The sequence below is a fragment of the Roseomonas chloroacetimidivorans genome (assembly GCF_049629625.1).
Lineage (GTDB): Bacteria > Pseudomonadota > Alphaproteobacteria > Acetobacterales > Acetobacteraceae > Roseomonas > Roseomonas chloroacetimidivorans.
Genome location: NZ_JBNBZS010000049.1, coordinates 1 through 43,227, shown reverse-complemented (window position 1 = coordinate 43,227; position 43,227 = coordinate 1). Strand labels below are relative to the sequence as shown.

Genomic DNA, 43,227 nt, shown 5'->3' with positions numbered 1-43,227 from the left:
AGCGCCTCTGCTTCGAAAACAACGCCTGCACGGCGAACGGTGATGCGCGCCTACCCCTTGAAGGGACGGACATCAGAGGTGTGTAGTCCCGGGGAGTAGTGGTGCATCTTTGATCCGCGAGGGGAAGGATGCCCTATGACAGGCGGTCTTCACGGTTCAGCCCGAACGACGCCGCGTGTTCGAGCCGAGCTCCAAGCGTCGAAAGAGAGCGGCCGCACCCTGGCCATCCGCTACGGGCTGAACCCCAAGACGGTGGCCAAGTGGCGCGCCCGCAGTGGCACGGCCGACGCCCCGATGGGGAGTGCATGCTGGTGCTGATCGGGGCGACACCCGAAGGCAAGAAAGAACTCCTGGGCTTCCAGGTCGGCCTGCGCGAGATCTGGCAGGCGCCGGACCGCGCGACAGCGGAGGCCGCGATCACCACCTTCGCCGGGAAGTACGGAGCCAGGTACGAGAGAGCCGTCACCTGCCTGGTGAAGGACCAGGACGCGCTACTCAGTTTCTACAACTTCCCCGCCGAGCACTGGGACCACCTCCGCACCTCGAACCCGATCGAGAGCGTGTTCGCCACGGTGCGCCACCGGACCGTCCGAACCAGGGGCGCCCTGTCCCAGGACACCTCCCGGCTCACGGTCTTCAAGCTCGCCATGGCCGCGGCCAAGACCTGGCTCAGGTTGAAGGGCGAGAGCCAGTTGCCCAAGCTCATCCAGGGCGTCACATTCCACAACGGCGCCGAGGTCACCAACACGCCAGCACAAAACGCCGCCTGATCACCGCGTCACCCAAATTCCCGCATAGCTCGACCAAAGACGCCAACACCGCATCGTCCATCTGTCGGCCCCCTTGGGCGAAGTGATAAACGATCACGGCCGATTCAGTTCACTTTTTGTTCTTCACGGAGTGGAGAACCCGGTCCGAGGCATCCCCGCTTCAACGCGGAACTGAACAGTGACGCCTCGACGACCCTCACCTGCTCAAAAGGCTATGAGACTAAGGGGGGGAGGGCTGAACTGCAGCTGGCAGAGCAGCGAGCGACAGCACCAGCTCCTGCTGTTCAAGCCGGCGGCAGAGTGATGCCCGGCCGCCATTCTGGCCCTTCAAGCAAGGCCGCCACCTCGCCCCGGCACCGCAACACCGCCTCTCGCTGCTCCGGCGTCAGCCAGTCGCGGTCGAGCAGTCGATCTAGGGTCCGCAGATGGTGGGGCACGTCCGCCCGCCTTGGATCGCGGGCGTAACTTGAAATGGCCTTGCGCATTTCGGCCAAGATCTGGGCAACGAGTTCGGAAATCATGGGAGTGGCTCCTAGGTGAAGGGGCCATTCCACTGTCACGACCGGCCGGCCCCAAGGAGACATCGCCGCCCAGGGGAGACGCGCTCCCGCCGGGCGGCTTGGCTCGGTTCTCCCTTGCCGCGGGAACTAGGCTGCTTTGGACCGATGTTGTTGAAGAACTTTCGAGCCTCACTCCGTCCGCAACAACGTTACATTCGTAGCAGACATAGAGCATAACTTGCTCGCCGGCAGATCTGAATGCGCAATAATGTTACGCAACAGGGCCGCTGCCGCGTGCGGCGCCGAGTTGTTCAACACAATCGACCGAGACCGGTCATCTACCAAGGCGGCTAGTATCAGGGCGTCGGCTTTTTCGACATGAACAGGCGGCGACGGATATCCGCCCGCTTGTCAGCCTTGCTCTTTGCGATCGCTGCCAAGCGGTTTGCTCGAGCCTCGAGGACGCCCTGCCAGTGGTGCAGGCGCAGGAGATGCGCGGGAGGCCGCTGCTGGAATGGCAGGTGGTTGTTGACCTCAAGGATGGCGACCCAATCCTCAAACTGCATGAGGAAGACCAGGACGTCCGTACTCGGATTGAGGAGGTGAAGGTGCATCACCCCGTACTCCTCGAGCGCCTGGTCCGTCGACGGCCCTTGAACGGACCGGTAGAACCGGCGAGGGATCGGCGTACCGTTCTTCAAAAGCTGGATGAGGAACAAAAGGTCGGCTTGGTAGGCCTCGAGGCCGGGCTTCAGGAGGCCGATGCGGTCTACGTAGGTGGGGACAAGGATCACGTCCCGTGGACGGCCCGAACGCACTTCCGGCTCCCGGAGAGCTTCCTCCGGGACGTCCGCCTCCACCATGGCAGGCTACTACCGGCTGAAGAGGAGCCGGGCGAGCTCTAGGTCCGAGAGGTCGTTCAGCCGAGTTCCCTCGCGTCGGCGAGCATGGCCGATGGAGGCCACGAGATGCCGATCTTCGGCCTCTCTTGCCGTCTCGTTCGTGTCGCCCTGGACATAGACGACCCTCTTCCTCCGGGCTCCGCGATAGGGAGCTGGGACGGTAGCCCGAGGAGTGGAATGATTGTGAACCGTGCCGAGCATGTGAGTAATATCGCAATAAAGCCGGTTAAGTTCAACGAGGCTTATAGGGGCCGCCCTTCCCTGAGACTGACTGCTCCTCTTGCGCCTTCCTTCAACGCAGAACTCCACAGTCCTCCGCTCCTTCCAGAGCTTCAGCGCCAGGTTCCAGTTCCACGCGGGTGGAACCCGACCTCGATGGTGGTGTGTGGCCAGGGTTTTATATACAATCGTGTATAAGACCCTTCAGAGCACGGCCGCGCGATCTGCCACCGCAGATAAAGCCCTTAGCCGTCCAACAGTTCTCGAAGAGGGACCTCAAGCGCGGCCGCAATCTTTCTAATTGTGGAAAGTGTCGGAACGCGATCGGCGGTTTCGATCTCGGAAAGCTGGCCCTGCTGCACCTTGGCCAGCCTAGCTAAAGCCTGCTGGGTTAGGCCTGCGCGTTCGCGATGGGCGCGGACGCGGGATCCCAACAGTCTTGCGACTTCATCATTGCCCATCCGGCCGGTGGCCCCCTTCTGGGTGAATGGCACAGGTGCCAGGATGGGGTGATGGTAAATCATAGTGGGTTGAGGCTCACAAGCGACGCTGCGAATGCCTAGCCGGTCAGCACGAAGCCGTAATATAGCAGCACCAGCCGCCAAGGATGGCCCTCGGACAGAGGCTGTAGACGTGGATCAAGCTTCACTAGGTCCGCCGTATGCTTGTTCAAAAGGATCAAGTAGCCGACCACCGGCATGAAAAGGCTGGCGCGGACAATGGGCGAGTGACCGACAGACCGACGTTTGTGCCAGCGAAGATCCTTTAGCCACAACCAGAACGCCTTCACCCCGAAACTCCCTCCTGCGCCTTTCTCCACCTCAGCACTTCTCGGTCCTCCGCTTTCTTGGTGAGCTTCAATGCCAAATTCCAATCCCAGGCAGGCGGGAACATGGCGTCGATGCGCGACGGGTCGACACCACGCTCAATAAGCGCCTCAGTCGCCCGCTTCGTGAAGCTGCGACCGGCCTCATCGTCGTTGTAGGCGACGACAACGCTTGCGCCGGAGGCGAGCGCCCAAGCCGCTATGCGGTCGAGTTGCTCGGGCTTTGGCCCGCCAGCTGTGGAGAGATAGCAAGCGTCGTCGCCAACTTCGGCACCGCGGTTGCTGGTTTTTATCTCCAGGCACGACAAGGCCTCGATCCCACTCTCCACGACCACCAGTCGGCGGGCGGCCACTGGATCTCCGAAGATACCGAGGCCAACCAGGCAGCCAGCGGCATTGCCACGGCTCCCAGTACGGTTGAACCGGGTGACCCCGCCTCGGTATTCGTAGGTGGTGAAGCGGCCCTCTGCATTGAGGTGCAGGATCATGACTTCATCCCGGGCGGCGTCGTACCGAAGGACGGCCTCCCGTCCACGATCCTGTCCGAACCGCCTTACGATAGCCGGATCGATATGGCGGTGTGTGACCAGGTATCCGGTCCCGGGATCTGGCTCCCCCTGGGCGAAGCGCCTGCGGGCTTCCCGAAGAGCCTCCTCCGGCGTCCGGTCTCGCGCGGCGCCAGGCTGTAGGCCAGGCTGTTCTGCGCGCGGTTTGTCCTTGTCCTCGGCGCGGCGGCGTGCCTCCTCCACCTCGGCGGCCAGCCGTCGCTCAGTGGGCAGATGCCGGGCACGACGGAGTGCAGCATCGTCGATGTCGTGGATCCCGAGATAGGTCTCCTCGAGGTGCCGGACCGCATCGGCGAAGCTGTAGTTCCGATGCTGCCGGAGAAGATCGATCGCTCCGGAGGCAACGACCTTGTCAGCGTCCAGCTGACAAATGCGGCCGTTCGGGGCGATGATCTTGGCCTCCGAGCGTGAGGCGTCGGCCCGAGGCAGATAGGCCCGCCAGCCACCTATCGCGACCCCCATGGCCTTCGCCTCAGGATAGTCGGCACTGTAGCCCAGGTCTTCGAGGAGGTTGCGAGCCAGTCCGGCGTTGAGATTGATCCGGTCAACGCGGTCGCGGCCGATGCGGGAGAACCTTCTGGTCACCGCTCCCGCTCCTCGTCCGCGACGGGCGGCCAATCCCAGTCTTGCTGGGCGGCGGGATCGAGGGGGTCGGCGGGAGCGTCGGCCATGGATAGGCCGATAATCTCTTCCTCTTCGGGGTCGACGTAAGCGACATTGACCCCGTCCCCGCAGAAGAAGCCCGCGGGCGTGATCGGGAAGGCAAAGCGTGAGGCGACCGGGGCCTCATTCGGGTGGCCGATGGAGTGGCGCGGTGCCCAGGCGCAACAGAATCCCTCTGCTCCTCCTTCGCGGCTACGCCAGAAACGGCACTGCGAACAGCTCTGGGGTAGCCTGTCCGGAAGCGGCAGGACCAGGTGCTCAGAGCAGCCAAAGAATCCGGGCGTGATGGGCGGCCGAGGCTTTACGCCGGCGTCATCGGTCTGAACCCGGCGGCGACACTGGCCCAGAGCGTCAGCCGCCGCGGCGCCCGGCGTGCCGGCGAGGAGGGTACTTTCCGGGGTGCGCCAGTAGGCACATTCGGCACATTTCCCGAGGGTCCGAGCGCTCATCACATCCCCATTGAGGGCCCGGCCCTCCGCTGAATCGGCTTGGTCGCTTTGGTGACGGCCTCCGTGGCCGCCTTCACCGCCTGCTCTTCGGTCGCCCGCGCAGCCGCCAGGCGCGTGGCAGCCTCACGAGCCTCGGCTAGGCGCACAGCATCGTCACGGGCAGAGACGGACTGCAGGATGGTCGAATCCGACCGGGCCTGCACCGAAGCCGCGTCCCCTCCCCTACCCTGCCGCGTCATTCTCGACGTGGCGGCCATGGCGCTCTTCAGAGCACCCTGCCACCTCGCCGGCTCGGACGGCGCGGCGGCCCGCATGGAAGCACGAGGGGAGAGGCGTCCGTCCGTGATGGCCTCCTGGATCGTGCCAATCGCCCCGTCGATCTGAGCCGCGGCCGACCCGTCCGGAGCCAGCGTTCCTGCCGGAATGCCGAGGCCCAAGCGGCGGGCCCGGAGCAGGACCAGAACCTCGGCCACGGTGGAGGGGCGGCCGTCAAAAATGGCGCGGTCAGTGGCGGGATCTGGGCGTGGCGAAAAGTTCGTCCTCGTGCCGGAAGACTTCCGGAGGGCGACCAACCAGCCAGCAGGCGAGGCAGCAGGATCTAAGGCCTGGATCGGAGCTGCCGGCCTCAAGGTGCCGGCGGCCAGATCCCGTTCAACGCGGTCCTTGGCCCCCGACAAGGCTCTGAGCCGTTCCACGCCGGCTCTCAGGTCATCGTGCCGGATCGCTTGGGGCCGCTCCAGAGCCGCGCCCAGCTCGCGGAGGACCTGGGTGGGGGCTTTACCGGTCCAGCGGGCCATTCCAGCGAGGATGCGGTTCTGCTCTGCCTGGCGCTCGCGCTCGAGAGCGTCAGCGTAAGCCCGCACGGAGACCGTCGCGGCATCGCCCGGGCCGGTGCCCAGACGTGGGTAAGCCAGGGCAGAGAGAGCCCGGTCACTCAGGCGGTCTGCAAGCTGCCTGGGAAGGGGCGGCAGGCGGCCAGCGAGGGTCGCCTTGGTGGAGGCTGGGGTCGGCAGGGTCCGCGCCTCGGGAGCGTGCCGGCCGAGCATTGATGTGTGGAGCCAAGCGTCGCGCCAGGGCCGCGGCTCCGGGGCTGCAGGCTGCCGTCGTGCCTGATCGACAACAGCCAGAACCCCTCCCCTCCCCTGTCCGGCCTCGATCTCACGCCGACGGGCATCGAGCTGGTCTGCAGCCTGGCGGACCGACCACTCCTGGCGCCATTGAACTAAGGCTTTCACCCGATCAGCGACTGCGGCCACCTCACGGCCCAGGCGGCGCGGAGCTTCTCGGAAAGCCTGGGTGAGGCGGCTAACACCGCCCGGTCCCCGCAGCGCGGACAGGACATCCTCAAAACGCCGGAGAGAACGGCGGTCTGCCGTCGCTGCCTGCCCCTGGCTGCGGGTCACCGCACGGCGATATGCCCGCCCAGCACGGTCGTCCGGAGATACCCGAGGTTCACGACGCGCCCTCGGTGCAGGGGCCGAAATGGCGGCCGCTGCAATGGCCCGTACCTCTTCCGGCTTTGCCTTTGCCGCGGCGCGGACGGTCGCCGCCGCATTTTCCTCCGCCGCTTGCATGCGCGCAGCAATCGCGGACGGGACTTGTCGTTCAGCGAGGATGTCGCCGGTCCTCAACCACGCGTCGACATCGCGTACGAAGTCCATGACGTTGTACTTGTCCGCGGTTTTGCGCGCTTCCTGGCGGATGTGGTCGACAACGGCCTCGTTCGTCGGCCGCTCACCACGTTCCACGAGTTCTTGGGCGATGCCCGCGCGATCCCAGTAAATCTTCGCATCATCCCGCTGCCTCGTCAGGCTCACGTAGACGCTTCGCATGTCGAGCCCGATACCGCCGTAGACGAACCCTTGATCGACCGTCTTGCCCTGTGAGGCGTACATCGACACCGCATAAGCGTGCTGCAGGAAGGGGAGGCGCGGCAGGCTCGCGGGATCGTCCGGCCCTGGAGGAGGCACTAGGCTAGACAGCGGCGCCGTGACTTCGACGCCGGTCTTCTGGACCTTCCAGGTCAGGAGAACATCGCCGTCATTCGAGCCAGGCATGGGCTTGAAGCCGACAACCTGGATCCGATCGCCGTTGTTGAGGTTGTGCTCCGGGACTCTGCGCCAGAGGATAAGCTCATCGCCGGGGCGCAGTGGGAGATCCCGCACCTCACCGTTTCGTCCGTCGCGATGCAGGGTCCGAATGACAATCTCGTCAGTGCCCAGCTTACCTTTTTCGGTGAGCACCTGACGCAGACGGGTGTTCAGGTCGTGTACGTCGGCATGTCGCTGCGCGATGACGATGCGCGTGGCAGGATCACCCCCCTCCCCCGTGGCCCGATTCAGATCCTCAGTCCAATCGTTAACCAAGGTAGACATGGCGTCCGCGCGGTCCTCACCGAACCTCCACCGGCCTTCCGCGGCGTAGGCCATCAGCCCAGCATCAGTGTCGCCCGCAGCCATTTTCCGGCTTGCGGCATTCTGCCAAGGCACGCGCTGTCGGCGGATCTCAGAAAGCCTGCTGGTGCCCAGGATAGTGCTTAGAGCTGCAAACGGAGCACCCGCACCGATCGGAGCAAACTGCCGCTCATCGCCAATAAGGAGGACCTGGGCTCCCGCCTTCCGGGCGGCTTGGACCACGGTCGCGACATGGCCGAGTTCCGCCATGCCCGCCTCATCGATCAGGATGTAGTCGCGGGCCGTGAGAGTTCTCTGTCCACTGCGGATACTGCTCGCAAGTTTTTGGAGCGACATGTGGTCGTCAGTGTGGGTCTCTGTCGACAGGGTCTCTGCAGCCGTATTCGTCGGAGCGACGCCTGTCGTTCGAAGCCACTGCGCCTTGGCGGCTCGGACGACTGCCTCCATCGATGTGGTTTTGCCGGTACCAGACAGGCCCTCGATGACGGCGATCTGGTCTCCACGAGAGGCCCACCGAACAGCCTTCCGCTGCTCCTCGGCAAAAGAAAAGTTCCTCTTTCCGGCCGCACGCTCACGAGCCTCAATCTCAGTAATCGCGCGCTCGGCCGCGCCCGGCTTGAGCTTGCCCTGCCCGCGCCCTTCCTGCGCTGCCAGGAGCATGGCCCTCTCGGTCTCAATGGCATTGTCCGTCGAGAGAACCGGCTCGCCTTTCGGGGAAGCACCGATAGCTTTTACCATGCCCGTCTGGAGGGCTCGCTGCACCTCGCCCTCGACGTCAGGGATCGACATGCCGCGAACAGCGGCCGCCTCGGCGATAGCCGTCCTGAACTGTCGAAAAGTGGCCACACTCGTCCGCTCGAAAAGACCCTCGATAGCCACCTCGGCGGGAGCGCCCTCAGGCACGGGTGCCAGTGGAGCCGCGGCCAGCATGGCGCCAATGACCCCCTCCGGCGTCAGCGAAAGGCGTTTGAGTTCGTCGCGATCTTTCTGCTCAAGCCCGGCAGCGTCGGGCAGACTTCCCTTGAGGCGACGGGTCTTGATAGCACTGGACTGCGTCGCTTCGCGTCGCGCTTGCGCCCGACCTTTCCCGAGAGTGGGCACCTCCTCTGAGGCTTCCTCGACCCTCGTTCCTCGAGCAGCGGCAGCAGCCGCATCCTCGGCCGCCAAGTGCCGGCGTCCGAGATCTCCGGCTACGCCGCCAAGCCCCGCCAGCACCTCAGCCCGCCTCTTAGACCACACAGCAAGCAGTTCTTCCGGGGCACCAGCTAGTTCCCACTGGCCCCGACCAGTCTCGACGACGGCAAAACCCAGTTCCTGGAGCCGTTTGGCCATACCGGCTCCGGCAAGAGCCTGTAGATAGAATTTATGACTAATTAGGTTCTCTAGTTCGAGGGTCCCGATCGTTCCGTCCTGGCGTATGCCGCCGTTAAAATAGATAATATGGTCGTGCTCCTGGGGATCGCCCGCACGGCTGACAGCATGGGGCACGACAGCGACCATAATATCAGCAGGAACTTCGCTCGACTGGCCTGCTTTCCCGCGACGGGTTTGTACTAGACCGGTATCAACAGTGTGCTTCACCAAATCCCGGATAACATCGTGCTTTGCGTTCCGAAGCGCCTTCACTAACCCGTCTTCACCAGCCAATTGAGCGGCACGAACGAGCGCGGAAAAGCCCTTTGTGTGAGAAAGCGTCACGTCGGTCCCAGCTTTTCTGCCAGGGTCCGAGATATTGGTCGCAATTTCGTCGGTTTCGATTTCGCGACCTCGGCGGTCAACAGCGGTAAACCGGCGCGGGGCGTGGCCAGAAAATGCCTCTGTGATTTCACCTGCCTTGATTTCAGATCCATCCTCGGCCATTCGGCCAATCAAGGAAATCCAGCGGGCCGGAGCTGCGTAATATTCCCCCAAATTAACACGGGCCGCATCCTTGGCAGCGTCCGCCACCTCGGCCTCATAATAGTTCGAATTCGCTTCGCTGACGGAGAGATTCGTAAAGCCGATGGCCGCCATAATTAGCGACCCCTGGAAGGTGGTGGAGGAGCCTTGGTCGCCGCCGCGACCTGCTCAAGGGCCTCAGCTGCCCCTCGGCGACGCCCAAGTTCGGCAGTGATCTCGTCGAGAGTGTCCAGTACCTCAGTATGCCCCTCGGCCGCCGCAGCTACCTGAGGGATGAGCTTCCGGACCTCGGCGACGAGGACCTGCACGTCCTCCCTGAGGCCAGCATCGGGGTCAGGGGGCACAAGGCCTGGCAGGTCCGCACCGACAACCCGAAGGGGAGCAGCCAGGTAGGCACGGACAGCCCTGGCGACGAGTTCGGAGAACTCGCGCCCTTCCTCGGTAGCCCTTGCCCGGGCCTCTCGGATGAGGTCGGCACCCAAATTGACAGTGGTCCGATCCTCTGGCCGCACAGGCATCGTAATCCCCCCTCTAAGCCCCTCGAAGCGTCTCTCTAAGGGAGTATAGCGCGGCAGCCGTTTAGAAGCACCTAAGAGGCACCAAGGGTGCGACCGCTTGTATATAATCCTATACCCTCCATAAACTGTCCATATGTGTCCACAACCTTCGTAATGGCCCCTAAAGGGTTGTGAACTGTCGAAAAGGCATGCTAGGCCGTTCGCATGCGGGATCGGACATGACATCGAGGCCATCCAAGCCCCCCAAGGGGGCCGGCTTCATCAGCAGATGGCTGGTGGAGGGAAAGCCCACTGCCCTAGTCAAAGGCGGGCGCGGGCGCTTCGGCGCCCCCCTACGCTTTCTTGAGCAGGCAGCCGACGAGATCCGCCAGGCGAGAGAGGAGCGAGGGCTCACCTGGGACGACATCGCCCAGGCCGCAGCATCGGCAGGCCTCACCAGAGTGGATGGATCGCCCTACCCCGGCGGAACGCTCTCGAAGGCGTGGGGCCGCGTCAAAAAGCGGAGCGAGCGGAGCGGCAAGGCGGACGCCCCGAGCCCCCACCAGCCACGGCAGCTCCAACAACCGAATGCCTCGAGGGAACCTCAGGAGCTCCCGCGGCCGGCCCCACAGGAGCCGGTTCCAACGCCGGAGCCTGCACCTCGGTCACTCGCCACTCCTTCAGGCTTGCCACCCGGATTCGAGGATCTCCTCAATCCGAGAGTGACAGACCCGAAGAAGCCCAATCCACCGAAGCTAAAGCTGTAATCAGGGGGAATTAAAGATGAGCAAACAACCGCGGAGTGGGGTAGATACGGAGACGCTGGATGCCCCAGTTGAAGCAGCGCCTAAAGGGTCCTTCGTAACCCCGCGCCCCGAGGGCGGGCGTCTAGCTGTAGCTGCCGGCCGCGGTGACCGCGGCAAGACCACTATCATGCGGTGGAATGCTGAACGGGCCATGGTTCATGGCCGTTCGCTTTATATCGGCGACGCAGATCCGATGAACCGCACCCTTACCGATATTTTCAGCGATCTAACCCCGGGGGTACTTGAGCCGGGCGATGCGTCAGACGCCGCTCGTGGCGCATTCATCCGGCGCATGGCTGACCTCGCGCGGGAATCGAAGGGTTATGTGGCGCTAGACGTCGGCGGCAATGACCGGGAGCTAGAAAAGCAAGGAAGGGGTGCAGCCCCTACCAAAATGAAACGGCTTTCCGGGTGGGGCCTCGCAGACGAGCAGTTCGATTCCTTCGACGTTAAGCTGGTGACCTTCTACCTGCTGGGCGGCCAGCTTAACGATCTCACTGGTTTGAACCTTCTCCTGGATTCAGCCGTCGGCCGCCAGGATCTCGTTCTCGTTCTCAACCGAGGTAAAGCTGCAGCCCTCCCGCCCGGTGAGGACCCCTTCGCCGACAACCGGAGCCATGAGGTCTACCAGCGAGCACTGAGGGCCGGCGCAGTGGAGTTCCACATGCCGGCGTTGCCGGGAGCCGCCGCGAAATGGCTTGACGACAACCGGATGCGATTCGTCGACGCAGTTAAAGGGCGAGCGCCCGAAGGAAGGAATCCTCTAGGGGCCTTTGAGCGCGAGGCGATCGCCATCTGGCTCGCCGATATGGAGGAGGAGGTGGAGCGCAGCGGCATCGGACACCTGCTCGCATGACCGACAGCACGCCACCCCGCTCCGATCTGGACACCACTGGCGCCGCCGCTTGGGGTGGCGTGCAGCGCATCTATGAGAGCTTCGAACAGCGAGCACATGCCGCCCTCGACGCATCACGCATGCGGGCCGGGGATGTCCTTCGACCGGCAGTCGAAGCGGTGGTGGCAGTACCTCGGGCCGTCTCCGCGGTTCTCAGAGCGTCACTCGACGCAGCAGTTGACCGGATTGAGGATTCGACCGAACGCGCTCAGCGAGCGATTGAGGATTGCGGCAAGCAGGCCGAGAATCTGCATCATACATGGGAGACGGCCCGAGAAGCAGCCGAAGCCCAGCGGGCCGCCGCTCTCGCCTCGATACAGGCCGATCACTCAGCCCTCAAGCGGGACCTCTCCCAAGCGGTCCTGGAAGGCCATCAGACTCTCATCACCGTCACACGCCGGACGAACTATCTCCGCGCGTTTGCCATTGCTGCCCCCGCTTGCCTGCTCCTCTTCGGCGCAGGGATCGCCGGCGGCTATTGGTGGGGAAGCAAGGGGGCGCATGCACTAGCGGCCGTGAACACGATCGATCAGTTTAGGGACGCAGTGAAAAGCGCCGAAGATGCCCTCCGCCAGGAGGCTGGCCTCCTCGTGCGAGCCAACAGAACCTCGATCGAACTCCTTGCAAACTCACGGCCCGCCATCTCAGCGCTAGCTGGCCTGGGAGCCTCGGCCGAGGCATTTACGGCCCTGTCCGCGGAGCAAAGGGCTGATGCACTGGCATTCGGGCGTATCAGTGATGACAACAGACGAAAGAACATGCTCGCAATCGCCACATTTGCAACGGGAAACGCGTGGTGGGGTGACACGACCTATTCCGGCTGTGTGGCAAACGGGCCGGTCGTAAAAACGAACGAAGGGAACGTCCCGACGTGCCTAGTTGCCCTTCCGTCAGGATGGCGGGCGTATCCTGACACGGCCCTGCGGGCTCACTACGGGCTCCGCTGATTCGAAAACTGCCCCAGGGGAGGGATAGATCCCTCCCCTGGACCCCACCCATGACTAAGGGGGGGAGGGGATCAGGGGCTACAGGAACTGAACGGCAGAAGGAAGCGGAATAGTGTTCGCGATTACGAATGCACGAGCATATCGAGAGAAGACGGAGGCCGATCTCGCCCGGTTTCTCCAACAGAGCGGTGATTCCGGCTTGGCCGTAAACGCGGTTACGTCCGCCTACCATCTCCATGAATGGCTGTGGGCGCACGAACTGAAGAAGTGCAATCCTGCCATCCTGCGAGGCACCCTGATCGGGAGCATAGACGACTTCAAAAAGTGGCTGGATGCGAACTGCCCCTACTTTAAGCTGGTGCAGGACCTGACGAACGGTTCGAAGCACGCTGCTCCGGTGTTCAAAGGCAAGACCAAAATGGTCGACGGGTACGATGAAGGCCCAATTGACGTCGGGCCGTGGGATGAGCCTTACCTGCTCATCGACTTGGGCGCGGGCGGTAACTCGCTGTATGGCGGCACCAAACAGTACTTGCTTGCCAGCGAGGTCATCCGCCAGGCGGGTGAGTTCATGATCGCCGTAGCAAAAGAGGTAGGTGCCTGACCGCGCCCTGAGGCTTATCCAGGTTGGTCGAAACCATCGGGCGGCCTCACTAGGCCGCCCGATCCGCATTAGGCCGAGAGGCTCTGTCTCTTCTTGGCTTTGTCCTCGGTGTCATCACTGCAGGCCTTTGCCGAAGCCTTGGACGCCTGCGCGCCCTCCGCTTGGCGGGCGTTGCGGCCAGCCGCTTCGACCTTGTCCCAGGCGCCCGCCTCTCGAGCCCGAATCTTGGCACGGGCCGTCTTTACTTCCTTGGGTTCAGCAATCGCCATTCGCGTATCCTTTCAAATGCTGGTCTGTGACCGACATGGTGTCAGGCCGACACCACCTCGTCCTGTGGCTCCCACCTGGCCGTGTAGGAGGTCTCCCGGAGCTGCGCCGCGATGGCTGGGCGCCGGAACCCGATCGCCGCGCCGTGCCGGATAGGACGCTCACCACGAGGGAGCGTGATCCGTTCGTCGCCGCGCATTTCCTGGAGGATCTCATGGGGCTTGGCGACTTCGCGGCTGATCTCGTGCTCATTAAGGTTTGAGCCCGCGTTGCTGGTCGGCAGATCGAGAATCCTGCCGCTGCGGCCCTTGTTCTCGCCCTTGCTGGTGGCGACGGCGCCATAGGTGCCGAGGGTCGCCGAAAGATCCTTCGCCGTGTTGAGGTTTTGGATGCCGGCGTAGGTGCGCCAGCTCACACCGTCGAACCAAGCGTCTTTGCCGGGTGGGCCCCAAACCTTCTCGATCTGGCCTTCCGATTGATAGAAGAGCTGGAGCGTAACCCTGTACTTGCGGCCCTGGTCGCGCGCCGTTTCCAGGGCATTCATCGGCCCCAGCAACACGGCCTCGTCGAGGAAAAACGCCACGCGGCCATTGACCCTGCCGTCAGCCGCAAAGACGGCATCGAGCATGGACCCGATCAGCACACGGGCGACGGCAGGCGTCTCGCGCAGCGCCTCCATAGGCACCTGGACGAACACAGAGAGGTTGCCGCGGACGAGGTCGGACATGCGGAAGGCATCGCCGCTCACCAAGTCCGCATAAACCTCGGATGCCAGCCACTCCGTGTCGTCCGTGGCGTTTCCGAAAGCGCCCGAGAAGGTGACATCTGCCAGGCCCATCATCGAGCCGGCCAGGCTGCGGGCGAGGGGGGAGGGGCTCGTCTCGTGGATACCGCGCAGCCGGTCCCGCATGCGCTCCTCGGACACAGAGAGGCCGGCGCGCAGGGTGCGGAGCGTCTTCAGGTCCGGGGGAAAGCTGTCATCCCACAGCATGTGCGCGAGCAGGGCCGTGATGATGGTCCGGCCCCACTGCTTGAAGCGGGCGTTCGATCCGTCGCCGCTGCCGGCATCGGGCATGGGGCCGATAATGCGCCCAACAACGGCACGGAGGCGCGTTTCCGCCATGTCGTCGGTAATGTCGATCGCCTCAAGGACATTCGGACCCAGGTCACCGATGCCCAGGCGGACAACGGCCTGGCCATTCTCCTTGAGCGCTGCACCAACCTGTGCTGCCAACTCGGTGCTGGGATCGAGCACCACACGCGACCGCTTCCAGGTCAGGAGCGACGTGACGAGGGTAGTGGATTTGTAGGCGCCGCCGCCGGCGATCACGATGGAATGCGTGGTACCAGACCGGCATGGGTCGATGAGGAGCGGTGCCCGGCCGCCATTGCCCCAGGTCGTGCGGTCGCGAGGATCGAACCTCAGCCGGGCGACGGGTCCGAGATCCACGCGCTCCGCCTCGCCGACCACGATACCGCCAAGGTCTGGGTCGGGCGTGGAAGGGAACAGCCGCACCGCATCCGCCATGTCCATGAAGGTCGCGGAGCCATGATTGTTGGTGCTGGCGCGACGGATACGGTCGATGCCGAAACCCCGCCGAGCCATGCCGGCGATGCCACCCCAGCGGCGCCACTGCCACCGGCCCAGGGCGAGGATCGGGGCGAAGGCCAGGAGCGCAGAGGCGAGGATAGCCACGCCCTCAGTCAATGAGCGGCCGGCATAGGGTGCATAGAGCCACCAGGCCCATGGGTACTCATACCAGTAGAGGGCTGGGTGTCCCCATAGACCGACGCCGTAGACGAACAGCAGAGAGGCCATCACCAACCATGCGGCGGCCGCGAAGACGACCACAGCCGCGAGGGTGAGGGCAGCCTTCAGGGGGGCGATCATTCGGGGGCGCTCTCGGTCATGGCGGCGTCTTCGTCGGCTGCTGGCCGAAACCACACTTCCGAAATCTCGAATCGGCCGCCGGGGCGGTGCATGTGCACCACCACATCGATCAGCCCGTGCAACGTGGCCGCAATCGTCTCCAGATCGACGGTCGCCGCGGCGGGGTGCTGCCGGACCATGAGGGCTAGAGCAGGAATGGCATCAGCGGCCGAAGGGGCGTGGCATGTGGTGATGCCTGGATGCCCAGAGCGCAGAGCGCGCATAAAGGAAAATGCTTCCGCGCCGCGCAGTTCCTGCAGAATCAGCCATTCCATGCTGAGGCGAAGCGACGCCTCAACGAGGTCGTTGGCCGTCACTGAGGCCTCGCTCTGATCGCCTTTGGAGTAGAAGAGATCCACGCGATTAGGGTGCGGCAGGGCAGCCATTTCGTCCGCGTCCTGCACCGTCACCAGGCGCGAGGTCAGGGGGATTTCCCCGGCCAGGGCCATGGCGGTGTGGGTCTTCCCGGTGCCTACCAACCCGCAGAGAAGATGCGTTCGCTGCGCCGCGATGGTCGCGCTCAAAAACTCCCGCCAGCTTCCCGTTGCCTGGGCGGCGCGATAGAGGCCGAGGAGGTGGCGATCGGCGTCTGAGAGGCCGCGCGAGGTCGGCCGAACATCGGCGAAAATGCCACCTTCACCGAGTTGGGCCAGGGTCGGCGCGACCTTCTTCGGGCGCCGGATCGCAAGCGCGACCGTGCCCGCATTAACACAGGGCGGCAGGATGGCCTGCATCCGCATACCGCCCGCCAGATCGCAGGAGAGGAGCGGCTGGCTTCTTCCCACATTTTGCCGCTTCAGCGATCCCGCCAGGATCGCGATGCCCTCCAGATCCACGAAATCGAGCGGCACGTCATGGCGCAGCATCTCTCCGCGGCGGCGGGTCCACGCCTCTCCCGGTCGCTGGATCAGAACATCCTCCACCTCCGGGTCCGCCCACAGCGCCTCCAGAGGCGAAAGGGCCAGTTGCAGAAGGGGAAGCGCCTCCTGGTGACGGCTCATCGGCCGGCCTCCCGCGTCCGGAGTTGGAAACACCCCCGCATGTCCAGGTCCTGCATCGCCATGACGAGGATTGGCCGCGCCTGGTTCCGCCGCAGCGTCGGCGGAATGTCGGTGTCGGCCGCAAAGCCCTGTCCGGCCCGGCCGCCGATGCCGCCGAATGTGTTGAAAGAGACGCTGTTTCCGTTGCGGCTAGCCAAGGCATTCGAGGCGGCAGTCGCCGCGGCTTGAGAAGCGGCATCGAGGAACGCCACGGCGGCAAGGCCCCGGAACCGTTCCCAGAAATGGGTGTCGACTTCGCCATCAAGCCCGGCCTCTCCGAGCTGGTCCGCGACGGGGGCCCGTAGCCGGACGAGACAGCCCTGTGGCGTCTCGATGCGCGTCATCACGGCAAAGGCGCGACGGTTGCCGCGCTGCATGCTTTCGCGCACCTGGCCGACAAACCAAGTGCCGGCGTCGAGCAGGGGGACCGCCCCGCTGGTTGAATAGACCGGAGCGGTGACCTTGCAGCGGAAGGGGCCGGGAATGTCGGTGTTGATCGGTTGTTCCGGCGTGCAGCTCATGGGCGTGCCCATGGTGATGAACAGGTTGCGGTCGGGCAGCATGGCGGCGACCGCCGTATCCATGTCCTCTCCTGCCGACAGACGGCCGGCCAGGGCGTCACGAGGCTGAGCGGCTACCGGCTGCGCCGTCACACCAGGCATGACGTCGGGACCACCAGCAAGCGGCACAGTGGAAGCGGCGGGTACTGGGGCGGCAGGAGCCTCGAAAGCCGCGATAGCCACGCGAGCCGGGGCCATAGCACGCGGCGTGAAGGGGCCCGAGATGCTGCCGAAGGTCGAGGGCGGAGGAGGGGGAGGAACAATTGGAGCGGCCGCCGCCACAGGGACCACAGGGGACTGAGGGGGGGGAGGGAGGGGGGCTTCGCGCGGAATTGGCGACCAGCGCTCTCCGACCTCGCCGACCCGCTCCGCGTTGAGCGACCGGCCTCCGTTTTCCACGACCTCGCGCGGCTGCATCCCCTGCGACACGAGCCAGAAGATGCCAGCGGCGGAGCCCAGCCCCAGGACGCCAACTGCGGCTTTCATCCGGCCTGACAGGGGCGTGCGCCCCGCCACGGGGGAGAGGGTTGGAGCGCCCTCGTCGCGCGGATCAGCGGCGCGCGGCATTGGACGCCTCCCGACGGACCGAGGCGCGGCGGCTGACGCGCAGCACGTCGGGGCTCACGGTGCCGGTTCCGGGATTCTGCCCGATCGGGTCATAGGCCCTGTTTACGATGCAGAGGACGTTGTCCCCGTCGCGCAGGCGGATCATCGGAAACACGCCATGCAGGACGAGGATGTTGCCGTTTGTGGTGGGGTCCGGGTTGGTGCTCTGCCCGACTACGGCCTCCGTGCCGTCCGCCAGGATCTGGTAGGGCATGGGAGGGCGACGATTGCCGGGGTAGCGTAGGAAGGTCCGTGCCCCGTCGTCCCAGATGGCCGGCTCGGTGGTGGTGGCCGCAGGCGCGAGGGCGGTGCGGTCTGCCGTGGTCCCTTGGCCGTCGTAGGCGAGGTTCTTGCGCACCGTGCCGAGGGCCGATGCCTGCACAAGCCGTGCGGCAGCCGCCCTTTCCTCCCGCTCAGCCCGTTGAGCCGCCCAGCGGGCCGCCGCTTCCTTCCGGGCCGTCTCACGGGCAGCCTCCACGACGATCCGCGCACCGACCGGGTCCGAGAAGCGCACGGCGAAGAAGGTATCGGGCACGTCTTCGGTCAGTTCGCCGGGGCGGGTGCGGAGTTCGAACGTGTGCCGGCGCAAGTCGCGGGCGCCGCTGGTCGGGTTAGTCCACCACGCCAGGACCGTGAGGGGCTGCGGTTCCAGATGGCGTAGGGGCTTGAGCATCACGAAATTGCCCGTGGCGCCGTCGACGCGCGGAACGCTGGTCATCAGGTTCGGATCGGCGGTGCTGCTGCCGTCACCACCGGCCGCCATGCGGTCTACCGCTTCCCCGCCCTGGAGGAGTTGGTTGTCCGAGGTGCCGACGAATGCCACGCGCTCCGTCGACGGCAGCTCGATCGCGAGCGTGGCGCCAGGCGCGGCGTAGATCCGGACGATCTGGCCCGGGGCGTAGGCGACACAGCGCTCACGCGGGTCCGGACCGCAGGGCGAAGGCGTCTCCGCGGCGACCGCCGGGACAGCAGACAGGGCGATCACCGCTGCTGACGCCAGAGCAAGAGCACGGGTCACTGCGAGACTCCTTCGCGCTGAGGGCCGGCGTAGTCGACGACCTGGATTTGCGGGGCATTGAAGGTCCAGCGCTGCCAGATCCGGTCCTGAGGGATCGGGACATTGCGGCGGATTCGGACGGTAGAGGCGTAGGTGCCGCGGTCGATCGGCTGCCCGCCAAGCGGCGTTTCCAGCCTCTTGAACCAGATGCGGTACGTGTCGGGATCGCCCGTGCAGCCCTCGATGGGACAGACCGGGCCCCAGTTCACATACTGGGCTTCGACAGTGGTTCCGTCCTTGTAGCGCCTGGCCGGGCTTTCCGGGTTTTCACGCCGATACCAAGCCTGGAACTGCTCGCGCAGGGCGGGGGAGGACAGGGCCGACACGACCTGCCACGCCCACCCGGCGTTCCCTTCGTTCCAGCTTTCGCGTTGCTGGACGTACGTCCAGACCACATTGACCGTGCTGTCATGCCGCACCTGGGCCGGCAGGCTGTCCCAGGTCGCATAGTTGGTCACGGTGCCGTCGGGGCGCTGGTAAACGATGATCGGCACCGGATCCGTCTGCGGCGGGCGAACCCAGATGAAGGCGCCCAGTCCGAAGATCGCGGCCCATTGGAGGCCGATCGTCACGTTCTTGCCGGTCTGCCTCCACCTCTCGATACGGCGCCGCCGGGCGTCTTCCTTCCGGCGGTCCTGCACTGCACGCTCGAGATCAGAGACCGGGATGATGATGTCAGCGGCCTGGGCGATCTCCTCGCGTGTGGCCGTGCGGGCGCTCATTTGGAGGCTCCAGTATCAGCGGCGCCGGGCATGGCGAGAGGGGCATTGAGGGAGAATATTTCTCCCCGGCAGGCGGGCGGCGGGGTGTGGCCGGCGCAGGCGGTTAGCGCCAGCATCGCCACGAGGATGGCAGAGCGGATCATGCAGCTAGCTCCCGGAGGCATGGCGGAACGGGCGAGCGACAGCGCGGCCCGCACCGGAGGCAAAGCGGCCGACATAGCCGGCCCCGACGACGGCACCGGCGCTGACACCGGAACCAATGGCAATGAAGGCGGGCAGGACGATCATCAGGGCCGCCCCGATCCAGTAGACGGCCGTGATGCTCCCGAGCTGGGCAATCATCGCGTCGACGTTTCCGGTCGGCGCGGTGCCCAGCGCCCGCATCCTGTCCGTGATGATGACGAGGACGATGCGGAGGAGGATGGAGGACGTGATCTGCAGGACGATCAGACCGACCAGCTTCCCGATCCACTGTTCCACGAAGCCACGCGTGGCGCTGAACAGGAAGAGAAGGGCGAGGAACACGCCCAGGCAGATCACCACGGCCATGAACACTCTGGCGATCAGCCAGACGAGAAAGATGGCCCCGAGAGCAATGAGCATGGCGGCGGCGAGCACCCACGCCACGCCACGCTCCGGCATCATCGTCCAGCCAGTAGCCTGGCCAAGCACGATGCTGGTTGCGTGGAGGGCCGCCGACCACAGCAGGTCAAACTGCGTAGCGGACGAGATGCCAGATCGAGGGCCACCAAGCGCCGCGGCGACGGTGTTCGGCAGGTCCGTAAAGAAAAAATCGCGGACGTAGTAATTGTACGCAGAGGCCTGCAGGAGTTGCGTGATCACCAGGGCCCGAAGCGCGGCCCTGGCGGCTTCCCCGACGTCTGTTTTGCCGAAGACGGTTAGGAACGCGAAGCCGAGGACGTAGAGAGAGAGGGCAAGCGCGATCTGCCCCCTCATGTTGGACAGCCCGCTTGAGATAATGGCGTCCATGCTGGCGATCAGCATGCCGTCCATGGAGGTAGCAAAGTCGGTAAAGATTGTTGGCAGCGCGGGCGTCGCCATGGGTCAGGTCCGCCGCAGGTAGGAGGGCAGCTCGCGCTCAAACTGCGTGGGGGCGCTGGGAAGGGGGCGCCCAAGCCGCCCGCGCGTCTGGGCCGCCCTCGCATTGGCACACTCATCTGAGCGGGACAGACGGGCATCGTCACCGCATCGGCGCAGCCAGGCGGCCCGAGCCGCTGGGTTCTGCTGGAACCAGGGCACGTCGTAGGGATCGGCCATGGCCGGCCCGGCCGTAATGGCGAGGACCAGGAGGAGAGCGCGCTTCACCGGAGGCTTCCCGTGATGGGGGCCGTCATGGCCTTCAGTTCATCGGCGCTCTGCCGCTGCCGTTGTTCCTGCCGCTGATCGGTCACACGATTATCGGCCACCACCATGGCCGAGATGTTCTGAAACCGGGCCTGATGGATCGCCAGGTTCTGCTGCTCAATGGCGATCAGGCCGTTGACCGCGGCGACCTCCGTTCCATCCTTCGCGGCCTCCAGGCGAGCCCGGAGGAACGCCAGGTTGGCGAGGCGCTGATCCGCCTCAGCCATGCTCTCAGCGGCCAATGCCTGGGCGTTAGCAGTGACCATGGAGCGACGGTTCTGCTCGGTCTGCCAGGCATCCGGCGTGCCGGGCGTGGCGTAGAGCTGGTTGCTGCCAAGGAACCGTTCGGCACCGCTCAGCGCGCCAGGGACACCGCCATAAATGCCGCCCTGAACGGCAGAAAGTCCTTCGGTGATGGCGCTGTTGGGGGGCAGGTAAGACCGGCTTACCCCGCCCAAGGCGGAGACGACGCCGCCGAGATCGGTCGCGTGCGCGATCGCGTTGTAGGTGGTCACGGCCTGCTGGTATTGCGCCTGCATCTGCTGAAGCTGCTGGAGACCCTGCTTCAGGGACCGGGCCGCCTCGAGTGCACGGGCGGTTATGCTCGCGCCGTCTGTGACCGGGATCTGCGCATGGGCCGGCGTCGCCATAGCCAGGACAGCGACCGTCGCCAGAAGTGGGTACTTCATGCCGAAGCCTCCTCGTATCGGGTGCGATAGACCGGCCAGATTGCGGCCGGGTCGGTAGTGCCGAGCTCCTGGCCGATACGCTCCCAAAGGGCCGAGCGGAGCGGGTCGGCGGACAGGATCGCGATGTGGTCGGGCAGGGCGCCAAGGGGCGCGCGGGCGACAAACGACCCCTCAGGGCGCTTCACCAGGAACGTCCCTTCTCCCAGGGCCCGCATTTTCCCCGTGATCTGCTCGATCTCGCCGTCGGAGCAGTGGAGGAGATCGCGGTAGGCCGCGTCATGGGCCTCTGGGTTCGGGAAAAGGATCTTGGTCGGGGTATTCGTCAGGAGAGTTCGGCCGGCCTCGGTACGGGCCATGTCCTCCGGCTTGTGCGCCGCGAGCCACAGCAGGCCGTTGCCCTTCCTCAACTCGCGGGAGAATGCGTCGAAGCCCTCGGCAAAACCGCTGTCGTCGCTCGGCAGGTAGGAGGCGGCCTCGTCGACGAGCACCGCGCCACGCACGCCCCGGCCGACCTTCTCCCGAATGCGGAAGAACTGGTAGGCGGCGGCCGGGATCCGAATGGTGGCCATGTCGTCGGCCAGCAGCTCAGTGTTGTCGATGCCGACGATTCCGGCATCCAGTCGGATCAGATCCTCATCCCCGTCGAAGGCCCATCCCAGGGCATTGCCGCGGCACCAGCGCTCCAGCCGGGCGCCGGTGCTGTCCGCGCCGTGGTCGAGGAACTGCCGCAGGCCGCCCAGGGACCGCATCTCTGGCGGCCTCCGCATGAGGAAGGCGATCGCGTGGCGGAGACGGTCGGTCATGTGCGGGGGCGGCTCGCCGCGCCCGTCCAGCATGATCAGACCGAGAACGAACTGGGCAAGCCAACTCCGGGCCTCGTCCGTGTCCTGCAGGGCCTTGAGCGGAGCCATCCCGCTTCCAACCCCGCGCCGAACCTTGGCGTAGTAGCCACCGCAGGCGCGCACGGTCAGCTCGTTCGAGGCATCCTTATCGAGGATGACGCAGACGCCGCCCTTCGGCGCCAGCACCTGCTCCAGCGCCACTGCCACCAGGCCTAGGAAGGTGCTCTTCCCGTATCCGGTCGGCCCGAGCATGAGCGTGTGACCGACGCGCCGGATATGGGGGTCAAAGTCGTGGGCCGTGTGCCCTTCAGTCACCAGCCGCAGAAGCGGCGCCCCCCACCAGGGGCGCTCCGCTCCCTTCGGAAATCCCGCGCAGGAGGAGAAGGAGAGGAAGTTGAACCCGTGCACGCCGCCATGCCGGGCGAGGGTTGCCGCCGGGGCACCTGGAACCTGGGCCCAATAGGACGGGAAGCACCCCAAGGCTTCGGGGATGGCCGCGACGTTGCTGCGCTCCGTGAGGATGCCGGCGACCTCGCCGACCGCCTCGGATAGCTCCTCCTGGGTGTCTGCATGGATGGCGAGGGACCAGTGGTGATCCCCCATGACAGACCGGCCGCTCTCCACGGCATCCATGGCCTCGTCCAGGCCCTCGGAGATGGAGTGCGCCCGGTCCCGTGCATTGGCCATCTGCCGCTGCGTGCGCGCCATCTTGCCAGTGGCAGCGGCAGCGGACTGGAAAGCGAACCTGTTCGTGAGCACGATGCGGCGCCGCACCGCTAGGAGGCCGTCGAGGATCCAGGGGCGGGCGACCTCGGGATAGTCTCGCAGTCCCATCATGAGAGCGAAATGGCTCCGACCAGGCGCGCGGATCTCCACCCCGGCGAGGCCGCAAATCACGCGGTCCGTATAGATCGCGCTGGCAAGAGCACCCCGCACCTCCGGCACCGGCGACCAGCGGCCGTACATGACAAGCCGAACCGCCTCTCCAATCTCGGAGAACGGAGCCCCATTGGACCAGCGGCGGCCGAGGACGCGGGGGAAGTACGCGCGCAGAGAGCGGAGGATGACAGCAGCCCGGTCGCGCACCTGACGCAACAACGCGGGGTCCACGTCCTGCTCCCTTCCGAGAAGGCGCGAGAACTTCGCCAGGGCACCAGAGACGAGCCGCGGATGAACGATGATCGACACCAGCCATTCACGCGCGAGAAGGTCGCGGTCGAGGGCCGCGTGATAGGCGTGGATCAGTTCGCGGGCATACAAGGAGCGGAAGGGGCCAGGGGTGAAAGGCTCAACCCAATCGTGGCAGACATGATGCTCCAGGATCGTCACATTGGTGTCGTAGAGCGCGCGTAGGGTCGAATGGCGCTCCCGGCGGGCCGCATAGCGCGCATCCTCATCGAGGAGCGTGAGGGGCCGCCCGTCGAGCCGCAGCACCATCATCAGGGAACCGTCCTCGAGTTCCACCACGTTGTCCGTGACGTGTCCGAGGATCGGCAGAAACTCGTCCGCCGGCTTGTCAGTGATGGTGAAGCGCCCGTTATCAAACACGCGGGTTCCTCCGCTTAGGAGCTGCACGGCTAGCAGGCAGGGGGGAGAGGGACGGCGCGCCCAACCGCAGAGGATCGCGCAGCAGGGCGCAGCACCTCAGCCATGCCAGGAATACGTTGGCCCCGAAGGGGTCGCGGGCGATGGCCAGCATCGTGAGGAACCAGACCGGCCCCACCACGGCCAGCGCCCACCCCAGCCCACGCCAGCCCGTGACGTTGGTCTGGATCAGGTAGGCCAGGGCTCCGAGCGTGACGGCCAGAGGAAAGGGCAGGCCTAGGAAGCGTGCCGGCCGGGTCGCACCGACCGGCACCGCATCCTCACGGATGCGCCGCGCCTCCGCCGGGTGAAGGGGGAGGGGCGCCCGCATATCAGATGCCAAAGAAGCCGGCGATGGTGGCGTAGTTGGCGGCGATCAGGCCGCCGACCGCGACCATGGCCACCGTCGCGAAGCTGAAGCGAAACATGAGCAGGGCAATGGCTACGCCAATCACGCCCGCGCTGATCGCGACCCGGACGATGTTCGTAATGACCCACTGGATCAGGCTGGAAAGCTGGCCGCTTCCGCCGCCCGCAATCTGCGCGAACGCTGGCTCAGAGGCCGAGACGAGGACGAGTGTGGCCACCGCCGCGAGGGCGAGGGTCTTCTTGCTAGACATTAGCGAGGCTCCGCGGGGGGCTGGTTGAATGCGACGACGGACGGGGCCCCCGCCCCGTTCGGCGAAGAGCGGGGCGCGGTCTTCGACACCGCACGCCGCGAGCAGCTCTCGTGAGCTTGCATGGCCCAACCATCCCAAGGGGCAGGCGCAGGACCGCACGAGGCGATGACGACAGGAGAGAGCGCAGGCTCTGCAGGAGGAAGAACCGGCGAAGCGGGCGGAGCAGGTAGAACACCGAGCGATGCCGCTGCGGCATCCACGCGCTCCGGATAGCCGTTTGTCCCGCTCTCTCGCCGGCAGTCCGGACGGCCGGTGTTGTAGCGGCACGCGGCCCGGCGCTCGATCTGGAACGCCTCACCCAGGATACGGGCGCCTGCACAGATATTAGCCTGGGCGTCGAAGACCGTTTCCGGCGTCAGACCGTAGGCGGACCAGTTGCGGTCCGTGATCTGCATGGCCCCGGCATCGATCCGATGGCCCAGGGCCAGAAGCTCTCGCGCCTTCGCTACGGCGGCTTCGCGCGTGGCCGGAAAGTAGCTGCGTCCGGTTTCGTTATCTCCGATCGCGAGAGGCCGGAGGCCGCTTTCAGCCTGGGCGGTCGCCAGGGTCCGAGCAGCAGGCGCTTCCTTCGCCACGGGATGAAGGGCGACGCAGGCAGCCAGGTGAGCCAGGAAGGCCGCGGTGGTCAGGGGGTCGCTCATACGAGCCCCCAACCGATGCTGGCCGTGAAGTTACGTCGGCGAGATCCGAGGCAGCGAGTACTGAGCCACCACGTTGTCAGTGTGGCGCACCAGGATGATTTCCCCTGCGTAGCCGAGATCAGTCCAGATCCATGCGGCCAGTCGTGAGAGGTCTCGGAAGGATCTGAAACCGCGCCCGCGATACCGAACGATGCCGGTCCAACCGCCAGGCAGCCACGCTGCAGAGAAGTACGGGACGAACTCGGTGCCGGACGGGCCGGTGACGGCCAGGACCAGCACACCGGCCGGGGCGCCGTGCTGCACGATGCCGGCCCGCAGCTCCCCCTCAGGTATCGCGCCGTCGATCCCCACGTCCGCTGACTCGCACCCCCCCAGGTCGTCCGGGAAGATGTAGCCGGCCAACTGCTCGGGCGTAACCGCCGGCTTCGACGAGACCGGGTCGGCTTCGGGCATGCAGGGTCTCCTGAGCCCTCAACGGGCCGGTTGTAGAGATCTTGGGGAGGATGCGCGGGAGCGAGCATTTTGCCGCCTGTGCTGTGGCGTTCTGCCAGTCCCGGTTGCGGGACAGCTAAGGTCTAAGCGGCAATGCAATTGTGCGATAGTGTAAAATTGCGATTTTGCACGTCGATGAGAACACGAGATTGCGAGAGCCGGGGTAGGACCCAAACGGGCAGGATCCAGACCCCTCAGGAGGCTCCGCAGGCCGCGGAGACAGGTCTAGAGGGGGAGGGGCAGGGGGATGGCCTCAGAACGAGCCAGGCAGGCCCCAGGAGCCAAGTGTGCGCCCTAGCAAACCCCCCAGGACCCGGGATCCCTCGCGACTTGAAGACGCCTCCGGGCTCGTTCGCGCGTAGATTTCAACCCAGCGAAGAATGAGGTTCGATGGCTATTCGCCTTCAGCGTGGGTCGGTGTACGCCGCGTAAAATAACTAACAGCTTGAAAATTAAAGATAATTTCCAATAAATCACATCAATTTTGCTGCGAAAAATGATAAGAACCGAGGGCTCTCCCCTGGGCAAGAGGTGTCGCAGGATGCCGATAGACCGCCGAGGCTGAGTAATGTCGGGCAGAAAATCCCTTCCCCCCCCTTAGTCCCTCTGTCAGAGGTCATCAGTGTAACGGGACCAAGAGGGTACATTCCTGTATAGTCATGTACCTCTTGTAAGGGAAAGTTATCCACAGGCCGGAAGGGGCCATTTTCCTTGTATGAAGGGGGTTTTCGAGAATTCATTGCGGAACCCCAGCGTGGGTCGGTGTACGCTGGTTCGTGGGTCGGCGTACGCCGCTCCGTGGGTCGGCGTACGCCGCTCCGTGGGTCGGCGTACGCCGGAATTCCCCCCTCTCATGCCTGCTAGGAAGCTCATCACGCGTGGGTCGACGTACGAACCGGAATTTAGTCTTTACAGAAGCTTAGCTGGTTTTTTGTGCTTTTTTTAGGCCGCCGTAGCGCTCTGGTCGGTACGGCAGGCACCTCAAGTCCCAGCACTTCTTGCAGCTGTTTTTCAGGAGGTCGCGCGGGGCCTGTCTTCGTCCGCGTGACGATTACCGCCGGATCGTCGTGGGGAGCATCTGCCACCTCTTCGATATGCCAGCCGGGCAACGCCTGGATCTGAGCGAAGGCGCTATTCCTGAGCGTGGCCCGGTTGTCCCGGATCTCCTGCAAGAACTGCTCCCGCGCATCTCGAAGGGCCTTCGCCGCCGCGTCGGGATCTCTACGCGCCAGACGCTGATCGAGCGTCGGCTCTGGGTGGGGGCCCCAGATCACTCGCATGATGGTCGCCAGTTTGATGGGCTTGGATACGACCGGCCTGGCCCCGCGTGGCTCTCGCACGATCGATGATAGATACCGGTGCACCAGCCTAGCGGGCTCCCCGTCCAGAGAGAATCGCTGTTGGAGGTCAACGCGCACAAAGAACCGCTGCAGATCCTGGTCGACGGGCGGTCTGCCCCTTCCCTTCGGCGTCTTGGGTGGCTCCCAACCAAGGATCACGCGAGCCATCCGCTCCGAGAGAGTAACCCGGAGGTTTTTCGGGGCCTTCTCCCCCTTTTGGCTGTGCCAGTCTGCAGCTTCAGGCTCTTCGATGATGCTGTACGAGAGTAGGCCCGAGCTGCCCTCTCGCCAGCGCCTGTTTCCGTTCAGTCCGGAGACGGAATACTGAATCGACTGGAGGCGCTCTAGGCTGTCGATGAGATCCTCATAGTCGCGACCCGTCGCTTTTCTTCCTCGCCACGCATTGATCACTAGGCCTTGCGGGACGCGGACCAGGTAGATGTCCCCTCGAAGACTATCCCCTTCTGTCCGCATGACGCTGACTGCATCCGCGAACAGCCGACTGCCGTCCCTCGCATCATCGCGCGCCGACCGGCTGCCGCCGATGAGCCTCCTCGGCGCAGCTTTTGTGCCAGCCATCCCTGCTAGGGCCATGAGCACAAGGAGCAAATCCTCCTCACGGGCACCCATGGGTAAGCTCGTGAAGCCGACCTTAATCGGACCGAGCTGCGGATCATCGATCTCGATCTCGTCGGCCGTGGCGGCGCCACCACCCGTGCGCATCATGTCGGCGACACTCTGCCGCTTGCTGCTAGCCCCGTGACCGAGAGGCCGGAACACGGCCACACGCGATAGCGCGACGTCGCTCATGGCATATCTCGTGAGGCGCCACCCTTCAGCCTTCGGCCTGCCGCGCCTCTTGGACTCAGAGGTCACCTCAGCCATGGGCGCCCTCCCCGCGGTAGGGGCGTCGATTACCTCTAGGCGCGGGAAGCTCTTCCATCACGGGCGGTGTATCGCGGCGGAGCTGCACGCCCTCGCGGCGCAACCAGATAGGCAGCCGCGAGGGCGCGTAGTTCTGTTTCGTCCACTCAATCTTGACCCAGGAGAGCCGTTCCTCCGCGTCCTTCTGACCATAAGCCTTCTCCGCTTCATCTGGCGTCATGGGCCGCATTGAGAGGCGCCATCTTGCATTGTCCGAGATTGCGGAGGCTCCTCGACCAGCCCCAGCGTCATCCCCCTTCGCCACGTGATGCAAGAGCACCAGTGCGCAGTTCGACGCACCGGCAATTCGGTTCAACCCGCTGATAAGCGGGCCCATATCGCTGTTCGAGTTCTCGTCCAGGCCGCATGGCCCGGTCAGAACGGACAGCGTATCGACGAGAATCAGAGATGCTCCGCTGGAGAGCTCCCTGATCACGTCCAGATCCTCGCCAAAAAGAATCTCTCGCGATCGAGGATCGCGGAATACCGGACGAAGCGCCTTGTCCAGCGCAGGGATGATGTGAATCCACCCCTGTTCCTCAGCGTCGATGATTTCACGCTGGAGGTGAGCAGGGAGGCTCTTGAGGAGGCGCTGATAGCGAGCTGCAAGCGGCACCCGAGCATCCTCAAGGCTCAAGAAGATCACCCGCCCCCGGGTGAATTCGTGATCCGGGAGGAGGCCGAAAACGTCGCGACCAAGGGCTACTGAGATGGCCAAGTAGAGCGCCAGCATGCTCTTCGAGGATGAGCCTCCGCCGACGATAAGCCCGAGAGTACCCCGCACTAAGCCAGGCAGCACATACTCGAGCTTGATGTCGTCTTGCTGAATTAGCGCCTCAGCCGACACCGCCGTCAACAGAAGGGCCTCGACCCGGTCGATCACCCGCCGCCGCCGAGCGATCTCGTCCTTCGTCGGTGGCCGGGTTCCGTCCCCTTTGGAAGAACCGGGGTTCTCCTCGATGGAATCTAGCTTAGAATCGCTCATGCAGGTCGTCTCTTGCTGGTCTAGCGCTAAACGGCACCTGTAGGTCTCCAGGGGTAGTCCACACCCCTGGAGACCATCTCTGGGACGGTCAGCCGCACCCCCCGCCCAGGATCTTGTTAGGTCGGTCTGGCCACCCTGGGCCGCCCCTTCTCAAGCGGTCGCCCCACGGCCTCGCGTGCGGCGCGGGCAGCCTCTTCGGCAGCAGCCCGCGCCGCTATCGCCTCACCTTCCCGGATCGCCTGCGAAGAGAGCGCCTTCAGAAGGGCATCCTCCACGATGTCCATTTGCTCCCGATCAAACAGCACACTCTCCAACCGGACGGCCGCGACTAAGCCAGGCGGCAGCCGAACGCTGAAGACAATGCGCCCGGCATGGGAGGCCTTTTGTCTACCCATTGGGGTTTCCTTCGGTATACCAGTATACTCAAATTATAATGTTATAGGGTGACCGAGGGCTTAACAACCGGGGTCTGCATTGGACTAAGGGGGAGGGGCAGAGCCATGTCCACTCCTCCTCGGGCGACACCAGGTCGTACTGACGCTTGTCACCGAGGGAGCAGAATGTGACCGTTATGGTTCCATACCGAACGGAGCGTACGGCGATGCGCACCACTCTGCTCGCGAGTTTGGCATCCCTGATGGCAGGAGGGTGCGCCCAAGCTCCACGGTTGGAAGTCGTTCCGACCCGCATCATTACTCTTCAAGAGGCTCTGACTGAAGCAATTACTGCCCTCTCGGCTGCGAAGAATACAGCGGAGCACGAGGGCACGGATTTTGGCCTGCGCCCTTGCGAGATGACTGTGAACTTTACTCTCACAACGATAGAGAAAAGCAGCGCGAATACTGAAACCAAGATTGGTGCGGGTCCATCACCGGAAACACCTCTCACTCTCGGCGTGGTCGCAGGATCGACGTCGTCTCTGGAGGGAAACCGGAATAGCCAAGTCACCATCAAGTTCGAATCCGACTACTGCCGCGCGCTCGCAGCAGGTGGATCAGCGGTTCGAGTGACAGGACCCGGAGGACGCCCCCTCACGATCCGAGTGCCCTCAGCCCCTATGGCAGTGGATCCCCGTCTTGGATGGTCTGTAAGCGTCCCCCCAGACCAAGCACGGGCACTCGAAGAGCGCCTCATGCCTCAGCAGCGGTGATGAGGGTGTTTCACGGGGCAGCAGGACTAGCCCGCGCCGATTTCCAAAACTCGGTAGACGCTCGATCGAGCAACATTGAGCTGGCGCGCGATCTCTGCCGGCCGCACGCCCTCAGCTTTCAAGCGGAGAATTTCTTTAGCTTGGCGCATCACCGTCGGCGCTCGGCCGAGGTACTTCCCTTCTCGCTTCGCCTTGGCAATGCCCTCCCTTTGCCGCTCTAGCATTAGGGCTTTCTCGAATTCGGCGACCGCAGAAAGCATCGTAAGCATCAGCTTTCCCGTCGGCGTGTTGGTCTGAACCTCCGCACCGCCCATGCTGAGGATCCGGAGGCCAACAGCTTTCGCTTCCAGCCTCGCCACAATAGCTAGGAGGTCGGCAACTGATCGCGCCAGGCGGTCCGGCTTCGTGACGACCAACACATCGCCCTTGCGGACGAACTGAACAGCCGCATCGAGGCGAGGTCGGACCTGCGCTGTAGCCGACACCTGCTCGTCGAACACTTCATCGCAGCCTGCACCCCGCAGGTCGCGGACCTGCGCTTCCAAGCCTGCAACTTGGTCCGACGTTGAGGTTCTCGCATAACCGACCAGCATCGCTGCACTCCCTACTCAGCCCCGGAACAACGATCCGTCCGGTGTGGCCCTTAGATCCTAGTCGGATTTTGTCCCAAAAACCATAAACCTATCCTTATCGGACGCGAGCTTGGCTCATGCCTGCTGTCCCACAGGGGCAAGCCCTAGCGGGACGGGCTGCGCTCCTGCCCGAAGTGCCTACCAACTTCTTCCCATGTTTTGTTTGTTTGTTTGTTGTTGACATAACAAACAAACCATGCTACTGTCAGCTTACGATTGGCCGACAGATAGAGAGGGCAGGAGGGGATGAGCGACGCTGTTGAGAGGCGGAGCAACGGGCGTAGAGCAGAGGTCTCGGAGGTCGAGATCATCGAGGCTGGTCAAAAGCTCCTCGACGCGGGCAAGCCGGTAAATGGCTGGTCTTTGCGCCGCATGGTTGGCGACCGCGGCAGACCGGCTCGGCTTGATGCTGTTTGGGCAAAGCACGCAGAGACGCAGCGCCATGCGGCGCCTCAGGACGCCGGCGAGGCTGAGGTCACTCTGCCGCCCGGCGTCGCCGAGATGGCGGCGCAACTGCAAGAAGCTCTGTCAGCCAATGTCAACGGACTGATTGTCCAGACCTTCAGGTACGTCGAGAACGACCTGAAAAAGCGATATCACGAGGACTTCGAGCGCCTAACGAAAGAGCGCGCAGAGAATAAGGCGAAGCTGAAGGAAGCCGAGGACTCTATCGAGGCAACTGATGCAGCGACGCGAACACTTGAGCAGCAGGTAGCAGACCTGCGTGACAATCTCACCGCCGCCGGACGCGAGAACGCCGCGCTGCAGTCCGACATCCGCAAGCTAGAGACTGACAGAAGGACCCTCACGGGTGAGGTGAGCGCGTTAAAAGCGCAGCTCAGCGGCTTCGAGAGAGCCGTGCAGGAGGCCCAACAGGCGGCTGCCGTCGCTGCAGTACGCACGCAGAACGCCGAAGAAGAAGCTGCTCGGCTCCGCCAGCAGTTGCAGGATGCTGCGGTAAAAGCAGAGGCTGCGACGGAGTCGAAGCTAGCCGCTGCGCAGGACGCCACTGCTGCGAAAACTGAACTAAAATCAGCCCTGGCAGACGTTGATCGCCTGCGGCACGAACGCGCGGAGGCTTCTCGGCACATCGAAGAGTTGGTGTCGCGTGCCAGTTCAGCAGAGGCGCAAGCCAGTGCAGCTGAAGCCCGTGCGTCAGCTGCCGAAGCCAGGGCGGCGGCAGCTGACGCACGAGCCATCATGCTGGAAGAGACCCTCCGGCGCCCCGTCACGAGCGACGTTGAGCAGCAGGCGGGTGATGTGCCTGCAGCGCCCAAGAAAGCGGGCAGCAAGTCTGCGGGAGTGGCCAGCAGGTGAGCCGCACCATCACCCGCGAGATCAGAACGGTCGCCGCTGGCCTCCAGTTCTACGACCTCCCTGCCCTCGCGGAGGCCCTCCAGCAGGGCGTGCGGCTGCGGCCTCAGCGGGATCCTCATAATCGGGCCGACAGCAATGCGATTTCGCTGTGGCTGGAGCGGTCCGAGGCTGAGGCATGGGACCTCCTCGGCCTTATCGCCGACCCGGATCAGAGTCGGGGCCGATGGATGCTTGGTCACATCGAGCGTGGCCTCGCCGATCTAGCTCCCCTGCTGGACGAGGGACTTCAACTCGACATCTTCGTGGCTGGCGGTGACCGGCGCGGCGCCTGGAGCGTCGAACTAAGGCTAGAAGGCCCGGCGGCCGAGCGAGTGGCGGCGTCACGGGCCGCCCAGGAGGCTCGCAATGAAGCTATGGGGCGGCAGGTTACCGAAGCGCGCGACTTCCACGGGACGGCCGAGTACCTATCCTCAGCTTTCCCCCTGGAGGGGTGGGACCGGATCACGGTCCGCCGACAGATCCTAGAGCGCGGGACCCTGTCTCTGGCAACGCAAGAGAAGGAGTTGCCGGTCATACGCCGTGACCCCGACCGGCGGCCGTGCCCTGGTGACCTATGGGAGCAGGCCTTGCGCGACCGCCGCATCGAGACCGCGCGTGAGGTTTTTGTCGCCCCGGTGCTGGAGCACCGGGAGGAGCAGCGCCGCAGGCGCACCCTGCGGCGGGAAGAAGCTCTGAAGGCTGAGACGGCGGAGCTGGTGGCGCAGGCGGAATCGACGGGTCGCGGGGTGGCCCTGCCACGCGGAGCGGAGCCATACCTCCCTACGACGTGGCTGACGCGCGCCGACGTCGAGGCGCGGGGGCTTCGGCCGGAGCGGTGCCGCATTCTCGGCTGGACGCCGACCGCCCGAGGTATCCGCCAATTCTATGCTCCAGAGATCGATAAGGCACGGTTGGAAGAGCAACGCGAGGCACGTCGCCGACGCCGTCAGCGGACGCATCCAGTACAGGACACGGGCCACCTATCCGTCTGACCCATTTCCTTCCAAGCCCACCCGCGCGCCACCCCGTCCCCAGAGTCCACGGGGGGCCGAGCCGCCCCCGACCCCATTAGGGGGAGGAAGGGGGCGGCGAGACACCCGGTGGACCCCTGGGAGCGGGGCTCGCCGAGAGCGACGTCGCATCTAGCGCTGCACACTGCGGCCTCATACTAACCGCCCTGGTAGATGACCTCTCAGGGTGGAGGACTGACCAGGGCAGGCCCGGGAGCGGAAGCGGTCCACCCGAAACGGGCGACATTTCCCAGAGCGGACGCTATGCTGCTCTCTGGAGGTTCCGCATGGGCGTGGTCCAGCTATCTGACGAGCTACAGCGCGTGATTGAGCGGCAGGTCGCCGAGGGCAGGGCCAGCAGCCCGACGGCGTTCCTGGAGGAGGCCGTCATGCGCCTGGTCGCCGAGACCAGCGCGGAGGAGGACGAGGTCCAGCGGGCTGTCCAGAATGGCTCGGCCGACATCGAGGCCGGTCGCTACCGGACGGTGACCGGTCCGGACGACGAGCGCCGGTTGCGGGACGACATGATGACGAGGCTCCGCTCCCGCCTGCCCTCCGGCGGGTAGTGGCCTATCGTCTCACCAGGACGGCAGAAGACCAGATTGACGCCCTCCTCCTCGACAGCGCCCGCGATCATGGTCTGGAGGCAGCAGGTCGATATGGCCAACTGATCCTGACCGTCATGGCCGCCCTGGGCGAGGAGCCGCATTTGATTGGCTCCGTCGAAGTGCCCCGCCTCCTGGGTATCTGCGCTTACCCGACCCGCCTCGCCAGACAGCGCGTCGAGCCTGCGCGGCGCGTCGCCAGTCCTCGGCACCTCGTTATCTACCGCTTGGCCGCGGATAGCGTGGTCGAGGTCCTGGGCTTGGTCCACGACCGCATGGTGCTGTCCCGCACCGCCCGAAGGATCGTTCGGACCACTGACAGAGGCTGAGAGGGGTGGGAAGCAGACTCTCGGCGGTACTGTTGCGGCCACGGAATTTCAGTCATCGGTCGGCACGGCCCGTCTTGAGCGAAGGCGTCCCACCATGAAGGGAATTGCGGACGTGAGCATAATACCGCCCATAGCCGTCCTCCCCGATGTCGTCTTTGTCCCTACACACTGGCTGCTTACACGATCATGGTCCGAGAGACCGGAGTGGCGAGCCCCGATGTCGGCCAGTCTGGTCTGTACTTGCAGGTGCGCTTCGGAGAACGGGTTGTCGTCGCTGACGCGCGGCCAGCTGTAGGAGGCGATGACGCCGAGGCGCTCGAGGGTGGCCTTCATGGTGGCGCCCTTCATCGGGCTGCCGTTGTCAGCGTGCAGGACGAGGGGCAGGTGAGGCTGACCTGACCCCGTAGAAGCGGTCCACCGATGCGTGCGACCGATAACCCGTTCGGCCTTTGCCCTGAGGCAACATTTATAGTAGTCTGAGCCTTGGCTTGTACCAGCGATTGAGCCGAACAAAGAAGGTGCTTATGCTTGGGATTGGAATTGTAACGTACAACCGCATAGAGCGCCTCCGCGAGGTCATTGACGCGGTTTTAAGAAATACAGCGCACCCATATTGTTTGATGGTCGCTGATGACGGAAGCAGTGATGGGACCGTCGAATACGTTATCAAAAAAAAAGTTCCGGTCGTTGGGCGGATCAATAAAGGCATAGCTTGGAACAAGAATAGGGCCTTGTACACGCTTCGGAACTACGCTGGCGCAGAAAATATTATAATTCTCGAGGATGATACGCTTCCGAACACTTTTGGATGGGAGCAACATTGGCTCGAAGCCGCGCGGAAGTCAGGCTATAGCACTTACGCCCACCCGAAAATGCGAGATCAAATCATTGCAGGCTCCGGAACTGTTGAAGATCCCTATGCGTGCATAGGGATCACGTCCCAATGTTCGGTCGTTTCGATGTGCGCGTTAGACACCGTGGGATATTTCGATACGCGATTCAAGGGATATGGTGTAGAAGATGGTGAGTGGTCCACGCGTTTGCGTGGGAGCGGTTTTGGAACCGTTAAAGTTCCGAAAGAAGATGGCAATTACATTAAAGCTAATGTGATGATTGACGGAGGCGTTCATACGCTTGATGTCGCTTCTTACCGAAACAACGATGAAGTCACAAAAAATCGAGATGTCTTCAAAGCGGTGAGAAACGACCCAATTCCGCGAAATGCTTGGCAAAATGACACAGAAAAAGATGATCTTTTAGCCGAGATAGAATCAGGATTAATTATTACTCCATTATTTGTGAGATCGATTGGAGAGCGTGGGCAATTAATCGGCCCTTGAGGGCATGTCCCCTTCGGTTCAAATGAGTAGCGTCAAAGTACAATCGATTTTTCGCGGCAAATTGATAGTCGCCAAAATATCTTCTTATATCTAGCAGCGGAAGACCTTCATCTGAAGCAATTTCTCTTATTGCGTCAGCATATTTGACCTGCAACTCTTCAGGGACCAAATCTGCTTTACGTGCAATAGGCGTGCACAGAATAATATCAGAGGTCTGTCTGTGCGCTTCGATTACTTGTGCATTTTGTAATTTAAACTCATCCAGTGACGTATTAACCATATCGTTAGTCCCAAGGTCAAGTATTACTATATCTGGCTTCATGGCAGTGACAGCCCTCCTCGGAGACCACGGATGAGTTTCTAGGTTCGCGGTAGCTATCCGAGCGCCACAGATTCCAAGATTCCATATATCAAATTTGGCTTTATGTCTCTCTTGAGTGGTCCACCCCAGTATCCCCACAATTCCTGTCTGATCGCAGCGTTGAATTCTAATGTTGTGGATCTCGATAGGTAGTGAGATAGTCTGTTTTATCATGGCGCGATCGCCGCGTGTTGAGAACGTTAAGGCTTCCGCCGGACATCCCCAGTCAAGCTGAAAGTCCCCGTTCGTAACGTCTTGAGTGTGCCAGATAGTCAGCGTGTCAAAGGGAATGTCTGAATTGAACAGCAAGGGGTGTTTCGTAGAGCTGTTCTGAAAGTAGCCTCCGCCCGGACCTGAGCTACCGGCTGACCAGCCATCTTCCATGACGACCCGCCGATCATAGTTGTAGTACTCGCTTCCGGTTCCCGCCGCACCAAACACGCCAACTTCTTGGGCCGGAATCCCATAGGCACATAGGAAATCGGCGCATAGGCGCGGTGGTGCAAACGATCGCGCGTCTTTCAAACCACGCGCCCCAGACCCGGCTCCGTGACCGGCTTGATTGCTGTCTCCAACGACTGCGATTGTCCCAGAGCGACGGCCAGCACGCACGTCGTTGATGACTGTTGCCATATGTATGGCGCTGGGTACAGAAAGGTTTTTTAAGTAAGGAGGATGCACTGCTCAATCGATCCTTCATGTATGCAGCCAGCGGCCAGCTCGGTGTCTCAACAACCGCGGGCGGTACAGATGGTACAACCCGTTAGGCATTGAAGCTCCTATGGCGGTCAAGAGGCCGCTGGCCCGGTTCCGATGCTCCATAATGGTCAAGGGCTCGTGGGCGCTGAATGTTGGGCGTTGGCCGGCGGCAGAGAGGTTCTGTCAACTCTCGCGCCAGAGAGGCCAGGATTGGCGAGGAAGGGACGGGGTGGATTGAATGGTCCCGCCCCCGTCTCTGGTCCGGGGTCTAGGTAAGTTCTCAGGCTAGGGTGTGTCCTCAGATGAGGGATTCCCAGAACGGTTCGGGGGTGATTCATAAGGTGCCGGCAAGCTGTGGAGCGACCGGCGAATACGGCGATACGCGTTGCGTGACGACCAGTGGGCCCGGATCGAGGGCCTGCTGCCCGGCCGGGTTGGCCATGTCGGCATGACGGCGCGCGACAACCACCTGTTCGTCGAGGCGGTGCTCTATCGCTACCGTGCGGGTATTCCCTGGCGCGACCTGCCGGACCGGTTTGGTTCGTGGAAGGCGGTGCATACACGCTTCAGCCGCTGGGCCAGGGGCGGCGTGTGGGAGCGCCTGCTGCTGCATCTCGCGGCGGATGCGGACACGGAATACGCAATGCTCGACAGCACGGTCGTGCGTGCTCACCAGCACGCCGCGGGGGCGCCCAAAAAGAGGGCGGCGAGCAGGCCATCGGACGTAGCAAAGGTGGCCTGAGCACCAAGATCCACGCTCTTGTGGATGCGCTGGGCAATCCCATTGGCTTTGCTCTGACCGGCGGCCAGGCCCATGATCTTGCCGGGGCTGACGCGTTGCTGCCCGATATGGCGGCCGATGCGCTGATCGCCGATCGGGCCTTCGATGCCGACGCACGCGTGTTGGAACCCCTGGCCTCGGCCGGCAAGGCGGCCATCATCCCGCCAAAAGGGAACCGAAAGCTGAAGCGGGACTACAATCGGCATCTCTACAAGGCGCGGCACCTGATCGAGAACTTCTTTGCCAAGCTCAAGCAGTTCCACGTCATCGCGACGCGCTACGACAAGACCGCACGCAACTTCCTCGCCGCCATCCACCTTGCCGCAGCCTACGTCTGGCTCATCTGAGGACACGCTCTAGATGCCGTAATGGGCCGGCCGCCTGGGCTTGAGTTTGGATAAAACTGGCGAGGATGGCGGCCAAGAAAGCCCTCAGGTGGGCGAGGATCTTGCGGATGTTGTGGCCGCAGCCGCAGAGGACGGCGAAGAGGGCATCGCCGAGGGTGCCCTTGAGGGCACAGCGGGCGAGACGGCCATCGGTCTTCATGTGGCCGATCTCGGGCTCGATGGCGCTGCGGCGCCGGAGGAGCCTGGCCAGCCTCGGCGTCAGGCCGCGCCGTGTACCGCTGATGAGTACCTTGGTGCCGTCGGCGCCATGGCCGCGGTAGCCGCGATCGACCACGGCGAGGCTGGGACGCTGGTTGGTCAGGGTCTCGACCTGCTGGAGGGCGTCGGCGAGGGTATGGCCGTCATAGGGATTGCCGGGCATGGAGCGCATGCCGACGACAAAGCCCCCGGCGAGCGTAGTGGCGATACTGATCTTGGTTCCGAACTCGTAGCGCACCCTGGCCTTGCCCTTGGAGATGCAGTCCACCTCCGGCTCGTGCAGGGCGTAGATCTTGTTCGGGGCTTTCGGCGTCTGCCGCAGCAGGCGGGTGACGAGCGCGATGCGTTGCTCGATCCGCGTGCGCAGCCGCCCTTCGGGGACGGCGCCGAGCTTGCGGCCGATGTCGCGCAGGACGCGCCCCGTGTAGCCCTTGAGCGTGCGTAGCGCCTTGCGCATGCGCCGGAACTGGCGGGCATGGGCGTGCCGCCCGACCCGGGCGGCCAGGCGCGGGGCCAAGCGGTTGTAAGTCTAGCGCAAGGTGATCCCGGCCCTGCCGGCCAGCGCCACCAGGGAGCGGCGGGCCCGCTCGTAGAGGCGGCTGTCGGTCGGATGAGCGATGGCCTTCTCCATTACCGTCGTGTCCACCGCGATCTCGGACAGGCTGCGCGGCGTCACGGCCCCCGCGGCACGGCCCGCCTCGATCGTCTTGGTCAGCAGCCACTCCACGCCCTCCTCGCCGATGCGGCCGCGCCAGCGGCTGAGAGAGGAGGGGTGAATGGGGGCGCGGTGCTGGAAGAAGGTCTCGCCGGTGAAGTGCTGGAAGTACGGGTTCTCCACCCAGCGGGCGAGGACGGCCTCATCAGAGAGTCCGTAGGCGTGCTGCAAGTACATCAGCCCGGCGACCAGGCGCGGATGGATGGCTGGCCGCCCCTCGCCAGCCGGGAAGAACCCGGCCCACTCCCGCTCGAACCAGGACCAGTCGATCAGCGCTGCCAGCCGGACCAGCTCGTGCCGCCCATCGATCATGTCGATCAGGCGTGGGCGTAGCAGGTCGTCCTGCTCAGCCGGGCGGGAACGGTGCTTCATGGCCGGCAGAATCGCAGGCTTTGCCGCTTATTCCAACCAAACCCTGCAATTCCAGCACCCCAAATTCCGAGCTTTCCTGCCCCAGATCAACAGGTTGCTGGTTGTTCAAGGCCGACTAGTTAAGCCTGGTTGGCGAAGGCGTTCGGGGTCAAGTTCCCGGTCGTGTCCCAGGCAGTGGTGTAGGAGCTTTAGCTCCTGGCGGGTTAGGCCGCCGCATCAGGCCGGCACGGCCGAGAGCCTGACATGGCCAGTATCGCTGACTACGGCGATGGCACTCAGCACTTTGCTATCAGAGCCCTTGTGCTTTCGAGGCCACCGCATAGTTCAGCAACCGCTCTCCACTTTTCTAGGGCAAGTCCACTTGCTGGTTTTTCAAGGCCGACTACCGAGACGGGTCGCATCGCCTCTCTGATAAATTATCTGTACCTTCGGTCAGTTAGTACTTTATGAGCCGGGTATAGTCTTCTAGAAGACTTGGGCGCGGGTGAGGGAAGTTGGGGTAATGGCGGTTTTCGGCCCTGAGATCGTGTTTGATTCCGATCTTCTCCAAGCCGTCTATGAGCCGCACGGCTCTAAACTTCTTCTAATCACCTTCGCGCCTTTTCGCTTTAAGCTTGCTCCCTTGGATTTTTGGGGCAAGAAATTCGCGTCTAATGCAAAAATATCGATCCTTGGTTTTGTAGCGAAGACCGAAAACTGGTATCCACAGTCAGCGATGAAGGCCGCGATTCACGCGTCCCTTCCCAGAATCGCCCGATACAGGGAGGTGGTCACCTATGGTTCCTCCATGGGGGCCTACGCCGCGTTAAAGTACGGAGCGGCCTTGAATGCGGGCACGGCGGTAGCTTTCGCTCCGCAATATTCGATCGATCCAGACGACGGAATTCAAGGCTCCGAGTTCACGATGTTTTTCCGGAGGGAACTCCATCTAGGCATGCGAATTAGCCCGGGTGATGCTCCTTTTAACTCGTTCATTTTCTACGATAGCGCGCTCCGTTTTGATGATCTGAGTGCAAAGGCCATCCAGCAATCGAATTCAGGCGTTAAGCTTATCGGCCTGCCTTCGACTGGCCATGAATGCATTCGAATGTTCGCTAGTACCGCGCTGACATCCAATCTGCTCCACCTCTGTGTGAAGCGTGATGAAGTAGAGGTGCGGCGCCTTGTGCGCCAAGTGCGCTCAACCTCGACGGTGCGTATGGCCGGACTTGCCCGCCGGCTTGTGTCCAGAGACCTCGATGGAGCTATGGAGCTAGTTCACCGAGGTGCTGGCGCATTTGCAGACCGCGAACTGGGCAATTTCCTCAATGATGCGTCTGTCGCGTACCTAAGGCGTGGGGACGTGAATCATGCAAGGAACATCGCGATGAGGGCACACGCCTTAATTCCAAGTCGAGCTACCTACATGCGCACGCTGGCCGCTATCGAGTTGGTGGCGCAGCGACCGGGCGAAAGTCTCCGATGGGCCGAGAAAGCCTTAAAACAATTGCCGAACGATGTGGGAGCAATGATAGCCGCAGCGCGGGCCAGCATCGCTCTGCAAGATCGTGCAGCTGCGCTGAGGTGGACAGTTGCTGCACGTGGACTGGCCCCGAACGAGGGGCGTCTTCCTGCGATCATGGCACAGATCGAAAGCTTGTAACGGCGTTGTTCTAGATCCCGTAATGGGCCGGCCGCAGCAAGGCGGTGAGGTGTCCTTCTCTCGGTTGTAAGTTTGGCTAGGGCCGGGTGGCCTTGGCACCAGGGAGGATGGTGATGGACTATTTCGTCGGCATCGATGTCTCGCTTGAGCTTTCCAGCCTGTGCGTGGTGGATGCCACAGGTCGGATTGTCCGTGAGGTGAAGGTTCGGAGTGAGCCTGAAGCGCTCAATGCCTTTCTCGCGCAACTCGGCCTGCCGCTCGCACGTGTGGGGCTGGAGGCTGGCCCGCTGTCGCAATGGCTTCACGCCGGCCTGGCCGCGGCCGGCCATGAGGCGGTTCTGCTGGAGACCCGCCATGTGAAGGCGGCGCTCTCGGCCATGACGGTGAAGACCGACCGCCGGGATGCTCGCGGCATCGCACAGCTCCTGCGCATGGGCTGGTACCGACCGGTGCATCGCAAGTCAGTCCCGGCACAGGAGATCCGTGCCTTACTGGGAGGCCGGAAGCTCTTGCAGAGCAAGCTCCACGATGTGGAGCTTGCGATCCGCGGCATGCTGCGAGGGTTCGGGCTCAAAGTGGGTAAGACAACCCCTGCCCAGTTCGGTGGTCGCGTGCGCGAGCTGGTAAGCGGGCATACTCTTCTAGGGCAGGTGGCTGACCCGATGCTCAGGGCGCGCGATGCGCTCCGCGCCGAGTATGCTGCCTTGCACAAGCAGTTGCTTGCCCTCGTGCGAGACCACCATGTCTGCCGGCGGTTGATGACAGCACCAGGGGTCGGGGCCGTCGTGGCCATCACCTTCATTACCGGCGTCGACGATCCCGCGCGGTTCACACGATCAAAGGCGGTCGGGGCGCATTTTGGACTGACGCCGAAGAGGTACCAGTCGGGCGAGACGGATGTTGCTGGCGCGATCACCCGCGTCGGTGATGCCTCCGTCCGGGTTGCCCTCTACGAGGCGGCCAACGCCATACTGACCGGGCGAGCCCGGTTCTCGGCCTTGAAGCACTGGGCGATGGAGGTGGCGAAACGCCGTGGCATGCGGCGCGCCAAGGTTGCCTTGGCAAGAAAGCTCGCGACCGTGCTCCACCGCATGTGGGTTGATGACACCGAGTTCCGCTGGAGCCGGGAGGCAGCAGGCCCGACCACTGCCTGAGAGGAGAACACGCGCGTTTGGAGGAGGGCCAGCTCGGGCGCCCTGCTCCCTTGAGGTCCCGTCGCCGGGACGCGGAAGCGACGAAGCCGCACATTTGGAAGTGGCCCTGCCTGCGGGCGAGTACCACGCGTCTCTAGATCGGCTCGTCGGTTCCCCCTGACAGGATGATGTGGCGGCCCAAAGCGCCGACCACGGACAGAAGACTGGATCCGGCGACGTGGCACCACAAAGGGATTGACGCCGAACGGCCCATTACAGAAGACCAGATGTCCGTCTGAGGCGGGGGTGGCCCGCCTCGAACTGTGCAGGATGATCGAGGGTTGCGCCGGGTGGGCCGGCGCCTTGCCTCAGCACAGGAGACGGGCCGTGGGAGAGCTTATCACCTTTGTCGGGCTGGACGTGCACAAGGCGACGATCGCCGTTTGTGTCGCGGAGGCCGGCCGGGATGGCGAGGTTCGGTTCGTGGGGGAGATCCCGAACGAGCGGGTAGCGCTGGACAGGCTGGTGGCCCGGCTTGGCCGGGGTGGCCGGACCCTGCGCTTCGTCTATGAGGCCGGCCCATGTGGTTATGGGGTGTACCGGCACCTTCGCGACCGCGGCCATGACTGTGTTGTGGTCGCGCCGAGCCTGATCCCGCGCAAACCCGGGGAGCGGATCAAGACCGACCGGCGGGACGCGACGGCACTGGCCCGGCTACACCGGGCTGGCGAGCTGACCCCGGTCTGGGTGCCCGACCCAGAGCACGAAGCTATGCGGGACCTGGTCAGGGCGCGGGCCGACATGGTGGAGGCGCTCCGCAAGGCACGGCAGCGGCTGATGGGGTTCCTGCTCCGGCACGGACGGAGCTACGACGGCAAGCGCTGGACTTGGCCGCATCGCAAGTGGCTGATGGAGCAGACCCTTCCGCACCCTGCCCAGCAGGTCGCCTGCCAGGAATACCTCGATGCGGTGAACGAGCTGGAAGCGCGCATCGAGCGGCTCACCGGCCGCATCCGCGACCTCGTGCCCTGCTGGAGCATGGCGCCGGTGGTCGAGGCGCTGCAGGCCATGCGCGGCGTCTCCCTGATCGTCGCCTCGGCTCTGGTGGCCGAGGTCGGCGACTTCCGACGCTTCGACAACCCGCGCCAGCTCATGGCCTATCTCGGGCTCGTGCCATTGGAGCATTCCAGCGGGGCCAAGCGCCGCCAGGGTGCGATCACCAAGGCCGGCAGCCCGCTCGCGCGCCGCATGCTCGTCGAGGGCGCCTGGACCTACCGGCTGCCGGCCAGGGTGTCAGCGCAGATGAGGCCCCGCCTGGCAGGCCTGCCGCAGGAGGTTCGCGACACTGCCTGGAAGGCACAGGTGCGCCTCTGCGCCCGGTACCGGCGCCTGCAGGCCGCAGGCAAGCGGCCGCAGGTGGTGGTCACGGCCATCGCGCGCGAGATAGTGGGATTTGCTTGGGCCATTGGTCGAATGGTCGCGCCGCCTACGGCGGCTGCTTGAGGTTCTTGGCTACAGCATCAGCAGGATCAGCAAGGGAGAGAACACCGGCACAGACGAGACGCTTGGGCGAGGAGGTGGAAACGGTCAGGGGAACCCTCGACGGACACTACGGGGAGGCTTCGTACCGATCCCCGCCTCTAGACAGAGGCAGCCCCGCGACGACCATGGTCATGCGGTACCCAACCCGCGCATCAGAGCTGGATCAACCGTCGCTCGTTACCCGCCTCCTCACCCAAGCGCCTCTGCTTCGAAAACAACGCCTGCACGGCGAACGGTGATGCGCGCCTACCCCTTGAAGGGACGGACATCAGAG

Annotated in this window: 39 protein-coding genes and 4 pseudogenes; 14 read left to right on the top strand and 29 right to left on the bottom strand. The window is 63.9% G+C overall.

All coding sequences use genetic code 11. The features are described 5' to 3' along the window. Positions 1-135: 135 nt before the first annotated feature. A pseudogene (locus ACO1BU_RS25790) lies at positions 136-300 on the top strand (IS481 family transposase); the annotation flags it as partial. After that, positions 300-770 (top strand): annotated as a pseudogene (locus ACO1BU_RS25785) (transposase); the annotation flags it as partial. The pseudogenes ACO1BU_RS25790 and ACO1BU_RS25785, both read left to right, overlap by 1 nt. Before the next feature lie 284 nt (positions 771-1,054). On the opposite strand, the gene ACO1BU_RS25780 reads toward ACO1BU_RS25785, so the two are convergent. From ACO1BU_RS25780 to ACO1BU_RS25750, 7 genes are all read right to left on the bottom strand, one after another. Continuing rightward, on the bottom strand, positions 1,055-1,291 hold the full coding sequence (locus tag ACO1BU_RS25780) for a hypothetical protein (protein ID WP_424138839.1): 237 nt from the start codon (positions 1,289-1,291) through the stop codon (positions 1,055-1,057). Between the two features lie 335 nt (positions 1,292-1,626). Further along, on the bottom strand, positions 1,627-2,133 hold the full coding sequence (locus ACO1BU_RS25775; protein WP_424138838.1) for a hypothetical protein: 507 nt from the start codon (positions 2,131-2,133) through the stop codon (positions 1,627-1,629). 503 nt (positions 2,134-2,636) lie between these two features. Next, a complete protein-coding gene (locus ACO1BU_RS25770; protein WP_424138841.1) occupies positions 2,637-2,852 on the bottom strand; it encodes a helix-turn-helix domain-containing protein in 216 nt (71 codons plus the stop codon). 325 nt (positions 2,853-3,177) lie between these two features. Continuing rightward, positions 3,178-4,368: a toprim domain-containing protein gene (locus ACO1BU_RS25765; RefSeq protein WP_424138837.1), complete on the bottom strand. Its 1,191-nt coding sequence runs from the start codon at positions 4,366-4,368 to the stop codon at positions 3,178-3,180. After that, the gene (locus tag ACO1BU_RS25760; protein ID WP_424138836.1) at positions 4,365-4,895 is read right to left on the bottom strand and encodes a hypothetical protein; all 531 of its coding nucleotides are present in this window, start codon (positions 4,893-4,895) and stop codon (positions 4,365-4,367) included. The genes ACO1BU_RS25765 and ACO1BU_RS25760 overlap by 4 nt, the downstream gene beginning before the upstream one ends. Further along, positions 4,895-9,322, bottom strand: coding sequence for a MobF family relaxase (gene mobF / locus ACO1BU_RS25755; protein WP_424138835.1), 4,428 nt, complete (start codon positions 9,320-9,322; stop codon positions 4,895-4,897). The genes ACO1BU_RS25760 and mobF overlap by 1 nt, the downstream gene beginning before the upstream one ends. Before the next feature lie 2 nt (positions 9,323-9,324). Further along, entirely contained in the window at positions 9,325-9,726 is a 402-nt protein-coding gene (locus tag ACO1BU_RS25750; protein WP_424138834.1) for a hypothetical protein, read from the bottom strand. A 936-nt stretch (positions 9,727-10,662) separates the two neighbouring features. Here ACO1BU_RS25750 and ACO1BU_RS25745 point away from each other — a divergent pair. The 3 genes from ACO1BU_RS25745 (at position 10,663) to ACO1BU_RS25735 (ending at position 12,957) form a co-directional block, all read left to right on the top strand. Beyond that, positions 10,663-11,367: a hypothetical protein gene (locus ACO1BU_RS25745; protein ID WP_424138833.1), complete on the top strand. Its 705-nt coding sequence runs from the start codon at positions 10,663-10,665 to the stop codon at positions 11,365-11,367. Continuing rightward, positions 11,364-12,353 carry a hypothetical protein gene (locus ACO1BU_RS25740; protein WP_424138832.1) on the top strand — a complete coding sequence of 330 codons (990 nt, stop codon included), beginning with the start codon at positions 11,364-11,366 and terminating at the stop codon, positions 12,351-12,353. Before ACO1BU_RS25745 ends, ACO1BU_RS25740 begins: the two co-directional genes overlap by 4 nt. 112 nt (positions 12,354-12,465) lie before the next feature. Continuing rightward, positions 12,466-12,957, top strand: a complete 492-nt coding sequence (locus tag ACO1BU_RS25735; protein ID WP_424138831.1) for a hypothetical protein — start codon at positions 12,466-12,468, stop codon at positions 12,955-12,957. A 68-nt stretch (positions 12,958-13,025) separates the two neighbouring features. On the opposite strand, the gene ACO1BU_RS25730 is transcribed toward ACO1BU_RS25735, so the two are convergent. From ACO1BU_RS25730 to ACO1BU_RS25645, 18 genes are all read right to left on the bottom strand, one after another. Continuing rightward, on the bottom strand, positions 13,026-13,226 hold the full coding sequence (locus ACO1BU_RS25730) for a hypothetical protein (RefSeq protein ID WP_424138830.1): 201 nt from the start codon (positions 13,224-13,226) through the stop codon (positions 13,026-13,028). 41 nt (positions 13,227-13,267) lie between these two features. Then, on the bottom strand, positions 13,268-15,115 hold the full coding sequence (locus ACO1BU_RS25725; protein ID WP_424138829.1) for a type IV secretory system conjugative DNA transfer family protein: 1,848 nt from the start codon (positions 15,113-15,115) through the stop codon (positions 13,268-13,270). Then, the gene (virB11, locus tag ACO1BU_RS25720; RefSeq protein WP_424138828.1) at positions 15,112-16,155 is read right to left on the bottom strand and encodes a P-type DNA transfer ATPase VirB11; all 1,044 of its coding nucleotides are present in this window, start codon (positions 16,153-16,155) and stop codon (positions 15,112-15,114) included. Before virB11 ends, ACO1BU_RS25725 begins: the two co-directional genes overlap by 4 nt. Continuing rightward, positions 16,152-17,321 carry a TrbI/VirB10 family protein gene (locus tag ACO1BU_RS25715; RefSeq protein ID WP_424138827.1) on the bottom strand — a complete coding sequence of 390 codons (1,170 nt, stop codon included), beginning with the start codon at positions 17,319-17,321 and terminating at the stop codon, positions 16,152-16,154. The genes virB11 and ACO1BU_RS25715 overlap by 4 nt, the downstream gene beginning before the upstream one ends. Continuing rightward, positions 17,305-18,378 carry a TrbG/VirB9 family P-type conjugative transfer protein gene (locus ACO1BU_RS25710; RefSeq protein ID WP_424138826.1) on the bottom strand — a complete coding sequence of 358 codons (1,074 nt, stop codon included), beginning with the start codon at positions 18,376-18,378 and terminating at the stop codon, positions 17,305-17,307. Before ACO1BU_RS25710 ends, ACO1BU_RS25715 begins: the two co-directional genes overlap by 17 nt. Continuing rightward, positions 18,375-19,139: a VirB8/TrbF family protein gene (locus ACO1BU_RS25705; protein WP_424138825.1), complete on the bottom strand. Its 765-nt coding sequence runs from the start codon at positions 19,137-19,139 to the stop codon at positions 18,375-18,377. Before ACO1BU_RS25705 ends, ACO1BU_RS25710 begins: the two co-directional genes overlap by 4 nt. Before the next feature lie 147 nt (positions 19,140-19,286). Then, positions 19,287-20,201: a type IV secretion system protein gene (locus ACO1BU_RS25700; protein WP_424138824.1), complete on the bottom strand. Its 915-nt coding sequence runs from the start codon at positions 20,199-20,201 to the stop codon at positions 19,287-19,289. 3 nt (positions 20,202-20,204) lie between these two features. Then, positions 20,205-20,465 carry an EexN family lipoprotein gene (locus ACO1BU_RS25695; protein WP_424138823.1) on the bottom strand — a complete coding sequence of 87 codons (261 nt, stop codon included), beginning with the start codon at positions 20,463-20,465 and terminating at the stop codon, positions 20,205-20,207. Continuing rightward, positions 20,462-21,193 carry a type IV secretion system protein gene (locus ACO1BU_RS25690; protein WP_424138822.1) on the bottom strand — a complete coding sequence of 244 codons (732 nt, stop codon included), beginning with the start codon at positions 21,191-21,193 and terminating at the stop codon, positions 20,462-20,464. The genes ACO1BU_RS25695 and ACO1BU_RS25690 overlap by 4 nt, the downstream gene beginning before the upstream one ends. Further along, positions 21,190-23,583: a VirB4 family type IV secretion/conjugal transfer ATPase gene (locus tag ACO1BU_RS25685; protein WP_424138821.1), complete on the bottom strand. Its 2,394-nt coding sequence runs from the start codon at positions 23,581-23,583 to the stop codon at positions 21,190-21,192. The genes ACO1BU_RS25690 and ACO1BU_RS25685 overlap by 4 nt, the downstream gene beginning before the upstream one ends. Next, the gene (locus ACO1BU_RS25680) at positions 23,576-23,950 is read right to left on the bottom strand and encodes a VirB3 family type IV secretion system protein (RefSeq protein WP_424138820.1); all 375 of its coding nucleotides are present in this window, start codon (positions 23,948-23,950) and stop codon (positions 23,576-23,578) included. The genes ACO1BU_RS25685 and ACO1BU_RS25680 overlap by 8 nt, the downstream gene beginning before the upstream one ends. Before the next feature lies 1 nt (position 23,951). Then, positions 23,952-24,239, bottom strand: coding sequence for a TrbC/VirB2 family protein (locus ACO1BU_RS25675; RefSeq protein ID WP_424138819.1), 288 nt, complete (start codon positions 24,237-24,239; stop codon positions 23,952-23,954). Further along, positions 24,239-24,940 carry a transglycosylase SLT domain-containing protein gene (locus ACO1BU_RS25670; RefSeq protein WP_424138818.1) on the bottom strand — a complete coding sequence of 234 codons (702 nt, stop codon included), beginning with the start codon at positions 24,938-24,940 and terminating at the stop codon, positions 24,239-24,241. The genes ACO1BU_RS25675 and ACO1BU_RS25670 overlap by 1 nt, the downstream gene beginning before the upstream one ends. Before the next feature lie 30 nt (positions 24,941-24,970). Continuing rightward, positions 24,971-25,393: a hypothetical protein gene (locus tag ACO1BU_RS25665; RefSeq protein WP_424138817.1), complete on the bottom strand. Its 423-nt coding sequence runs from the start codon at positions 25,391-25,393 to the stop codon at positions 24,971-24,973. A 941-nt stretch (positions 25,394-26,334) separates the two neighbouring features. Continuing rightward, on the bottom strand, positions 26,335-27,657 hold the full coding sequence (locus ACO1BU_RS25660) for a hypothetical protein (protein WP_424138816.1): 1,323 nt from the start codon (positions 27,655-27,657) through the stop codon (positions 26,335-26,337). After that, positions 27,650-28,681 (bottom strand): AAA family ATPase, encoded by a 1,032-nt coding sequence (locus tag ACO1BU_RS25655; RefSeq protein ID WP_424138815.1) that lies wholly within the window; start codon positions 28,679-28,681, stop codon positions 27,650-27,652. Before ACO1BU_RS25655 ends, ACO1BU_RS25660 begins: the two co-directional genes overlap by 8 nt. Positions 28,682-28,797: 116 nt before the next feature. Then, a complete protein-coding gene (locus ACO1BU_RS25650; protein WP_424138814.1) occupies positions 28,798-29,076 on the bottom strand; it encodes a hypothetical protein in 279 nt (92 codons plus the stop codon). A gap of 781 nt (positions 29,077-29,857) precedes the next feature. Beyond that, on the bottom strand, positions 29,858-30,424 hold the full coding sequence (locus tag ACO1BU_RS25645) for a recombinase family protein (protein ID WP_424138813.1): 567 nt from the start codon (positions 30,422-30,424) through the stop codon (positions 29,858-29,860). Positions 30,425-30,709: 285 nt separating this feature from the next. Between ACO1BU_RS25645 and ACO1BU_RS25640 the strand changes: the two genes are divergently transcribed. The 4 genes from ACO1BU_RS25640 to ACO1BU_RS25625 all read left to right on the top strand — a co-directional run bounded on the left by ACO1BU_RS25640 (position 30,710) and on the right by ACO1BU_RS25625 (position 33,763). Beyond that, a complete protein-coding gene (locus ACO1BU_RS25640; RefSeq protein WP_424138812.1) occupies positions 30,710-31,780 on the top strand; it encodes a coiled-coil domain-containing protein in 1,071 nt (356 codons plus the stop codon). Then, entirely contained in the window at positions 31,777-32,811 is a 1,035-nt protein-coding gene (locus tag ACO1BU_RS25635) for a hypothetical protein (protein WP_424138811.1), read from the top strand. The genes ACO1BU_RS25640 and ACO1BU_RS25635 overlap by 4 nt, the downstream gene beginning before the upstream one ends. Before the next feature lie 305 nt (positions 32,812-33,116). Continuing rightward, the gene (locus ACO1BU_RS25630; RefSeq protein WP_424138810.1) at positions 33,117-33,395 is read left to right on the top strand and encodes a hypothetical protein; all 279 of its coding nucleotides are present in this window, start codon (positions 33,117-33,119) and stop codon (positions 33,393-33,395) included. Next, positions 33,395-33,763, top strand: a complete 369-nt coding sequence (locus ACO1BU_RS25625) for a type II toxin-antitoxin system RelE/ParE family toxin (protein WP_424138809.1) — start codon at positions 33,395-33,397, stop codon at positions 33,761-33,763. The genes ACO1BU_RS25630 and ACO1BU_RS25625 overlap by 1 nt, the downstream gene beginning before the upstream one ends. A 206-nt stretch (positions 33,764-33,969) precedes the next feature. Here the strand turns inward: ACO1BU_RS25625 and ACO1BU_RS25620 are convergent. Next, a pseudogene (locus ACO1BU_RS25620) lies at positions 33,970-34,144 on the bottom strand (IS3 family transposase); the annotation flags it as partial. 143 nt (positions 34,145-34,287) lie between these two features. Between ACO1BU_RS25620 and ACO1BU_RS25615 the strand changes: the two are divergent. After that, positions 34,288-35,103, top strand: coding sequence for a glycosyltransferase family 2 protein (locus ACO1BU_RS25615; protein WP_424138808.1), 816 nt, complete (start codon positions 34,288-34,290; stop codon positions 35,101-35,103). Here the strand turns inward: ACO1BU_RS25615 and ACO1BU_RS25610 are convergent. After that, positions 35,048-36,097 (bottom strand): SGNH/GDSL hydrolase family protein, encoded by a 1,050-nt coding sequence (locus ACO1BU_RS25610; RefSeq protein ID WP_424138807.1) that lies wholly within the window; start codon positions 36,095-36,097, stop codon positions 35,048-35,050. The two genes, ACO1BU_RS25615 and ACO1BU_RS25610, sit on opposite strands and share 56 nt — an antisense overlap. 436 nt (positions 36,098-36,533) lie before the next feature. Between ACO1BU_RS25610 and ACO1BU_RS25605 the strand changes: the two genes are divergently transcribed. Continuing rightward, positions 36,534-37,291, top strand: a protein-coding gene (locus tag ACO1BU_RS25605) for an IS5 family transposase (RefSeq protein WP_424138840.1) whose coding sequence is annotated in 2 segments (ribosomal slippage) — positions 36,534-36,848 and positions 36,851-37,291 — 756 coding nt in all. Because the reading frame shifts where the segments join, the coding sequence is not laid out codon by codon here. On the opposite strand, the pseudogene ACO1BU_RS25600 reads toward ACO1BU_RS25605, so the two are convergent. Beyond that, positions 37,284-38,636, bottom strand: a pseudogene (locus tag ACO1BU_RS25600) (IS5 family transposase). The gene ACO1BU_RS25605 and the pseudogene ACO1BU_RS25600 overlap by 8 nt on opposite strands. Then, positions 38,611-38,745: a hypothetical protein gene (locus tag ACO1BU_RS25595; RefSeq protein WP_424138806.1), complete on the bottom strand. Its 135-nt coding sequence runs from the start codon at positions 38,743-38,745 to the stop codon at positions 38,611-38,613. The pseudogene ACO1BU_RS25600 and the gene ACO1BU_RS25595 overlap by 26 nt, the downstream one beginning before the upstream one ends. Positions 38,746-39,138: 393 nt before the next feature. Here ACO1BU_RS25595 and ACO1BU_RS25590 point away from each other — a divergent pair, with 393 nt between their 5' ends. The 3 genes from ACO1BU_RS25590 (at position 39,139) to ACO1BU_RS25580 (ending at position 42,914) form a co-directional block, all read left to right on the top strand. After that, positions 39,139-40,278 (top strand): tetratricopeptide repeat protein, encoded by a 1,140-nt coding sequence (locus ACO1BU_RS25590; protein WP_424138805.1) that lies wholly within the window; start codon positions 39,139-39,141, stop codon positions 40,276-40,278. Between the two features lie 113 nt (positions 40,279-40,391). Further along, positions 40,392-41,432 (top strand): IS110 family RNA-guided transposase, encoded by a 1,041-nt coding sequence (locus tag ACO1BU_RS25585; RefSeq protein ID WP_424138804.1) that lies wholly within the window; start codon positions 40,392-40,394, stop codon positions 41,430-41,432. 366 nt (positions 41,433-41,798) lie between these two features. After that, a complete protein-coding gene (locus tag ACO1BU_RS25580) occupies positions 41,799-42,914 on the top strand; it encodes an IS110 family RNA-guided transposase (RefSeq protein ID WP_424138803.1) in 1,116 nt (371 codons plus the stop codon). Positions 42,915-43,227 lie beyond the last annotated feature (313 nt).

What these genes read in the sequence shown, in the direction of transcription:
- ACO1BU_RS25780 (WP_424138839.1), bottom strand. Translation starts at nt 1,291, where the DNA reads ATGATTTCCGAACTCGTTGCCCAGATCTTGGCCGAAATGCGCAAGGCC.
- ACO1BU_RS25775 (WP_424138838.1), bottom strand. Translation starts at nt 2,133, where the DNA reads ATGGTGGAGGCGGACGTCCCGGAGGAAGCTCTCCGGGAGCCGGAAGTG.
- ACO1BU_RS25770 (WP_424138841.1), bottom strand. Translation starts at nt 2,852, where the DNA reads ATGGGCAATGATGAAGTCGCAAGACTGTTGGGATCCCGCGTCCGCGCC.
- ACO1BU_RS25760 (WP_424138836.1), bottom strand. Translation starts at nt 4,895, where the DNA reads ATGAGCGCTCGGACCCTCGGGAAATGTGCCGAATGTGCCTACTGGCGC.
- mobF (WP_424138835.1), bottom strand. Translation starts at nt 9,322, where the DNA reads ATGGCGGCCATCGGCTTTACGAATCTCTCCGTCAGCGAAGCGAATTCG.
- ACO1BU_RS25750 (WP_424138834.1), bottom strand. Translation starts at nt 9,726, where the DNA reads ATGCCTGTGCGGCCAGAGGATCGGACCACTGTCAATTTGGGTGCCGAC.
- ACO1BU_RS25745 (WP_424138833.1), top strand. Translation starts at nt 10,663, where the DNA reads ATGGTTCATGGCCGTTCGCTTTATATCGGCGACGCAGATCCGATGAAC.
- ACO1BU_RS25740 (WP_424138832.1), top strand. Translation starts at nt 11,364, where the DNA reads ATGACCGACAGCACGCCACCCCGCTCCGATCTGGACACCACTGGCGCC.
- ACO1BU_RS25730 (WP_424138830.1), bottom strand. Translation starts at nt 13,226, where the DNA reads ATGGCGATTGCTGAACCCAAGGAAGTAAAGACGGCCCGTGCCAAGATT.
- ACO1BU_RS25725 (WP_424138829.1), bottom strand. Translation starts at nt 15,115, where the DNA reads ATGATCGCCCCCCTGAAGGCTGCCCTCACCCTCGCGGCTGTGGTCGTC.
- virB11 (WP_424138828.1), bottom strand. Translation starts at nt 16,155, where the DNA reads ATGAGCCGTCACCAGGAGGCGCTTCCCCTTCTGCAACTGGCCCTTTCG.
- ACO1BU_RS25715 (WP_424138827.1), bottom strand. Translation starts at nt 17,321, where the DNA reads ATGCCGCGCGCCGCTGATCCGCGCGACGAGGGCGCTCCAACCCTCTCC.
- ACO1BU_RS25705 (WP_424138825.1), bottom strand. Translation starts at nt 19,139, where the DNA reads ATGAGCGCCCGCACGGCCACACGCGAGGAGATCGCCCAGGCCGCTGAC.
- ACO1BU_RS25700 (WP_424138824.1), bottom strand. Translation starts at nt 20,201, where the DNA reads ATGGCGACGCCCGCGCTGCCAACAATCTTTACCGACTTTGCTACCTCC.
- ACO1BU_RS25690 (WP_424138822.1), bottom strand. Translation starts at nt 21,193, where the DNA reads ATGAAGTACCCACTTCTGGCGACGGTCGCTGTCCTGGCTATGGCGACG.
- ACO1BU_RS25680 (WP_424138820.1), bottom strand. Translation starts at nt 23,950, where the DNA reads ATGCGGGCGCCCCTCCCCCTTCACCCGGCGGAGGCGCGGCGCATCCGT.
- ACO1BU_RS25675 (WP_424138819.1), bottom strand. Translation starts at nt 24,239, where the DNA reads ATGTCTAGCAAGAAGACCCTCGCCCTCGCGGCGGTGGCCACACTCGTC.
- ACO1BU_RS25670 (WP_424138818.1), bottom strand. Translation starts at nt 24,940, where the DNA reads ATGAGCGACCCCCTGACCACCGCGGCCTTCCTGGCTCACCTGGCTGCC.
- ACO1BU_RS25665 (WP_424138817.1), bottom strand. Translation starts at nt 25,393, where the DNA reads ATGCCCGAAGCCGACCCGGTCTCGTCGAAGCCGGCGGTTACGCCCGAG.
- ACO1BU_RS25660 (WP_424138816.1), bottom strand. Translation starts at nt 27,657, where the DNA reads ATGGCTGAGGTGACCTCTGAGTCCAAGAGGCGCGGCAGGCCGAAGGCT.
- ACO1BU_RS25655 (WP_424138815.1), bottom strand. Translation starts at nt 28,681, where the DNA reads ATGAGCGATTCTAAGCTAGATTCCATCGAGGAGAACCCCGGTTCTTCC.
- ACO1BU_RS25650 (WP_424138814.1), bottom strand. Translation starts at nt 29,076, where the DNA reads ATGGGTAGACAAAAGGCCTCCCATGCCGGGCGCATTGTCTTCAGCGTT.
- ACO1BU_RS25645 (WP_424138813.1), bottom strand. Translation starts at nt 30,424, where the DNA reads ATGCTGGTCGGTTATGCGAGAACCTCAACGTCGGACCAAGTTGCAGGC.
- ACO1BU_RS25640 (WP_424138812.1), top strand. Translation starts at nt 30,710, where the DNA reads ATGAGCGACGCTGTTGAGAGGCGGAGCAACGGGCGTAGAGCAGAGGTC.
- ACO1BU_RS25630 (WP_424138810.1), top strand. Translation starts at nt 33,117, where the DNA reads ATGGGCGTGGTCCAGCTATCTGACGAGCTACAGCGCGTGATTGAGCGG.
- ACO1BU_RS25615 (WP_424138808.1), top strand. Translation starts at nt 34,288, where the DNA reads ATGCTTGGGATTGGAATTGTAACGTACAACCGCATAGAGCGCCTCCGC.
- ACO1BU_RS25610 (WP_424138807.1), bottom strand. Translation starts at nt 36,097, where the DNA reads ATGGCAACAGTCATCAACGACGTGCGTGCTGGCCGTCGCTCTGGGACA.
- ACO1BU_RS25590 (WP_424138805.1), top strand. Translation starts at nt 39,139, where the DNA reads ATGGCGGTTTTCGGCCCTGAGATCGTGTTTGATTCCGATCTTCTCCAA.
- ACO1BU_RS25585 (WP_424138804.1), top strand. Translation starts at nt 40,392, where the DNA reads ATGGACTATTTCGTCGGCATCGATGTCTCGCTTGAGCTTTCCAGCCTG.